The organism is Leifsonia aquatica H1aii, assembly GCF_000633535.1.
In the GTDB taxonomy this organism is placed as follows: Bacteria; Actinomycetota; Actinomycetes; order Actinomycetales; family Microbacteriaceae; genus Leifsonia; species Leifsonia aquatica_A.
Genome location: NZ_AYMR01000008.1, coordinates 55304 through 112974, shown reverse-complemented (window position 1 = coordinate 112974; position 57671 = coordinate 55304). Strand labels below are relative to the sequence as shown.

Sequence of the window (57671 nt, the reverse complement as noted above, 5' to 3'; positions counted from 1 at the left end):
TGGTCGTACAGCAACGCGGGCATCATGCTCGCGGCCGCGGTGCTGGAGGCCGTCGACGGTCGGCCGTACGTCGACCAGCTCCAGGAGGACATCGTCCGCCCGCTCGGGATGCGGACGACGTTTACCACCGCCGACGAGGCGATCACCCACCGTGTCGCGGTCCCGCAGGGCGTCGCCGACGGCGCTCCCGTCGTGCTCCGGGACGCAGGCTGGCAGCGCCACTGGCAGCTCCCCGGCTGGGACGTGCCGGGCGGCGGGATCGTCAGCACCGCCGACGACCTGCTCGCCTACGCCGAGCATCTCCTCTCCGGAGCGGAGCCGGCGGCGCTGCTCGATCCGCACCGGACGCGCGACCACCCGGGCGAGTCCTTCGCCCTCACCTGGTACCTGGACGATCACGACGGCCTCCGCGTCGCGTGGCACGACGGACTCACCACCGGGTACTGCGCGCGGCTCCTCCTCGTGCCGTCGGAGGCCACGGCGGTCGTCGTGCTGACCAACGGGACGGAGGGCGAGCGCGTGCACACCGCGGTCGCCGCGGCCGTCGTCTCCGCAATCACCTCCGCCATCGTCGGCGAGACCGCGTCGCCCGTCGGCCTCGACCCGGATGCCGACCCCTCGGGCATCGCCGGCGACTACGACGCCGGTGTCTACGGTGTGCTCCGCCTCACCCCGGCAGGCCGCGGGCGACTGAACGCGATCGCGGTGCCGGATGAGGAGGGGCCGACCGGGCGGTACCAGCTGCCGCCGCCGTCGTACGACCTTCTCGCGGTCCGGACCGACGGCGACCTCCAGGTCGTCGAGCCCGCATCGACGGCGGGAACGGTCATCGGCTGCCGATGGGACCAGCGGGGACGCGTGCAGGCCCTGCGGATCGCCGAACGGCTCGCCCCGCGGATGGTGGCGGCACCGGGCCCGCTCGTCGTCGTGCTGGGAGGCTCCGGCGGCGCGACGACGGCTTTCGGCAGGCTTCTGGCCGAAGGGCTCGGGGTCCCCTTCCTCGACGCGGGCGCGGAGCCGACAGACGAACGTGTCGGGCGCGGCCTCGGGGACGCTCACCGGAGCGGAACGGGCCTCGTCGTTGTCTGCCCGGCGCTCGACCGCGATCGTCGCGACGCTCTCCGCGTCGCCGCTCCGGACACCCTCTTCCTCACCCATGCCCGGTGCGCAGACCTCGACCTACTCGAGGCCGACGAGGCCGGATCCGACCTCCTCCGCCTCCCCGACGCCGAACGCACCGTCGCCCACGCCCTCGAGACGGTGTCCCGGCTCCTCGCCGAAAGGAACCCCACCGCATGACCTCGCCGGAGCGCACACTCGTCATCAACTGCGACCTCCCGCTCGCCGGGTCGCGGCAACTCGCCGCCATCGAGATCGTCGACGGCGTGATCACCGCCGTCACCGCCATGGCCGACGCCCCCGCGCTCGGCGGGTCGGCCGTCGTCGACGCCGGAGGCAACTCGGTCATCCCGGCCTTCACCGACGCCCACGTGCACGTGGTGGAGTCCGGCATCGAGCTGATGCGATGCGACCTGACCGACGCGGTAGACCGCGCGAGCGTCCTCGCCACGATCGCCGACTACGCGATCTCGCATCCCGAGGCCGAGTGGGTCGTTGGCCGGGGCTGGGCTCTCGCCGACTTCCAGGACACGACGATGATGATCGAGCAGCTGGACAGGCTCGTCCCCGACCGACCCGCGTATCTCGCCAACCGCGACGGTCACAGCGCCTGGGTCAACAGCGTCGCTCTCCGGCTGGCAGGCGTCCGACCCGACACGCCCGACCCCGCGGGCGGGCGCATCGAACGGCTCCCGGACGGCCGGCTTGCCGGCCTCCTGCACGAGTCGGCGATGCAACTCGTCTCGGACCTGCTCCCCGCGCTCGACCCCACCGCGCGCCGGGCCGGATTGCTCGCCGGCCAGGAGCGCCTGCTGTCGTTTGGGGTCACCGGGTGGCAGGAGGCGATCGTCGGCGACTTCGTGCCAACGACCGACGTGTTCTCGACCTACCTCGAGGTCGCGGAGTCCGGCGAACTCGTCGGCCGGGCGACCGGCAACCTGTGGCTGCCGCGGACGGGGTTCTCCGACGCTGCGGCCCGATTCGCCGAGCTGCGCGCGCAGGTCCCCGCGGCCTCCCGGTTCCAGGCCACCGGCGCGAAGGTGATGTACGACGGGGTGTGCGAGACGTTCACCGCCGCGACGAGCCGCCCCTACCTCGCCGACACGGAATACCCGACGGGCCTGACCTTCTTCGCCAAGGACGAGTTGCTCCCGGTGTTTGCCGACCTCGACGCCGCCGGCTTCGACATCCACATCCACGCCATCGGCGACCGGGCCGTCGGCGACTCGATCGAGCTCCTGGAGTCGGTGGCCGGTCGCAGCGCCGGCCGCAGCTCCGACCGGCGGCACCAGATCGCGCACCTACAGCTCACGAACCGGGAACTCATTCACCGGATGGCCGCGACCGGCATCATCGCCAACGTCCAGCCGCTCTGGGCGCACGCCGACGAGCAGATGCTCACGGCGACCCTCCCGTTCCTCGACCCCGAGCTGGCCGCGCACCAGTACGAGTTCGCGTCGATGGTCAGGGCCGGCGTCGCTCTCGCGTTCGGGAGCGACTGGCCGGTCTCCACACCGAGCGTGTTCGAGCAACTCCACGTCGCGGTCAACCGCTCGACCCCCGGCGCCCCGCAGCCGCTCCTCCCTGCCGAGAAGCTCACCCGCCCTCAGGCTCTGCTCGCCGCCACCGTGGGAAGCGCCCACGCCTCCCGCCAGGACGGCCGCGGGCGCCTGGCCCCGGGGCTTGAGGGCGACGTCGTGATCCTGGACAGGAACCTCGAGGGCACGCCGGACGCGGCATTGCGGGAGGTGCAGGTGGCGGCGACGCTCGTGGGCGGTCGGGTGATGTTCGAACGGTAAGCCGCCCGAACATCGATCGTCAGTGGGACCCTCAGTCGCGCGGGTTTGCTCTACTGGTCGATTACCGTCGCCAAACAGCTCGCTCTTGACACATCAGGCCTCGTAAGATTCCGGCTAGCTAAATTGGAACACAGACCGAGCGATCGCAAGTGGGCCTAGCTTTCGTTCCTATCGGGTGAATCGCCCCGGGTTTAGTGGAGTGCGAGTTTTCCGGGCAGTGGCTGCTGTCGGGAGGTGTTCTCTCGGTGGTACGCGTGCTCGGCCTCGATGGGGGTGAGGTATCCGATCGCGGAGTGCAGCCGGTTCTCGTTGAACCCGTGCACCCAGGGCAAGGTGGCGAGTTCGAGGTTGTCGGCGCTGCGGAACGGGTCGTCGATCTTAACGCATTCGTTCTTGTAGAGCCCGACCACGGTCTCAGCCAGGGCATTTTTATTCGAGTCCCCAATGGTTCCGATCGAGGCGATCGCGCCGGCATCAGCAAGTCGCTCGGCGTAGCGGATGCCGGCGTATTGAGCTCCGGCATCCGAATGCTGAATGACACCGGTGACGTCCTGCCCGGCGCGATCCCGAATCCAGAGCGCCATCTCGAGAGCGTCCAACGGCAGCTCGGTCGGCATCCGGCCCATCGTGCGCCAGCCCACGATCCGGCGGGAGAACACGTCGGTGACGAACGCGGTGAACGCCATCCCCGACCAGGTCGGAACATAGGTAAAGTCCACCACCCACAGCTCGCCGGGCCGGTCCGCCCGGAAGCAGCGCTGGACACGATCCGGGGGCCGGTAGCGGTCTGATCCGGCCGCGTGGTGACGAACTACTTGCCGCAGCGGATCCCGCGCAGACCCTGCTGACGCATAAGCCGTTTCACAGTGCAGCGGGCGAGGAGAGTTCCCTCGCGGCGCAGCAGCCGCCAGATCTTGCGGGCGCCGCTGATCCCTCGCCCCAGGTTGCGGTCCCAGAAAACCCGCTCGATCTGGATGACCAACTCTGCATCCGAGACCGTCCGGGCCGATGCCGGCCGGGTCTTGAACACCTAATAGCCGGACGAAGCGATCGGCACGACATGCTCGGTGAGCACCCGGCAGATCGGCTCGACTCCGAACCGGTCACGATGATCATCGATAAACTGAACTACCACGGCAGTCGCGGGTCGAGCTCCCGCGCGAAGAACGAGGATGCCGCCAACAGGATCTCGTTCGCCCGCTTCAGCTCCCGCACCTCAACCTCACACGCCCTGATCCGTTACGCGTCACTGGTCGTCGTACCCGGCCGCTCGCCCCGCGTCGATCGCAGCCTGCTTGCACCAGCCCCGCAACGTGTCGGAATTCACCCCGACGCGCTGGCAGATCCGGAGCACCGCCGCGTTCAACGACACCTCCGGATCCTCCTTCCTGGCCTCGGCAACAAGCCGCACCGCCCGCACACGAAGCTCCGGCGGGACTGCTGAGGGTTTAGGTGACTCCTGATCTGTGGCGATTCGTCGCCGCTGGAAGGAGGTCCTCATGCCTAAGCCGTTCCCCAAGGAGTTCCGGGATGACGTGGTCGCGATCGCGTTGCGCCGGGAGTCGTCGTTCGCGCAGATCGCGAAGGACTTCGGGATTTCCGAGTCGTGTGTGCGGCGGTGGGTTAAGATCGCTGAGGTCGACAGTGGTCGCCGCTCCGGTGTGACCTCGAGCGAGGCCGCGGAGAACCGTGAGCTGCGTAAGCGGGTGAAGCTGATCGAGCAGGAGGTCGAGATCCTCCGGCGTGCGGCGGCGTATCTGTCGCAGGCGAACCTGTCTGGCCCAAAAGGCTCTACCCGCTCGTGAGTGAACTCGCCTCCGACGGGATCCCCGTGGCGGTGACGTGTCGGGTGCTGAAGTTCGCGAAACAGCCTTATTACCGGTGGCTACAGGATCCCGTGTATCGGCGAGACTGGGACGACGCGCACCTGACCAATGCGGCGATCGACGTGTATACCGACGACCCGGCGTTCGCTTACCGGTTCATCGCCGACGACTCGCTGCGGCCGGGTTCACCGCTTCGGAGCGGCGGGTGTGGCGGCTGTGTTCGGAGAACGAGATCTTCAGCGCATTCATCCGCAAACGCCGCGGCAAAGGGCGTCTGGTCGGCCCACCGGTGCGCGAAGATCTCGTCCGGCGGGAGTTCACCGCGACCAGCCCTGACCGGCTCTGGCCCACCGACATCTCCGAACACCCGACCGCTTGGATTCCAGCAATCGTCGTAACACCCCTGCCTATGAGGCTTCCAGTAAAGCAGCTATTCGTTCAGCGGGAGTGTCCCAGTCGAGCGATTTTCTGGGGCGATCATTGAGTTCGTCGGCGACGATCGCGAGCTCGTGGAGGGTGTGCCGGGCCAGGTCGGTGCCCTTGGGGAAGTATTGCCGCAGGAGCCCGTTGGTGTTCTCGTTGCTCCCGCGTTGCCAAGGGGAACCGGGATCGGCGATGTCCTTTGTGAGCTCTCCGGCGCGGTGGAAGACCCGTGGACGTGGTGGATCTTGCTGACGTCCCGGGCACAGCGCTCCGGGGGCCGAGCGATGTGGGAATTGCTCCGCGACGGTGACACGCCAGTCGTCGTGCAGGCGGCTGGACGAGCTGCCTGGTCGTGGCGGCAGTAGAACCCAGAACAGAGGGAGGACCTGCAATGAGCGACTGGGACGACGAAACACTCGACGAATGGAGGAGAGCAGCCGCGGCCTTCACGGGGCAACGCCTGAACGCGATGGATCAACGCGGCCTTGGCTCCCAGGGCGAAAGGGCACCCGCCGCGCCAACGCCCGCGCAAGGAAGAACGGACGCACAGCTCGAAGACGCTGACGGCAACGACTAGATCCGCCCAGTGCCCGTGTTCTCGGTGCTGACGGAGCCCGAGTCGTCTGAGGCGGCGCCGAGAAGCGGTCGGTGGGAAGTCGTTACGGAAGCGAGCGGGTACTACTTGGACCTGGACCGTGAACTGCTCCGCCGGGTAAAGGGAACGGTGAAGCCGGCCCTGAAGTTGCCTTCCCGTCGAAGCTCTGCGACCATGACCGAGGCTGGGTGCGACTTCTTCGCATCGTGCAGCTCGAAGTTGGCGAGCCGGCGGTCTTCGATATTGAGTCGCTTGGCCGCCCGGAGGTGCCGTTCACTAGGCGGTCGACGACGTATGTGCTGTCCATTCGGCGGCTTGGTGATGACGAAGGGTTCAGTACGGAGCTCTGAGCCCGGCGCGACGTAGCCGATGTCCGCCTGCGCGACCGGCGGAGCGAACCACGGTGCTACTCCGACATGCGTGACGGACGGGAATATGAGGCTGCATTTTCGAACCTGCGCGGCGATCCGTCGCTGCACTCTGAGAGGACCTCGTTGTGCTCGAATATGATCACGGTCTGATACTTCAACAATGCTCTCGCGGAGAGGCGGCTCACCCGCAGACGGCGTCTCGAGCTGGCGTCAGGCCATCTACGATCTGACCGACGGTGTTGGGCAGTTGAGCGACGGCGTCTGAATGGTTTGGTCCGGTCAGAAGTTTCATTTGTTCGTCGAGTCGGGAGATGGCGCTCTGGACCTGCGATGCTGCCGCACCCCCTGAGAATTCGGACTTCAGTGCGCCTTCGATACCGCTGATCCAGCTTGCCGCTCCCTTGGCGTCTTGATGATTTAGCGACCATGCGCTCAGCGCCTTCAGGTTCGTGATCGTCGAACGTAGATTCAGACAGCTCGTTCCGCCCGACGCGGGTTTTGCCTGCTGGCCCGATGCCGCTGAGCAACCGGCGAGCCCAACGCTCAAGGCGAGAGTGGCCATGGCCGCGATCACTACGTTTCTCGTGGAGCGAGTGAGTTTGCTCATGATTCCCCCAGCCGTCGATGACATGCACGCGGTCCTAAAATTGGTGGCTCAAATGATTGGGAAACGGCACGACCATTTGGTATCCATTCGCAGAAATCAGTAAACGTAGCCGTCTGGCACGGTCTAGTCCATATCCCTCTAGACGCGGCGGTCAGGCCGTCCGCGCCCGAGATATTTCGGGCTCGCTGTATTCTTCGCCTCTGTGGTCCCCGCTATACCGCGCTTCGGCAGAGTGAAGGAGTCCGTGAAGCCTGTCGATCGCACCAGCCACCGCGTGACTTGCCGGAGCAGATCGACATGATCTGACTTGTTGTAGCTGGCGGTGTCGTGCCCCAACGCGTCGTAGACAACGCGAGACCCGGTCGAATGTACTCGATACCAGATCAGCGGGTGATCCGTTTCGCCAAGTCTGTGCGTTGCGATGAGCTTGTTTCCGGGAAGCGTGGCGAGGTTACTGTATGCCTCGTCTGTGGTCACGAAGTCGTCGAGATTGCGGCCCGCACAATCAGCGAGATGCAAGACAACGCGGCCATAAGGTGGGTGATAAGTCGTTCCTCGTACCCACAAACCTCCGAGGATCCCAGGAAACTCGCGAATATGCCGTAGCGAAGTGGACGTGGAGTGCATCGCCAGAATTGGACCTCCCGAGTTCACGTAGGAGAGAAGGCCATCTCTTCCTCTGGCTAGAACTCGCTCATCCGCACCTGTTAGTGGGTTTCCTATGTTCAGCACCAGCAGGTCCGGTCTGATCGACGCGAGGTCGCCCAAAGCTTGGTCGACATCGTCCGCCACACTGGTCCTAAGCCCGAAAGTGCGAAGGATTTCGGAGAGTTTCGCGCTAGTCTCCTCGAACGGATGCCACGGATCTGCGTAGCGCCTCCGACCGGACATGATCAGTGCTGTCGGCACTGGAATGCATTCGCGGAACTAGAAGCGAAGATCGAAATGAGCTGGTCGGCCACATAGTGACCGATTCTACGGATCTCGTTGCCGACCGACCCTGCCATGTGCGGAGTTAGAGTGACGTTGGGCAGTTCCCAGAGGATCGAATCCGGCGGGAGAGGCTCAGCAGGGTCGGTCACATCGAGAACAGCTGAGATGCGTCGGCTCCGCAGCTCATCGGTCAGAGCCTCGGTATCGACCAGCGCTCCACGTGCGGTGTTGATCAGAGTAGCGCCATCTCGGATGAGCCCGAGTTCGTGTCTTCCGATCATTCCTGCTGTCTCGTCCGTAACGGGGGCGTGGAGCGTAACCACGTCGCTGACGGTTAGAAGCGTCGGCAACTCAAGCTTCTGGACACCGAGGCGGGACGCGTCGCAATTACTGAGATACGGGTCACACACGGCAACAGTGAGTTGGAACGGCCGAAGAAGTTCAATGACCATCCGACCAATGCGGGACGCCCCCACGATGCCAACTAGCCCTCCAGCGTTTCCGGCGTTAGGGAACTCCACTTCGCGATCGACGTAGGCGCGCCGTTCACGGTAGAGCCTTTCGGACCGAAAGATCGACTTTCGGGCCAGCAGAATCATCGCCAGCGTGTACTCGGCTACGGGCACCGCGTTGACGTCTGCGGCCAGGCTGACGTCAATGTCGTTCAGAGTGGCGTCTGGTGCAATGGGGGAGATGCCCCCGGCGTGGACAATGTGTTTCAGGTTCGGGAATCGGCTGAGCATCGTGGCGTCGAGCGTTGGCGTGCCCCAGCCAGTTGCCAGTGCTTCCACGGGATACAGGTCGGCGAAATCCTCGAAGCGCTGTGGAGTGATGACGGGACCCAGTCGACGGGCGGGTATGCGGTCGAGTTCGGCGAGTCCGGGTCCGAAAAGGCGTTCCGCAAGCAGGTCGGATCCTAGGACAATTCCATACGTATTCATCCGGTTACCTCGGTCGCGAGTCCGTCCTTGTCTCCGCTTGTTCTCGAGGGATTGTTTTCTAGCCATTCGGTCAACCGATGGACGAATCGTGCGGGGTCTTCGAGATGCAGGTAGTGGCCGTGTCCGGGCCATTGCTCAACCTGCGAACCGAATGGCGATGCGAGAGTGGATTCGAACTCGGCTCCTCGCTCCGAGGAGTGAAGTGCGAGAACGGGTCGGGTCCGTTCGGCGGCGGCGGGTCGAGCGGCCGATTTCAAACCGATCGCGTCGTGATCGACGTACTCAGATCGAAGGTAGGCAGCGATCACGCGGGGGTCTGTGGCCAGAAGGTCAGTGACGATTCGCTCTCGGGCGAGCGCGGGCAAGGCTGGCGTGAACGCTTCGGCGAAGAACTGCCGGATTTCTGAATGACCGAACGCTTCGATTCGAGCTGCCCATTCATTCATCGACAGTGACTCGTCGTCCTCAGCGCCGTAGGCCGGGTCGATGACAATTTCGGAAGTTACGAGATCGGGAGCGCGGAGATGAGCGAGGAGCGTTATCTGAGCTCCCATCGAATGCCCGATCAGCGTGGCCGGACCTGGGCCAGCAGTGAGCTCGTTGACGAGTCGATCTGCAGCTGCGTGAACGGTGTAAGGCCCGCCACTATGTGCACCTGGCGAGCCAGACAGCCGTAGCGCCATTGCGCTCAGGTCTTCGTAGTCAGCTAGAAGATTGACGATCGGCGCCCACGCTTCGGCGGACCCACACCAGCCGTGGACCAGGATGAGTCGGCTCGGCTCTTGCAATGTCACTGTGCTCCCCATTGATATCTCGACAGAGACACTCTGCCGCAATACCGCAAATAGAGCAAGCGCTATCATGAGCCAGATCACTGTTTTCTAGATTGACAAAACACAGCAGAAGTACCTAATGTGATAGCGCTTGCTCTCCGGGCAGGCGAGCACCTTCATCAAAGGAGAGAAGATGGCAACACGCAAGCGCCTGGCAGCCCTGGCTGCTGTAGGCCTGTCACTCGCGCTCACAGCGTGCAGTTCGACTCCGGCGGGCAACCCGACCCCGACGGACCAGAAGGCGGACCTCGTCTTCTGGGGAAAGACCCAGGGACAGGAAGCCCAGGTGGAGCTTTGGAACAAGGAGCACCCCAAGATCAAGGTCACCTATGTGAAGCAGGGCGGCGACGCCGACTTCACCCAGGCGGTCCAGAACGCAGCCAAGGCCGGCAACGCGCCTGACGTGTTCGAGATGCCGCGAGGGAACACGACCTCGTTCCTTGTCGAGGGAGTCACTCGTGACATCTCCCAGTGGTTCAATAACGACGACAAGGCGTTTAACAGGACCGCCTACGATTGGGCGCACATCGGCAAGATCGCCGTTGGCGTCCCGTATGGAACGAACCCGACGTTCAACGCGATCAACACCAAGACGTTCGGCCAGTTCGGGCTCAGCGCCCCGAAGAACTGGGACGAGGCTGTCACCCAGGCCATCACGATGAACACGCAGGCCGGCGTGAAAAGCTTCAACTTCCCCGGTGAGGACCCGTCGTACCTGCGCGACTTCGCCACCCAGGCCGGCGCCGAGTGGTGGTCGTCGAACGGCAAGGCGTGGAAGGTCGGCTTCACCTCCAAGCAGTCGCTGGCAGCAGGCGACCTGGTGCAGAAGATCATCGACAACGACCTCGACTCGAACTACACCTACGTCGAGTGGGACGCGCTCATGCAGTTCTTCAGTTCCGGCAAGCTCTCGCAGTTCACGACGTCGACCTGGCAGCTGCCGGCGTATGAAGCAAACTTCTCTCAGTCGATCGGCGACTGGAAGTTGGCGTCGTACCCGACCTGGGAGCCGGACGGAAAGCTCGTCTCGCCCAGCTACTTCAACGCCTACGGAGTCACAAAGCAGTCCAAGTACCCGGCTCAGGCCGTCGAGTTCGCGAGATGGCTCGCCACCGACCCGCAGGCTGTCCAGCTAATGGCTGACACGGTCAAGGGCTCGGCGACGTTCCCCGTTGTCGCTGACGAGTCCAAGTACATCCCAGCGCTCCTGCCGCAGAAGCTCCTCGGCGACACCAAGAAGGACGCCCCGGCCGTGATCGAGAAAGCCGTCGAGACCAGCCGCTCGATGAAAGACGGTCCGGACCAGTCCGCTGCGATGGAGGAACTCACAACCTGGTGGGCGAAGGCTCTGAACAAGCAGGTCACCATGCGCGAAGTGCTCCAGCACATGCAACAGTGGACTGTGAGCGACCTCAAGTCCAAGAACATCAGCGTCTCCGAGTAAGCCATGACCACTAGCGCCACTGCTCCTCGGCGCGCCGACCCACGCGGCGGGCGGGCGTCCCGTCCGCCGCGTGCGTCATGGCGCGGAGCTCAGAACCGAGCCGGCGCCGCGTTCGCGGTGCCGTTCTTCCTGGGCTTCCTGTTCGTCTTCGTCCTCCCCATCGCCTATGCGATCGTGCAGAGCGTCTTCACCGTCAAGTCCGACGGCGGTCTCGGTCTCGGCGGGTCGACGACGGTCTTCGCAGGCCTGGACAACTACCTACGCGCCCTCCGGGATTCGGCGTTCTGGGCGTCGATGCTTCGCGTCGCGATCTTCGCCGTCATCCAGATCCCGCTCTCTCTCGGGCTCTCGCTCACCGCGGCGCTGCTCCTGGACTCCGTGTCGAGCGAACGGCGCGGAGGGCTGTTCCGTTTCATCCTGCTAGTCCCCTACATGGTCCCCGCGATCGTCGCTTCGCTCATCTGGGTCTATCTCTATAGCCCGAAAGTCGGTCCGTTCACCGCGTTGGGGAACCTGTTCGGGATCGGGGTGGACTTCTTCAGCCCCGGGATGCTGTGGATCTCCATCGGGAACCTGATCGTCTGGATGGTCCTTGGTTTCAACATGCTGATCATCTACAGCTCGCTTCGCGGAATCGACCGTTCCGTGCTGGAAGCCGCCCGCGTCGACGGTGCGGGGGCGTTCCGCATCGCGTGGTCGATCAAGATCCCGAGCATCCGGGGCACGCTCGTCCTCACCGGCCTCATCTCGATCATCGGGATGCTGCAGATCTTCAACGAGCCACTCCTGTTCCGCGGGGCATCTCCGCAGACGGTGACCAAAGACTTCACCCCGATCATGTCGATCTACTTCCAGGCATTCACGAGCAACAACTACAACTACGCAGCTGCGCTGTCCGTCGTTTTGGCAGTGATCATCGGCCTGTGCTCGTTCGTGTTCTACAGGCTCACCAACCGAAAGGCGGCCTGAGATGACGGCCATCGCCGACCGTGTCGACCAGGACCGGACCACGGCACCCCGCACCGAGAACTCCCGTGTTCGCCGGAAGCGGCCTCGTTCGCTCGAGCAGACGCTGACCCTCGTCGGGCTGATCCTCTTCGCGCTCTACTCCGTCGCACCCGTCTGGTGGCTGATCGTCAACTCCACGAAGGACCGGCGCGACCTCTATAACAGCAACGGTCTGTGGTTCGCGAACTTCAACCTCTTCAACAACCTTCAGCAGCTCACCACGTACGAACACGGCGTCTTCTTCCGATGGATCGGCAACACCATCCTCTACGCAGGAGGCGGCGCCGCGATCTGCACCCTCATCTCGATCGCTGCCGGTTACTCGCTCGCCAAGTTCAGCTACCGCGGCCGCGGCGTGGCCCTCGGAGTGGTCATCGGCTCGTTCCTGGTGCCGAGCACCCTGATCACAGTGCCGCTGTTCCTGCTCTTCTCACAGCTCGGGATCGTCGACACGATCTGGGCCGTGTTGATCCCCCTGTTCATCTCGCCCTTCGGCGTGTTCTTGTCGAAGGTCTACGTCGACTCCGCTGTTCCCGATGAACTGCTGGAAGCTGCGCGACTGGACGGCGCCAGCGAGTTCCGCATCTTCACGCGGATCGTGCTCCCGATGATGCGAACCGGGGCCGCCACGGTGTTCATCCTGCTGTTCGTGGGCAACTGGAACAACTTCTTCCTTCCCTTGACAATGCTTCGCGGTTCGGACAAATGGACCCTTGCGGTCGGCCTCTACAGCTGGTTCTCGGACAAGAACGAGTCCTACGTCGACCTGACCGCTCTCACGATCACGGGAGCACTGATCTCGGTCATCCCCCTGGCCATCGTGATGATCGCGATGCAACGGTACTGGCGCGCCGGCGTCACCCTCGGTGCCATAAAATGATCACGTGTCGGAGTCGCGCGGGGACGATGGGTCGAATGTGACCTCTCAGCGGACGGTGACGCTCGAAGACATCGCACGCGAAGCTGGCGTCTCGGTCTCCACCGCCTCCCGAACGCTCAACGGTCGTCCCTCCAAGGTCAGCGAGAGCACACAAGCGCGCGTCCGGGCGGTCGCGCAGAAACTTGGCTATGCGACCAACCTTGCTGCCCAAGCCACAGCGTTAGGTAGGTCTCGCTCGGTTGGGCTGGTCGTCTCCGGGATCCCCGACGACTATCAGAACCCGGTCACGGCCGGTGTATTCCGATCCGCCTCAACCCGGGACCTGCTCGTCAGTACAGGCGTGACGAACATCTCGGATGTGCAGCGCACGCGACAGGTCGTTAGGCAACTACGCGGTCAACGCCCCTCTGTCATCTTCGTGGTCGGAACCGAAGCTCCGGAGAGCCCTGGAATGCCTGAACTCGTCGACGAGCTCTCTTGGATGGAAGGCGAAGGCGGCCGGGTCGTTCTGATCGGAATCAGCGGCACGCCCTTGGACAGCGTGGTCGTCGACGACACGAAGGCCGGCGCCGACATGGCGGCCGCCCTAGCAGAGATCGGATATCGCGAGTTTGCCGTCCTCGCCGGCACCGGTGCAGGATTGCTGGCTCACCACCGTGCGAACGGCTTCTCGACGGAGCTGCAGAAACGAGGAATTGAGCTGCGCCCAGACCGGACGATCTGGCATGACTTCACCCATGACGGCGGCTACCGAGCCGCCGGTGAACTACTGCGTCGGCGCCCTGGCGTGGAAGCGGTCTTCTGCGTCAACGACGCGATGGCCATCGGCGCGAGCGTCCGTTTCCGCGAAGCTGGGCTCCGGATCGGAACTGACATAGCAGTTGCAGGCTGTGATGACATTCCCGCGCTTCGGGACATTTACCCACCGCTAACCAGCATGCACTTGCCCTGGCTGGAGGCAGCTGAGGCAGCGTTTAGCCTATCTGACCATTCAGAATCCGAGGGGCGAACGATCGTCCTCGAGGGATACCCAGTGGTGCGAACATCAACACCCGGCGTAAATCAACCTTCGTCGTCTGGCCAGAACCTGGTTTCGACGTAATCAAAATCGGCGTACCACCCTGTCGCGTCAAGGTCTTCGGACCGCACGCCGGCGAGCAGGCCCGTGAATCGCAGATCGCCACCGAAATCGTCTGACAGTTTCCACGCCGGGAACACTCCAGGCAACGTGTCCCACTCATCCCCGAACTCCGACGCGACCGCGAACTGCAGGTCGCCACCGGTCAGTTGTGCCCTCATCCGCACAGGAAGGACCGTTCGGGCACGGAAAGGTCGCGACCAAGTAGTGCTGCGGTCCCGTTGCATCACGCGAAGATGGCGACCGGACGTCTCATCCCAGGTTAAAGCCAGCCAGATCCACGCCGAGCGGTTGTACCAGACGGCCAACCCGGCCGCCTGGCGGGATGAGAAAGGGTCTGCGTCCACGAGCGTCTCGACTTGGGCCGACGACTCCTCGATGCGCTCGACAATCATCGACTGGTCGAACACGCTCGAACCCGACTGGCCGCCATGAAGGCGAAGCCATCCTGGTCGTGTGTTCAGATCCAGTGCCGTACCGAGCTCTCGCCGAAGCGTCGACCACCGCCGGGTGTCCAGCCGCTCCGTGTCGAAGTCGTCCCGATGAACCGCTCGAGCCGTCGGCCCGCCGGCGCCGACGGCTCGCTCTGAACGGAACGTGACCGTGTCCAAAGGATGGTGGCCGCCCTCGCCGAGCCGTATCCAGCCCTCGGCATCGAACTGCACGCGCTGAAGTGCCGTCTCCCGACCCAGCATCGAGAACCGCTCGCCCGCGTGCAGGACGGGCCGGCTTGCCAGATGGACAAGCGCCCATTCGCCTGCCACCGTCTGAACCAGTTCGCCGTGACCGGCCTTTGACATCCGGCTGGCGAGAGTGTCGCGCGCGGTCAGAACCGCGGGTGCGTGGTCGCGCTGGTACGGTCCAGTGATGCACCGGGACCGGGCGACCGTGATGCCGTGGTTCCAGCCGGTGCCACCTTCGGCGAGCAAGAGGTAGTACCAGCCATTGAGGTAATAGAGGTTCGGGCCTTCCGCGAGTTCGTCCTGCTGGTAGATCGGCGTTGCCGACCCGACCGTTTCGGTCCCGGGGAAGTACTCCTCAAGCACGATTCCGGAAAAACTGTCGGCATCCGGTCGATGGTCCCATTGAACTCCGACTAACCAGTGCCTGTCGTTGTCGTGAAACATCGAAAAGTCGAAACCGCGAGACCCGAGCCGGATCGGAGGCGACCATGGCCCCTCGATCGAGGTCGAATGCACCAGATAGTTATCAAGGTCGAGGTCATCACCATCCATTGTCCGAACGACCGAATAGACCAGCCAGAACTTGTCGTCCGCCCAGGTTAGGCTGGGAGCCCACACGCCGCCCGAATCCGGATAACCGGTCAGATCGAATCCGTTGCTTTCATCCAATGCGTGGCCTGCGACGGTCCAAGACGCGAGGTCGGTGGAGTGATGAAGCCGGACCCCTGGGAACCACTCGAAGGTGCTCGTCGCAACGAAGTAGTCCTCGCCGACCCGACAAATGGAGGGATCAGGGTTCATGCCACGCAAAATCGGATTACGCACACTAATCGTCGGGTGACCCTGATCGGGCGATGGCGCTCCCATTTGGCTCCTTTCGCGCCTTCGTGGGCGGTCGATCCGCGGCCTCAACCCTAGCCGTCCGGATGTTCTAGTGGCAAACGTTGTCCACGCGCAATAGCGGCGGCGTCACATAGGCTCAGGAGGTCTGGCACCAATGTGAGAGGAGAAGCAGTGGCGAAGAAGCTGACTGCGAAGCCGCCTACGCTCAGTGATGTCGCCCGCCGGGCGGGTGTGTCGGTTCCGACCGCGTCCCGAGTTTTGAATGGCGGCGTTCGTGGTGTCGAAAGCGGAAGCACTGAGCTGCGGCAGCGCGTGCAGGCTGCGGCCCGTGCTCTCGGTTATGCCGCGAACCCCGCTGCCCAGACGATCAAAGGTGGACGGGGCAAGACCCTGGCGCTTCTCGTCGGCGACATTGAGGATCAGGGCTCGGCGACCATGATCGCGGGCGTCATGCACGCCGCCGAGCGAAGGGGGCTGTCGGTCGCCGTTCGGACAACGGGCGACGACGGCGAGCGTGAGCAGCGGATCTTGGTGGCCCTACGGGGAGAGCGACACCTAGGTGTGATTCTCGCCACGAGCCGTAGCGTCGACCCGGTGCGTGAAGCTGCGCTAGGTCGCGAGCTGGATCTGCTGCAGGAGCAGGGGGCCCGTGTCGTCCTCATTGGAGATAGCGGTCTGGGTTTCCCCAGAGTCACGGTGAACACTTCGGAAGCGGCCTCTGCGCTAGCCGCGGGATTGTTCGATGCCGGCGGGCGTCGCTTCGCGATCCTAGCCGGGCCCGCTGATCAGATCACATCCCGTGACCGCGTCGATGGGTTCCTTACGGGGCTGCGACTGCGGGGCATCGACCACGACGAGGTCGAGGTTGTGCATAGTGCGTTTTCCCGAGATGGCGGTTATGACGGTTTCGGTCGGCTCGGCACGGCGGTCTCGAAGTTGGATGTGGTTGCAGCCATGAGTGACGCTATGGCTGTCGGCGCGATGGTTCGCGCCAGGGAAGCGGGCCTCCAGGTGCCCTCACAGATCGAGATCTCCGGCTTTGACCATGCGCCGATGATCAGCGACCTTCTTCCGTTTTTCAGCACGGTAGAAGTTCCCTTGCGCGCCTTCGGGGAGGCGGCCGTGTCCCTGGTTGTCGACAGTGGGGCCGAGACGGTGGACACCGTCACGCTGAGGGCTGAGCCGCTCATCTGTGGGCAGCGTCTTCTCTCAGGACGGCCCGCCTCCGATTGAAACGGGCGAACGGATAACGCTATCCTCGTAAAAACTGAGTGAGGAGTGCATCATCGTTTCCGAGATCGTCGCCGAACCCGAAGCTGCCCACCTGATCGTTGACGAGCTCACGTGGGACCAGGACACCCCGGTATCCATCGACCACCTGGGAGGCTCGACTTTCCTAGGTCGCCGGGGCGTCCCATTGGTCGAATTGTTCACCGCGGAAGAACAGCGCGGACGCACAAGCCAGGCATACTCTCGCTCCGCCATCGGTGCCCGACTGCGGTATGTGAAACATTCGACGAGCGAACGAGGCCGGCATACGCAGGTTGTCGTGGAACAACGGGACGAGCGCACAGGAATCCTCGCACGAACCACGATAGTCCGACCCCGCGGGAGCTCTGCAACCCGCTTCCAAACCGAGGTCATCAACACGTCCGATAGTGATTTTGTCCTGACTGCCCTCACCTCACTCACGATCGGGTTCGGGCACAGTGAGGACGATCTCGATGCGTGCTCACTGCAGCTGGCGCGCTCGGAATGGCTCGCCGAAAACCGATGGTTCGAACACTCACTTCGCGATGTCCTCCCGCGGCTGTCGCTCGGCTTGCATGGACAAGACGGCCGCGGGCACTTTGGAGTCAGCAGTCACGGTTCCTGGTCTAGCGGTGAACACCTCCCAGCCGGCATCCTGACCTCGGCGGCAGGTGAGGCGGTCGCCTGGCAACTCGAAACGAGCGGACCCTGGCACTGGGACATGTCGCAGGCGAGGGATGGAGGTGTCCTCTCTCTATGCGGGCCGACCGACTTGGAACACCAGTTCGCAGCGACTCTCTCCCCAGGCGAATCCTTCCAGAGCGTCCCAGTGGCGATCGCCATCGGTCGCGATGGGCTCTCCGATGCGGTCGCGGAGCTGACCGCTTACCGACGTTGGTTGCGCTCCGAGTCTGGAGGTCTCGACGACCTTCCCGTGGTCTATAACGACTTCATGAACACGCTAATGGGGCAGCCCTCGACCGAGGCGCTGATGCCGCTCATCACTGCGGCAGCCGAGGCAGGAGTCGACTGCTTCTGCATCGATGCCGGCTGGTTTGCGGACCCGTCGCTCGGAGACTGGTGGGCGACGGTCGGGGAGTGGCGAGAAGCCGACCGGCGATTCTCGTCTGGATTCCGTTGCCTCATCGACACGATCCACGACAGCGGAATGCGGAGTGGAATCTGGCTCGAACCAGAAGTCGTCGGTGTGGAGAGCCGGATCGCCCAGTCGCTACCCGAAGCGGCGTTCTTCCGCCGCTACGGTCAGCGGGTTCGCGAGCACGACCGCTACCAGCTCGACTTCCGCCACCATGCAGCCCGCGCCCACCTCGACGCCGTCGTCGACCGTCTCGTGAGTTACGGCATCAGCTACTTCAAGCTGGACTACAACATCAACATCGGTGCAGGCACAGACTGGGGCGTGGCCGGATCGGGCGCCGGACTGCTCGCGCACACCCGGGCTTTCACCGACTGGATCGCCGGGATTCGAGCCCGTCACCCGCACGTGAGCATTGAGAACTGCAGCTCTGGAGCGATGCGAGCCGATTACGGTTTGCTGGCTGTCACGCAATTGCAGTCCACTAGTGACCAGCAGGACTTCCGTCTCTATCCGCCGGTGGCCGCCTCCGCCCCGGCGACGATCCTCCCGGAGCAGAGCGGCAACTGGGCGTATCCTGCCAAGGACATGTCCGTCAAGGAAACGATCTTCACCTTGGTGACGGGTCTCTCCGGCCGCTTCTATCTATCTGGATTCCTGAACGAGCTCGACGCTGACGCTCGCGAGTTGACGGCGCAGGCCGTCCGGTTCGCCCACGGTCAGCGCGAATGGCTCACCCGAGTGACGCCGTTCTGGCCCGATGGGTTCCCGTCCTGGGACGACTCTGTCGTCTGTCTTGGCCTCACCGATGGGGACATCAGCCGGCTCTTCGTCTGGAATCGGGGTGCCGCTCCGGCGCGGCTGGTTCTGTCGGACCACTCGAACGCGGCGGTCGCATTTCCCCCAGGAGCACCGGCCGGTGACGATGCCTGGACGGCAACGGCGAGCGAGGAGGGGCTCGTGATCGAGATTCCGACGGGCCCGACCGCGCGCGTCTTTGAGCTCTGACCCGCGCGTCGTCGGCGCGTCTCACAGTCCTCGATGAACGCGCGATTCTGGTTGATCTGCAAACGTTCTCCACTCGGCCTAGCCGTTCAGGTGCATGCCATCTTGACGGAGGTTAGAGCGCGTGCGATGCTTCATGCGGATAACGCTATCCATGCGCGCTCGACACGGTCGGGCGGTATCTGCAACGGAGGAGAACTCGCATGCTCGACGCACCAACACGGCGGAGATCAGCGCTCGCAGCGCTGATCTCCGCGTCGGCGTTGATCATCGGCACGGTAGCGCCGGCCCAGATGGCCAGCGCCGACACCGGATCGCCGGCGATCAGCACCGCAGTCACCATCACGCCTACGACCAGTTCCCAAGGCTTCATTCACCCGGGTATCGGTGTCGCCGCGTCCGCGCTCGCCAACGCGCGTGCTCAGCTGCTCGCGGGCGCCGACCCGTGGAAGAGCTACTTCGCGGCGATGGTCGCGACCCCGTACGCGAGCCGGACCCTCACCTCGTCGAATCAGGGCCAAGCGGACGGCGTCCCTCTCAACAACGCGTTCAACAACGTCGACGTCGAGAACAAGCTCGGCAACGACGCCTCGGGGGCGTACACCCAGGCGGTGCTGTACTACCTCACCGGCGACCCCGTGTACCGGCAGAACGCGCTGAAGATCGTGCGGGTCTGGAGTCATATGGATCCGACGAAGTATGCGTTCTTCGCTGATGCTCAGATCAAGTCGGGTGCCAACCTATACCGGATGATCGCGACGGCCGAGCTGCTGCGCTACACCTCGGTGGTGCCAAGCGCCGACGCGTACCCTCTCGCTTGGACCACACAGGACACCGCTGACTTCACGAACAACTTCATCGTCCCCGCCACCCAGACGTTCGCGTACAGCAATGCCTGGTACATGGGACAAGGGACCATCCCGCTCATGGGTGCCATGGCGGGATACATCTTCACCGACAATCGCGCCCGCTATGACGAAGGCGTCGAGTGGTTCACCGTAAACGCCAGCGCTCCCGATCCGGACATCAACGGTGCGCTGAGCTCGATGTACCGCCTCATCGACAAGAGCGACCCGCGCAACCCCTACGGCTACTCCTTCGTCAACCATCTGGAAATGGGACGCGACCAGGCTCACGCCGGTGACGACGTCTTGGTCCTCACCACCCTCGCCCGGATCGTGTCCACGCAGAACACTCGGCTCGACCCGAAAGCGGGAACGGTCTCGACGAAGAAGAACGCTGTCGACCCGTACAAGTTCCTCGGGGACCGACTTCTGCTCGGTGCCAACGCCTATGTCGGATTCATGATGGGTCACGATGTGCCATGGATCGATGTCACCGGTCAAGGCGGCCAGCTCGCGCAATCGTACCGGGGCCGGTGGAGCGACTCCCTCAACGAGCTATACCACATCTACACCTACAACGAGGGTGTCGACGTCGCCAAGAAGGCTCCGTACATCGCTCAGCAGTTCCAGCAGCGCGACGGAGCCCTGTTCTACAACTTCGACAGCCTCGAGATCGGCAGTCAGATCGGCTCGGACGGCCTCCGCAGTTTCTGGGGTGGCAGCTTGACAGGCGATGACTACTGGCTGTCCATCCCCGCCGCGGCCAAGGGCGAGGCCTCTCCGGCAGCGGACAAGCGACTCCAATTCGACCAGAAGGCCTCGGTCATCACCGGCACGGGCAGCGCCCTCACGGAAGGCGACCGCACCTTCCTCCGGACGAACGTCAAGACGGCGGGAACGACCGTCGCCGTTCGCTCCCTCCTCTACGGAGCCAGAAGCGGGTACAGCCCGGTTGCCATCCAAGTGCGCACCAATGAGGTGTCCAGGCTCGACGTACGTCGCGTCCCCGACGCAGCCCCATACCAGTCGCTGACAGTTCCCAACACGCATGGGCAGTGGCGTTACATCACCTACGACATGGACACCCACGTGGTGCCGACCTCGCTCATGGGCGACAACAACATCGTCTACTACACGTTCACCGGCAAGAAGAGCCAGCTCGACCTGGACTACGTCGTCGCCGACGCCGCCAGCACCGTTACCCCGCCGATCTTCCCGCAGGGGACTTCGGCAACCGTCATCGGTATTCAGAATGTCGCGCTCACCGCGCAGTTCACCGCCACCGATTCCGACGCTGAGGCGAACCTCGCCTACTCGGCGTCTGTCGCGCCGAAGAGAGCGAGCCTCGACAGCGTGGACGGGACACTCACCTGGACCCCCACTGCCAAGCAGGTCGGAGACAGCACGGTCATCGTGCAGGCCGACGATGAAGTGGCAACAACCGGGTTGAACGTGAACGTGCGTGTCGCCAAGGATCGGGCCGGCGCTGTGCAACTCGCGCAGGCGGGCTACGACTCGAGCCAGGCTTACACGAGCCCAACCAAGAAGGCATACGGCACCGCCCTCGCCAAGGCGAACGCGCTCGTGAACTCGGGAAGCAACGCGGCCTTCGCCGCGGCGATCGTCGCATTGCAGAAGGCCGTGGGTGGACTCACGCTGCTAAGCCCACGACTGGTCGACGGCACGCTCAACTACCCGAGAATCACCACCTCCACGCTGGACTCGGGTGTGGTTGGCAACCTCGTCGACAACGATAACTCCACCTTCGCCGGCGATCTCTACGTGAACTCGTTCACGTTCGACTTCGGCGGCGGCTACCGGGTGAAGAGCTCCGCATTCGACCTGCAGGCACGCCGGACGTTCGGAAACCGATCCCAGGGAACCAATGTCTACGGCTCAAACGACAACGTCAACTGGACCAAGCTGACAACTAAGATGACCACGAACACGAACAACCTCGAAACGCTGCCGGTCGACCCATCGTTGACCAACACGGCGTTCCGGTTCCTGAAGGTCCAGGTCGATCAGCCGGGTGCTCCATCAGATCCGAACTTCCCGGGAATTTTCAGCGTTGCAGAGTTCCACATTCACGGTGACCGTGTCGAAGCCGTCGATCGGGTCGCCTCCGCGAAGATCAGTGCCAACGACTCGGTTCCGGGTATCGCAACTAACGGTGACACGGTGACGGTGGCCTTCACGACCACCGAGGCTGTCTCGAACGTTCATGGCACGATCGAAGGCACGGACGCGACCATTTCAGGTACTGCGACGAACTGGACTGCCTCTGCAGCGCTCCCGGCATCGATCGCGTCTGGACGGAACGCGACCTTCTCGATCGGCTACACCACGGCCGACGGGCAGACCGCCGACCCGCTGGTGGTCACCAGTGATGGGTCCAAGCTGTTCCTGTCGAACAACACCGGACTGATCGGAAACGTCACCGGGATATCCAACCCGGTCTCCGCCGCCGGCGAGCTCGAAGCCTCGAAGCAACCTTATGTCGCGAACATGTTCGACAACAACGCGTCGACGTTCTCCGACGTCGGTCCCGTGAACGGGCGTTACTACATAACGCTCGACTTCGGCGCCGGCGGCTCGGTCGCTCTCGACCACGCTGAACTGCTTGTCCGCCAAGACAACTGGGGTCTCAGCCGAGCAGGCAACCTCCACATCGAAGGATCCAACGACCTGACCACGTGGACGACCGTCACCAACAACGCGAAGTCGACCCTGGACTGGCAGACGCTCGCCCTGCGACCCGGCACGACGACGACCGCATACCGCTACCTGACGATCGCGAACACCGACTGGATCAACATCGCAGAGTTGCGGCTGTTCGGTGTGTACATCGCTCCGCCGCCCAGCTCCGTGGCGTCGGCGCACATCGGATCCGACGGTCCGGTCGCCAGCCGAGCCGTCGGTGGGAACATTGTCACCCTCGACTTCGCCACCAGCGAGGCGATCACGGCGGTCTCCGCGACCATCAATGGCTCTGCGGCGACGGTGACCGGGGGAGGCGCGACCTGGCACGCGTCCTATCAGGTTCCCTCCGATGTCTCACCCGGACGGAACGTGGGCTTCACCGTCCAGTACGCCGGCCCGAACGGAGAGACGCGGCAACCGCTGACGGGGACGACCGATGGATCCAGTGTCTTCGTCTCCTCGGACACCGGGCTGATCCACAACGTGCCAACGGTCTCCACGCCGGTGTCGTTGTCTGGACAACCAGAGACAAACAAGCAGGTCTACATCAACCGCATGTTCGACGCTGACGCCTCGACCTTCTCCGACATCGGACCCGTCGGCGGGGCGTACTACTCGGTCCTCGACTTCGGGGTCGCCCACACCGTATCCATCGACCATGTGGAGCTACTCGTACGCCAGGATGGATTTGGCACCGGCCGTTCGGGGAACCTTCACCTGGAAGGTTCCAACGATCTGAACACCTGGACACCTATCACGGGCAACGCAGCGGCGACGCTGGCGTGGCAGACCATGCCCACGCCGAGCGGCACGGCAACACACACCGGGTTCCGGTATCTCAAGATCGCGAACACCGACTGGATCAACGTCGCTGAACTGCGGCTGTTCGGCTCACTGAGCTAAGCGCTCACCAATAGGTGAAGCCCGCGTCAACCAGCGAGGGCTTCACCTATTGCGTCTGGTCAGCCCAGACGCAAAACACTCCGTGACACCGGGGAAGCTCGACCGTTGCTGTCTGCATAACGGTGTCTGGGGTGGGTCCACGGGAGTTCCTCAACAACGGTGGGCGAGGCCGGCGGCGCAAGTTGCTCACGCGCCGCTATTCAGACACCCCTCACCCTCCTAAGAGTGCCGAAAGTGTCAAGATAGTGCGAAGATCCGCCGGTTTCATTCGCGTGAGGCTTTGTTGCGCCCCGGGTTCATCGGAGGCTCGTGGCTGATCCGTCCGCTGTTACGACGGGGGATCAGGGTAACGTAAATTGCTGTTCTTCGGGTTCGAAGAGCGGGATCATCCCGTTCGCGGAAGGCAGGCGTCGGCGGCTGAACCAGTCGAACTCGCTGAACACCAGAGCAGACCCGTGGCGCGCTGTTACTAGCTTCACGCAGTCGTAGGCTGCTGGCCGCACGGCTCGGTGAAAGGAACGCGTCCGCGCGAAGAGAGGTGCGTAGTGCGTGTCCCTCAATCCGATCAGTCTCTCCTTCGTCTCCTGAACGGCAGACATGGCCGGCCGGAATCTGAAATGCGAACCGTCCGGTGGGGTACTCATCTCTCGATGACTACACCTACTGGAGTCCTCAATCTTCGCGTTCAGCGAGGTCTGCTTGCGCGGAGACGACGCGGAGCATAACGCCTGCGAAGATCGCCAGGCCGATCAGGATCAGTGCGGCAATGCCGACTGTCCAGGCAAGGCGCTCGTGAATGCGTCTGTTGCGGCGGTCGCCAGTGCAGCACCGATCTCTCCGGGGAGTTGAGCGGCGTACATCAATGCGGCGGCGAGGGCCTCTTTCGCGGCGTCGAGTACCCCGGAAGGAAGCCCCGCCGGAACCGTGTCCGCCAGACCGGTGCGGTAGAAGCTGATCAGCACGCACCCGAGGATCGCAATACCGAACGAAGTGCCAAGTTCGTAGCCGGTGTTGCTGATCGCCGCAGCCTGACATGATTCCGCGAGGCGCACCGAACTCATGATGAGATCGTTGGTAAAAGTCAGACCCACACCCGCTCCTAGGCCGACGAGGCAGAGAGCGACAGCGAACACCCAAGGGTGAGTTTCCGAGGTGAGGGTGAGCAGCATCGCGAAACCACCTGCCGTGATGAGCATGCCCACGGCGACGATGATCGAGGTTGGAACCCGCTTGACGAGCGCAGCGGCGAAGAAACCGACGATGGCCGAGACAGCCGCCTGAGGCAGCATCCACAGCGCGGATTCGATGACTGAGTCCTGCGACAAGTTGCAGGAACTGAGTGAGGGCGAACATCGCACCGACCAGTGGGAACACCGAGAGCAGGTTGGTGAGCACAGACCCAGTGAACGCCCGTACCCGGAAGAGACGCACGTTGATCATCGGGATCGGCATGCGCAACTGCCTGACCGCGAACATCACGACCAGCATGAAGCCGGCGAAGAAGGTGATAAGCGCGATGCCCGGTTCCTTGCCCTCGGCGAAGGTCTTCACGCCGTAGACGATGGCGAGCATGCCAGCGAGCGAGAGGAGGATGCTGGGGACGTCTGAGCGGCCAGGGTTCGGGTTCTTGTTCTCGGGCACGAGGAACGGCACCAGGGCGAGCAGGAGCGTCATGACCGAGATATTCATGAGGAAGGTAACGTGCCAGCTGAACGTCTCGATCATCCAGCCGCCGGCGATCGGGCCGGCTGCGGCGCGGAGCGCGCCCATCGCCCGCATTTCGGGTCCGTGACCCAGCCGGGATCCAAGCCCATCAGTCACTCGAGGAGCGCCGGCGCCGGTCTCGGCCCTCCGGATTCGTGGATGAGCGGGGGCTCGGAGCCTCGCTTCCGATGATGTGCTCCCATCGGGCTATGGTGCCTGCGTATCGTCCCCAGCGGTGAAAATGACGTTGATCAGCGACCACAGGGTCTCCGATTCGTTCCGCCATTGAGGTGAGCCGTTCGGCCCATTCAGAGCGAGGTCGATGATCTGGTGCGAGAGAGCGATCGTGGCCCCGACGTACTCCCACCTGTTCCAGGCGTTCCCCTCCCCGCGAGGCGCAGGACGTGAGCGGGTGCGGAACAGTGGCACGGGCGAGGATGAAGACGCGGAACCGGGGATGCGAAGCACCGAGGAAGGAAGCAGGTAAGCCGATCCATCTCGCGCCATGCCCGAGGTCGGCCAGATCTCCGAGTACGGCACCGAGCGCCGGGAGAGGTCGAGCGGGCTCGTCTCCCACACCCTAGAGGTCGGGTTCCAGGTCGCGAAGGGTTGCAGGGTCAGTGGTCGTATAAGGGTCTCCTTCAGGGGTTGCGCGAATGGCGGATGACGACAGCAGGCCGCGGACGTATTCGGGGCGCAGGTGTTTGATCGCGTAAGCCATGTGCGCCCAGAGCCCGGAGCGGGTGCCTGGTGCGAGGCAGGCCATCTTCCCAAGGGTCGAGACGTCCCGGCAAGGGAACCCGCCGCGGAGGATGTCCACCGGCGGCACCTGATCCCAGCTGATTGTGGTGATATCGCCGAGATTCGGGGCGTCCGGCCAGTGGTGCACGAAGACGCGCTGCACTGGGCTGATCTCGGAGAACCAGATCGTCTGCGCGTGGAGAGCATTTTCGACGGCAAGGGTCGAGACCCCCGTAGCCGGAGAACAACGACCCGGCGCGGAGAGGCTCTGTGCTTGGGGCGGGGTCTTCTCGCATCGGGGCTCCCGATGATTGGTGAGCCCGTCCCGCGCGCGGAGTGCTGCCGGATGGTCACCTCTTAGGTGCACCCCGTGCACACCCCGAACGCCTGCCACCCACGCACAAGCTCCGTCACGGACGCCCGGTTCAGCCGGCCCGCCAGGCACCGCCGGCCAGTTCGCCGTTCGCCACGCACCTGAGCTTCCACGCTTCTTGCAGATGAGGCACCGCGAGCGCTCCGCAGATGCCTCGCGCCCGCCGGCGAAGGACATCCGATACGTACGGAAGGAGCTTTCCTCGTCGTCCCGCCGCCGGTGTGCTTGGCTTGCAGCATGGAAGTTGCTTGGTCACTGGAAGATCGCCTCCCCACTCCCGGTGAGCACCGACGGCTTGCCGAGGCCGTCGGATGGGGTGAGTCCTTTGACTGGGACACGCTGCCGGCATCGCTCAACGGATCGACGCTGGGTGTTGTCGCCATCTCCGGGGAACGCGCGATCGGAATGGGGCGTGTCGTCGGCGATGGTGTGAAGTACTTCGCGATCCAGGACCTCGTCATCGATCCCGAGTTCCAACGTGCCGGTATCGGGCGCGCGCTACTGGACCGGCTGCTCGGGCTGATTGCCGATCGTGCGCCCAGTGCGGCGTCGGTGACGCTCTTCGCGTCCAAGGCCGGCGAGACGTTGTATGAGGCGGCAGGATTCCAGCGCAGCGACATGGTCGGGATGTTCCAGAACGTCGAACCGCGCACCTGAGATCAGCTCTCGCGGCGCCGCATCCCGTCAGGGCGGGTTGCGTCGGCTGACCCCGCAAGGAACGCGTGACGGCCGCTTCGTACCTGACGGTTGTGACGGTTTCGATGCGGGTGATGAGCGCGGGCGATGGCTACAAGTACCTTCTGCGTTCTGTCGCCGCGGGTGACGGAGACCGTAGCCTGTCGACCCCGCTCACGCGTTACTACGCCGAAGCCGGAAACCCGCCCGGACGTTGGCTTGGCAGCGGGCTCGCCCACCTCGCCGACGCCCGTATCCTGATCGGCGACGAAGTGACCGAGGAACAGCTGCAACTCCTGATCGGTGAGGGGCGCGACCCCGCGACCGGAGCACCGCTAGGACGTGCGTATCCGGCGTACGCGTCGGCAGCCGAGCGCATTCGCACACGAGAAGCAACGCTCGACCCCGAGCTGGGGCCTGCTGCCCATGCCGCAGCGGTCGCCGAGATCGAAGCAGAAGAGAACCGGCGCGGAACGCGAAAGGCAGTTGCGGGCTACGACTACACCTTCTCGCTGCCGAAATCGGCGTCGGTGCTCTGGGCGGTTGCGGACGCGGGCACGCAAGCACTGATTGCCGAAGCGCATCACGCGGCGGTTGCGGAAGTGATCGACTTCATGGAACGGGAGGTTGCGGCCACTCGTGTCGGTGCAACCGGGCAGGACGGCGGTGCGGTTGCGCAAGTCGACACCTTCGGGTTCTCCGCAACCGGCTACGACCACTACGACTCCCGCGCCTCAGATCCGCACCTCCACACCCACGTCGTCGTATCGAACAAGGTGAAGACCGTGCTCGACGGGAAGTGGAGATCGCTCGACGGCCGCCCGATGCATGCCGCCACCGTCGCGCTCTCGGAACTGCACGAGGCGATCATCGCCGATCACCTCACGCGACTCCTCGGAGTCTCGTGGGAAGCACGAGAGCGCGGACGCGACCGCAACCCTGCATGGGCGATCACGACCGTGCCCGAGGATCTTGTGCTCGAGTTCTCCACCCGCGCCCACCAGATCGACAACGCCGTCGCGACCCTCATCGCCGAGTATGCGCAGCGACACGGGCGACAACCAACAAAAGCGACGATCATCAAGCTCCGCGCCCAGGCCACACTCGCCACCCGACCGGAGAAGAAGGTGCGGTCGCTCTCAGACCTCACGGACGAATGGCGAGCCCGTGCAACGAGACAGCTTGGGCAAGACTCATCTGTATGGGTTCGCGACGCGATCCCCGGCGGAGAAGTGCGGGTGCTGCGCGCCGACGATCTACCTCTCGACCTCATCGACGAGATCGGTCAGACGGTAATGGTGGCCGTGGGTGAGAAGCGGTCAACGTGGCACCGGTGGAACCTCACCGCGGAAGCTGCGAGACAGACCATGGCATACCGGTTCGCGTCAACCACCGACCGAGAAGCCGTGACCGGACTCATCGTCGACGCGGCAGAACGCGCCTCCCTGCGACTGACACCGCCAGAACTCGCAACGTCGCCCGCCCGGTTCCAACGGTCAGACGGATCCAGCGCGTTCCGGCCACGGCACGCCGCCCTCTACTCCTCAGAAACCCTCCTGGAAGCGGAAGCACGACTCCTCGAACGCTCCCATGCCACCACCGGTCCAGCGCTCCCACTCGCCCTGACCGAACGAGTCGCAACGCGTCCGGACCAGGAAGGCCGCGTGCTCGGCGCCGACCAGGTCGACGCTCTCACCCGGATCGCGATCTCCGGCCGAGTCCTCGATCTCCTTGTCGGCCCAGCCGGAACCGGAAAGACCACGGCCATGCAGGCGCTCCGTGTCGCCTGGGAACAGCAGCACGGCGCAGACTCCGTGGTCGGCCTCGCCCCGTCCGCGGTCGCCGCCGAGGTACTCGCCGACGATCTCGGGATCTCAACAGAGAACACTGCGATGTGGCTGACGAAGCACCTCCACACGGGCGACACCTTCCGGGCAGGACAACTGGTGATCGTGGACGAAGCGAGCCTCGCCGGCACGCTCGTACTTGACCGGATCACTGGCATCGCCGCGGATGCCGGAGCAAAGGTGCTCCTCGTCGGCGACTACGGCCAGCTCCAGTCCCCAGCAGCTGCTGGTGCGTTCGGACTCCTCGCCGGCGACCGCGACGACACCCCGGAACTCTCCACGATTCACCGCTTCACGAACACGTGGGAGAAGCTCGCCTCGCTCCGCCTCCGCCTCGGCGAAACCGACGTGATCGAGACGTATGAGAACGCCGGACGAGTCGTCGGCGGCAGCACCGACGACATGACCGCCCGGGCCTACGACGCCTGGCGTGTGGACCGCGAGGCCCGGACAGAGACGATCCTCGTCAGCGACTCCGCCGACGCCGTCACGGCGCTGAACCTCCGTGCCCGCACCGAACTCATCCTCCAAGGCATCGTGCGACCGCTCCGGGGCGAGGTCACGTTGAGCGGAGGTGCCCAGGCTGCGGTCGGCGACATCGTGATCACACGGAAGAACGACCGGAAGCTACGCACCAAGACCTCGTGGGTGCAGAACGGAAACCGATGGAAGATCACGAAGATCCGCGGCGACGGATCCGTGACCATCCGCCCCGTTGACCGCAGCCGCGGCAAGTCGATCGTGCTCCCCGCCAACTACGCCGCCGAGCATCTCGATCTGGGATACGCCACCACCGCCCACCGCGCCCAAGGCATCACCGTAGACACCTCGCACGTGCTGGTCGACCCCGCTATGACCCGAGAGAACCTCTATGTCGCCATGACTCGTGGCAAGGATGCCAATTTGGCCTACGTCGCCACCGATACGCCCGACGAAGCGCACCAGCACCCGCACGAAGCCGAGAATCTGGAGGAAGCTACCCGGCGAGTGCTGTTCGGGGTGCTGAACCACTCCGGAGCCGAGCTCTCAGCGCACGAGACCATCGAGCAGGAACAAGAGAATTGGGGGTCAATCCGTCAGCTCGCCGCCGAATACGACACGATCGCCACCGAAGCCCAGCACGATCGCTGGGCGACCCTCGTCCGCAAATCCGGCCTGACCGAGCCACAGGTAGAACAGGTACTCACCTCAGACGCGTTCGGAGCACTCGCTGCTGAATTGCGGCGAGCCGAGGCGAACCATCACGACATCGACCAGCTCGTCCCACGGCTTGTCCGCGCCCGGGCCTTTGACGACGCCGCCGACATCGCGTCCGTGCTGCACTGGCGAGTCGCTTCCGCCACGGAACGCCCCGCGCATGCCGGGCGGCGCCAGCCGCCTCCACGGTTGATCGCGGGACTTATCCCGATCGCTGCCGGCATCCGCGAACCCGCCATGCGCCATGCGCTCGCACAACGGCATCAACTCATAGAGGAAAGGGCCAGCGCCCTCGCAGAACAGGCCATCGCTGACGGAGCGCCCTGGGTTCGGGCTCTCGGCGGACGGCCCGGTGATCCACGGAATACGGACGCCTGGCTCCGACATGCGCGCACGGTCGCCGCCTACCGTGACCGGTACGCGATCACCACCGCTGACCCGCTCGGCCCGGAACCGGATCAGGTGGCGCAGAAGATCGATCGATCGCGCGCCGCGCAAGCTCTCCAGCGGGCGAGAACCCTCACTGTTCGCCCTCCACGGCCGAACGCGAACACCCGAGTACCGTCCCAAGCACGCTCGCTCTGACTGCCAGCATCTCGTTCGCAAAGGAAGCCCGATGATCGACGGGCGCCGCGACGACTCCGCCTGATCTCGGGAACAGTACCGCTTCCGCACACACGGACGTACAGTAGAAGTGGAACGGCAACCCCTGCGATAACACTCTTAGCCCCTCGGGCAGGCCTCCGGGCAACTCTCAAAGCGCCGCTCCTCATGCCGTGCGCTACGAGAGGAACACCATGCTTCGCTTCATCTTTGCCGGAGTCGCCCGCACCTACTACTTCCTGGCCCGCTACGCCCCGGGACCACGACTGATCTCACGCATCCGTCGCCGCAACGGTCTGAAATGGGGCGTACCGGCGATGCTCGTCGCGGCACCCTACTTCCTTGTCGCGAACCTGCTCCAAACCCTCATCGAGGGCGGCGGCTCCGCATGGCTCAGCCTGCCGCTGCTCTGGTGCCTGATCATGGGGATGGCTTTCATCTTGCTCGGACCGATCAGCGTGGTCTTGCTAATCATCGCCCGAACTCGTGAGACGGTCGAATCTCGGCACGTCAGTAGCGGCCGATAGAATCCTCGCGTGGCGCAAAGCAAGAATCAGCAGGTCAAGACCGTTGTTGTCGGGATGGCTCTTGGTGTGCTTGCCCAGGGTGTCGAGGCCGTCACCAGCCGGAAGATGGCGCTTGAATTCGCATTCAATTACGCCTGGCGCCGATGGCCCCAGGCGAGGCTTTTTCCGAGCATCGGAGGCCATGACCCAGGCAACATGTTCTGGATCGGTCTCGGCAGATCAAAACGCCGCCAGGGGGCTATCGCGGCCTGGGACGAGAGCCAGTGGTGCGCGCCATACCTCACGCAAGACTGGTCTGTTGAGGAGGCGCTCGAGCACCACTCAGACGCGGAGGTCTCCGCTGACGACTGGGCTGAGCTGGGGCGGCTGTTCGTTGGACACTTCAAACCGGAAGAGATTCGCCATACGGGTTAGTCGACCTTCGCTTGCCTTAGATCGCGTCTAACCAGGATTCGGAACGCCCATGGCGTTTGAGTCAAGCGTGAAGTAGTTCTGGGATAGGTCGTGTTCGATCTGCGCACGCACATTGGCGATGATGTGGAGCAGATCGTTGAAGTGGTAGATAACGGCTTGGAGCGCTGAGTTCATGTTGACGTTGTCCAGCCGGGCGAGGCGATCGTCGTCTTCGTGGAGTGCTATGCCGTAGATGTAGTCCATGGCGATGAGATCGCTGCCGAGGAGTTGGCCTGGCCCCAAGCCATTGTCCATCTCCAGTCGGCCGGAGTGGAAGAGAGGTCCGGAGGCGCCAATGCGTGAGCCGGTGACGACCTGTGCCACATGATCTTTGAGGGGTCGTCGCGCACGTGCTTGCTCAGCGGTTAGCAGGGATTGGAGTGCGTTGACGACACCAGGAACGTAGCAGTCCTCGCTTTCGGTAAAGAAGACGCGGCACTCGACGATCGTCGAATCGACCATGCGTTTGCTCAGACCAGGCTGATTGATGCTCGCGAGGTGCCAGTCATCGTCGCCTGCTGACCGCTCCCATTCGAACTCGAAGACGGGGATACGTCCTTCCTCATCCCGCAACGCAGTGATGGGCTCACCGAGGTCCGGTCCGGTTCTGTTGAGGAACTCTCGAACCTTTCGACGTGAAGCCTCCAGGATGTGCTCAGGCGCCGGGGACATACCGTGACCCTACCTCCTTGCAGTGCGCAGGTGGTGACGAGTCGCCACCTGGTTGTGAGCCGGCTCCGCCAGCTCGACCATCCAGCGAGAGCCAGGGCCGAGGCAGTATTACTGGATACTAGGTGCATGGCGGAAATGCACGACGCTGATGTCGACAGTCCAGAGGCAAGCTCGTCGAGAACAGGGCGAAAGCGGGTACTCAGCGCCGGAGTGAACTTCACCAACCGTCCCGAAATGAAGTTTGCCCGCGCTGTGCACCTCGCCAACGAGCTACGCGGGCGAATCGACGAGTGGTCAGCCTCTGAAACATTGCTTGCACGACTTCACCAGATAGATGATCACACCATTCAGTTCCGTCTCGAGACGCGCACCCCACCGCCCATAGATGAGTGGTCACTCATCCTTGGCGACGCACTGCACAACCTTCGGAGCGTCTTCGACACCGTAATTTGGGCCCTGGCAACACTTGACGGGGCTGAGCCTAAGACTCCTACACAAGTCACATTCCCCCTCACAGCAGACCAAGACGAGTGGCGAAAGCGATCGAGGGTGCTTGAATCTGTACCTTCGGTGTTTCTCGAACGAATCCGAGAACTTCAACCTTGGGCACAGGATTCTGAGCGGGATGACAGCCTACTCTGGCTACTACACCGCTTCGACATCATCGACAAGCATCGTGGTCTGATCTCAGGCGCGCTTCATTTCCGTCAGCTATCGATTCCGGGTCTGGAACTGAACCTCAGGCCAGTTGATACAGCCGACCAGGCACAAATGACGTACGAGATCCAGAAGGATCCGATCCACGCGCAGGACGGAACGGTCCTCACGACAATCCGGTGCGATACCCATTCGATGCACCCGGATCCCGGATCCCGGCTATCGGGCGAAGGTTCAAGTGCAATTCAGGCTGCACTGGGACGACGAACGCGGCGTCTTCCTCGATGCATTCCTGGGCGACCTGATCTCAAGGACCCGCCAATGGCTAGACATCATCTACGGTGGACGAACCTACGCCCAAGCTCAGGCGATGGCGCGTGAGGATTCCGACGCCAACATTGTCTCGGGCTATCACGACGAAACCGGGAAACTCCATCTACTACGGTTCCAGATGCGTGAACCGGAGGGTATAGCAGCATCGGGACCGTGAGTGGCTGGCTCGACCCGATCTAGTGACACGGGACCGTATTGAGTGGCTCTGCGTCGAGCAAAAGTCGCGTCGAAGCTCACGGAGGTGCGGGGTACTGGTGTGCCCCACCCTCCGGGCCATGAGCTGACGCGTTAACCGGGAAGCTGCGTCGTCACTAGGCCGAGACATATGGCTCCGCGTTATCGTCACCGTAGCCGATCACATGATCGAGTGCCACGATGTTGCGCACGTGCGGGCTACCTGGCGAGCGTAAGTAGCGGTCGCTCGCCCCAGTTTCCGTCATTCCGCTGGGCAGCGACGAGACTCACTCGGGATTCGAAAGTCCGTCATTTCGCTCCCGTACTCCTTGCCTGGATGAGCCAAGACGCACTGTGGCGCCAACTATTGGACGCGCACGGGGCCTCGGTGCGAATCAGCACACTCCTTGTGCGGGAAGAGAGCGGTGCTTCATGAGACGTACTTGCGTTGACACCCGCAAGTAATCAAGAAAGAGGCGTGTCTTCCGCGAACTTGCTTGCGTTACAAGTAGTATTCGTTACATGAGCGACATCTCAAGCCTCAGTGACGCAGGTCTCAAGGACCTCGATCGCGCACTTCGGCATGAACGACTTCGACGACGCAAGGCCTGGCACACCTGCGAGCGCTGCAGCGAGGCCTTCCTCGGAAGAGGGGACGCTCGATTCTGTTCAGCGCGATGCCGAGTCGCGGCCCACCGCGCAGGGAAGGAGTGAGGGTTATGAATGATCGGTTGCGCGTCATCGCGTCTCGTCGTTACGGCACGCTATCGCCGCTCCGCTATCCCGGCGGCAAGGCCGCGCTCGCAGGCCTCTTCGGTGACATCATCAGGTCGCTTGGGCTTGAAAACGCCCGCTATGTTGAACCGTACGCAGGTGGAGTCGGGGCCGGCATCGCCCTCCTTCGCGAGGGGATCGTTCGCGAGCTCGTCGTGAATGACATCGACCCAGCCGTCCATGCCTTCTGGAAATCCGTTGTCAATGACAATGCCCGACTGGTAGAGATGGTTGCATCAACAGATCTAAGCGTTGAGGAGTGGCGGCAGCAGCGAGAAATCTATCGAGCCCGAGATGAAAGCAATGCCCTTCGTCTTGGGTTTGCGTTCTTCTTCCTGAATCGAACAAACCGTTCGGGCATCTTGAACGCTGGTGTCATTGGCGGCCAGCGTCAAGACGGGAACTACAAGATTGATGCCAGATTCAACCGGGACACTCTGATCGAGCGACTTACTGCCATTGGTGATCTCGCGGATCAAATAATCGTGTCAGATCTTGATGGCAGGACCGTGATCCAACGATATTTCGGAGATGAACAAGCGTTCATGTACATTGATCCACCGTACGTGCAGGCCGGATCTCAGCTGTATCTCAATGCGTTCGATGGACGCGATCATACGGCCTTGTCTTCCGTCGTCAACTCCGTACAAAAGGCGCACTGGCTCATGACTTACGACACTGCTCCGCTGATCGAAAAGCTGTATCGCGAGCACTTTCAGTGCCGACTGGAGCTCACCTATTCGGCGAGGTACCCCGGAAAGGCCGAAGAGTTGCTCGTCGCGTCGCGTGATGTCGCTACCGTGATCAAGGAGTTGCAGAGCCAGGCGGCATTTGGGAAAGCAGCAAGCGCCTGAGCAGTGGCCCAACGGCCTTCCAAGCTTGCCGCACATCGTCGGCGTTCACTGACGCGTCCGCGCTGTGTGCGATGAGGTTGAACCACTGAATAGAGCCGTGCTTGTGAGCGTTCCCGGTCTGAATCGCGTTGATCGTCGCTCGGAGCGACTTGTCCTGGCCATAGGACTGAACGACTTGCTTAAACACCGCATTCAACTCGCCAGACACCGGCGTGGACGTTCCCTCAAAATGCACCTTGATAGTGGATTCCAGAACAGAACGCATCAAGATGGCCGCGGCGATGGGCAAGTTCGACAGGCTGATCTTACGAAGCTCAAAGTAGCGAAGTTTGAGGTTCAGCGGTGCGTTTTCGTATCCCAAGCCTGAAAGATCGAGGACGACCTTCGTGTCGGGATGGTTCGGGCCGCGGCCGCCAGGTATGCCTGGGGAGCTAGGCGGTTGTGGCGTTCCAGGATTCGCGCCACCGCCACCTCCTCCGGAGGTGCCCCCTCCGGTGGTGCCTCCGGTTGGAGGTGTTCCTGTTCCAGGCCCATAAGGTGGCGTAGTGGGCGGGGAGGCGGGCGGCGGAGTGGGAGACTGCGTGGTAGCGCCCCTGAGCCGGTCCAGGAAAGGCTGATGAGCAGGATCAGATTTCTTGAACTCAGCGGAGCGAGTATTCAAACGTCCAGCTCGAAATTCTCCAACCAAGTATTCCAAAGCTTTCAGGCTATTCTTCGACAACTTCGCGGACGCCTTTTCGGGCGGCAACGAGCGAGGAACTAGCATGCCTTCCTTGTCGAACTCGACGCCGATGATCGCGGCGATGTCTTTGTTGCGGTAGGCGTACTCAAACGCAGACATGGCCAACTCGTCACTGGCTGCGTACTGGCGCAAGCTCTGTTCCGCGAAGGGTGCGGCCGTGAGGAAGCGCCGCATCACTGCCATCTTCATGAAGCGAGCAATTTCGACATCGGGATACTGCGCTTTTACGTCCTCGACGGTTGTTTGCTCATCCACCAGTGAATAGTAGAAAGTTGCTTGTTGGTCTCGGCTCCAACGCTTCTTTGATATCCCCGTGTGCAGTCGTGCGACGTGTGGGGCAGCAGAAGCACGGTCGGGTGCAACGATGACGCGAATGCGTTCAGGAAGGTTTTCTGCCTCCAAGGCATAGCGCTTGAGAAGTGCCCGAACTTCTGCTTCGTGGCCAGGAGCAATCGTGGGGTCCTGGAGAGCTTTCAATGCGCTGACACGTCGGTTGCCCTCGAGGACGATGTACGACGGGTTAGCGCTATCGTCGGACGCCACCACGATCGGCACCTCGTTGTCAAAGTATCCATCACGCAGGATAAGTCGTGCCGCGCTGAGAACGTCCTCAGAGGCGAACAGGTACTTGAGTGCCCCGGCTTCGTCGTCGCGACGCGTCGGGATGCGGTAGTTTTCCAGATCGAGCAGGAGCTTGTTGAGATCAACCTCAACAATCGGTAGCTGTTCGTATGCCATTCCAGTCCTTCGCTCCATTGACCCGCCTGGCGGTGACACTCCCGAGAAGATCAGGTGAGAGACCGCACTCAGGGTAACCATAGCTAGAGCTTGCGGCGATCCCGATCAGACACGACGTGATCGCCGAGCTAATCGGTAGGTGCCGAGTCGGAGCGGTCCGCATTGCGTATGCCATCGTCCTGCCAGCCGGCCCACCAACGCCAGGCTAGAAGGATGCAGAACAAGCATCAGCGAATGAGCTCCGACGACCATGGCATGTCGTCCGTACCCGTACGAGATGAGGTGCGAGGTGGGTAGACCCCGGACACCAATCGGCACCTTCGGGAAAATCAGCCACCGCATGACCCAGAACGGATTGCGCGAGGCGCGAGCGCGATACCGCGACTGGGATGGAAGGCTCAGAATAGTCCAGCGCACAGGTGTGACGAAGGCAGCTGCAGAGCTTGCGCTCAAGCGTAAGCTCTCGGAACGATCCCTTTATCAGCCAGGGTTCGCTGGGCTCTGTGCTGACAGCAAGTTCTCCGTGCTCGTGGAGTACTGGCTCGAAGACATGGAGGTCGAGGACAGGCTCACGCTCACGACCCGTCAGCTTTACGAACGGAACATGCGCACGCTCGTCGCCCCGTCGTTCGCCGAGCTCACGCTGCGCGAGATCGGCGTGGCCAGGTGCGACTACTTCCTAAAGCAACTCGCGAAGCAGAGCTACAACCGTGCCCGTCAAGCCCGAGTGGTCCTCCGTCTGGCGCTCGGGCTCGCAGTGCGGCACGAGGTGATCCCTCGTAATCCGATGGATCACGTCTCGCGGCTGCGCCGACCGGCCCGGGTACCCGATGCGTTCGAGGACTCGGACATCGACTTGATTCGGGAAGCGGTGCGCGCGTGGGAGGAACGCAAGGTCGTTGCTGGTCCCAAGCCCGACGGGCAACTTGGGCAGATCGTCGAGGTACTCCTCGGCACTTCGGTACGGATCGGAGAAGTTCTCGCGATCCGCATCCGTGACGTCGATCTCCGGAGCACGATCCCGACCGTGAGGATCTCGGGCACGATCGTCAGCAACACGGGCCAGCCGACTCGACGGCAAGATCATCCGAAGACCTCGCGGTCGGTGCGCACGATCGCGCTGCCGAAGTTCGTGATCGTGGCGATTAGGGGACGGCTCAAGTCGCGTCTGTCGATCGACCCGGACGCGCTGTTGTTCTGCAATCGCAACGGCGATCCATTGACGACGAACAACGTGCGTCGTCGGCTTCGCGATGTGATGGACAAGGCTGGCTTGAAAGGTGTGACGCCGCATCGCTTCCGTCGAACGGGAGCGACGGCGATCAACGAAGCGGGCGGCATCGATCTCGCCGCCGAGCTCCTCGGCCACACCGATCCGAGGATCACCGCCCAGCACTACATCGCGCGCAACGACCTGGTGAACCCTGCCACCGCGAGGATGCTGGAAGCACGTTTCGGCAGCACCGGATAGGACATGACGAAGCCCTCGGAGCGGTCGCCTGGAAGTCACCACAAACACGGTTCGGGGGCCGCTCCCGTCGTGCTCGACGATAGGCAACAAGTGGCCAATCTAGTGGTCAACGTCCCTGCAACGCATGCAAAACCTGACGCGCTCTGCAACGTATGGAACGGGAAAAGCCCGGTTCCATGCCCAAAACGGCAATTCCGCCTACCTGGGGGTCAAGGGGTCGCAGGTTCAAATCCTGTCAGCCCGACGTCACGACAAAAGAGAAGGGTCCTGGTTCGCTCTGCGAACTGGGACCCTTCTCTTTTTGTCGTGACTCGCTGCGGACTTCCCGGGTCCCCGCCGCGAGGGGCCCCGGGCGCCGTCAAACGCGAAGCGTGCAGGCGGCGTTTGGGGGAGCGGTGGGGTGCAGCCCGCGGTGACGTGCGTTGTAGCCGGAGCGCGAAGCGGTTCGGTGACGTCACGGATTGACCTGTGCAGCCTTGACAAGAACATGAACCAAGGTTCATCATTAATGTGAATTCGTGTTCATGTTAGGAGTGCCTCATGCCATCACGCGTCGCAATCGTCACGGGAGCTTCCTCAGGGATCGGCGGGTCGGCCGCGCTCGAGCTCGCCGAACTTGGCTTCACGGTGTACGCCGCCGCGCGCCGCGTCGAGCGGATGGAGCACCTGCGCGCGAGTGGCATCCGCCCGATCAGTCTCGACGTGACCGATGAAGCGTCGCTGACCGCGGCGGTCGCCCGGATCATCGAGGTGGAGGGTCGCATCGACGTGCTGGTGAACAATGCCGGATACGGCTCGTTCGGCTCCGTCGAGGAGGTGCCGCTGGACGAGGGCCGCCGACAGTTCGATGTCAACCTGTTCGGTGCCATCCGGCTGACGCAGCTCGTCATCCCGCACATGCGGAAGCAGCGCAGCGGGCGGATCATCAACGTCACCTCGATCGGCGGCAAGATCTATACACCGCTCGGCGCGTGGTATCACGGGACCAAGTTCGCGCTCGAAGGGATGAGCGACGTGCTGCGCGCCGAGCTGAAGCCGTTCGGAATCGACGTGGTCGTCATCGAGCCGGGGGCGATCAAGACCGAGTGGTCCGGGATCGCTGCGCAGTCCGTCCTCGATGTCTCCGGGAGCGGGCCGTACGAGAAGACGGCGAGGCGCCTTGCGGCCCAGCTCACCGGCGCGATGACCGACCGCGCGTCCGACCCCGCAGTGATCGGGAAGGCGATCGTGATGGCGGCCACGACGCGACGGCCCAAGACCCGGTACGCCGTCGGTTCGGGTGCGCGCCTCATCCTGACGCTGCGTCGATTGCTGAGCGACCGGACGTTCGACCGCCTGATCTCCCGCACAATGGCATAGAACGGGTCGACGAACGAAGGGACGAGAATGCGCGCAGACGCGCTTCGCAATCGTGAGCGGATCTTCGACGCCGCCCGCGATCAGATGCGGAAGAACGGCGCGGAGGCCGGGATGGACCAGATCGCTGTCGCCGCGGGCGTTGCCGTCGGAACACTGTACCGGCACTTCCCGACCAAGGGGGACCTCGTCCGGGCAGTGATGACCGAGTTCATCCAGGAACTCGTCGATCGCGGGGAGTCGGCCGCGGCGTCCGTCGCGCCCGCCGAAGCCTTCGGGCTCATCGTCGAGACCCTGCGGTCGTTCATCGAAGGCGCAGCGGAGAACCAGGCCCTCAAGCAGGCGGGCAACACGTTCGAGGGACCCTATGTCGCCGACGAGCTGATCGACCGGGGTCGCGTGGCCATGCGGATTCTGGTCACTGCGGCGATCGAGGCAGGCGACCTCCGCCCCGACGTGACGGCAGACGACATCTTCCTGCTCATGACCACCGCCCCGACGTCCGCGGCGGACCTGCAGCGCGAACGGTGGCTGGACATCGTCACGGCGGGGCTTCGCCGCGCGTAGCGCGTCAGGAGTCGTCCGCATCCAGCGACTGGCGTAGTCTCTGCGCCGGTTCGAAGGTGTCCGGGATGCCCTCCAGTGCGGCGAGGCCAGCCGCCTCTCCATCGAGTCGCGCCGTCACCGCCGCAAGCGACACGCGCGCACCAAGCGTGGGGGAGACCTCCACCAGCGCCGCCGTCAGCGCGCGGATCGCCTCCCAGTCGGTCGCCGCCCCGAAGAAGCGTGCGACGTGGGCCGACTGGATCGCGGCTTCGAGCTGGAAGCGGCGGCCCGCCGACGGTGACGCGGAAGCCAGCTCGTGGGCCTTCCTCAGATACGCCTCACCCTCGGCGATGAGGCCCGCATCCCAGAGGGCAGGATCCTGCGCATCAAGCGGCACGAACATCCCATCCACCTCCCGCGCCGCCGCCCGCGACGACGACAGCGCGATCAACGCCGCCAGCCCGAACGCCTCCGGCTCATCCCCGAGCAGCGCCGCCAGCGTCACCGCCAGGTACAGCGCCTCCCCAGCCAGCGACGTCTCGCTCGTGCTGTCCCAGTCGATCGCGAACGCACCGTAGATCGCCTCGAGCACCGCAGGCAGCCGGTCGGCCATCTGGTCGCGCGACGGAACGGTGAACGGGATCCCCGCATCCCGGATCCGCCGCTTCGCCCGCACGAGCCGCTGGGCCATTGCGGACGCCGGCACAGCGAAAGCTCGGGCGATCTGCGCCGCCTCCAGCCCGAGTACGGTCTGCAGCATGAGCGGGGTGCGGATGCTCACGTCGATCGCGGGATGCGCGCACACGAACAGCAGTTCGAGCCGCTTGTCCGGGATGGCGTCGAGGTCGGGGAAGGCTGCGTCGATGTCGATCACGCCGTCCCCTTCCTCCAGTGGTGCGGATGTGCGGCGGGCCGCCGAGCTGAACACGTCGCGCTGGCGGTTGCGGGCGACGGTGAGGAGCCAGCCTTCGGGGTTGTCGGGGATTCCGCGGTCCGGCCAAGTCGTGAGGGCGCGTTCGAAGGCGTCGGCCAGGGCGTCCTCGGCGAGCGCGAGGTCGCGGGTCGGGGCCGCGAGGATCGCGACCAGCCGACCGTAGGATGCGCGGGCGGTGCGTTCGGCGACCTCCCGCGCATCCGGGGCAGTCACGAGGCGGGGACCCACTCGCCGTCGACGACGTACGTCGCGGTCGGGCGCACCTCGACCGGGCCCCACGCGGCGGACGGCGCCTGCTTCGCCCACGCGAGCGCGGCATCCAGGTCGGGGACGTCGATGACGACGGTGCCGCCGAGCTGCTCCTTGGTGTCGGCGAACGGGCCGTCCTGGATCTCCGGGCCCGCCTCGGTCACGCGCAGCGTCGTCGTCGCGGACGACGGCTGCAGCACCTCGGCCGAGCGGAGCACACCCGCGGCGTGCAGGTCTCTCGCGTACTTCGCGAAAGCGGCCATGCCCTCCGCGAGGGCGGCCTCGTCGAGTTCGCCGCTCGCGGCCATCTCGGGGTAGTGCATCAGGATCGTGTAACGCATGGTGAGAGTGTCCTTCCGGATCGTTCGATGATGACACTGGGATGACGATCGGGCCAGGGGCGGATCGACACTTCGCCCGGATTGTCGGTCACGGGTGGCAGCGAACAACATGTGAAATACGTATGCTTATTGCTAAGTATCTCTCTGTTGTGCAGTTCTGGGCGCGGTGTCGCGTCAGCTGCGACGACGGGAAGGCGGCGACCGATGACGACGACGTTGATGAACGCTGCACCGAGCCGGCGAGGCCGCCGCGCGGTCCTGTCCGCGGGAGCCCTGCTCCCCGCCGTGCTGTTCGTCGGCTGCACCGCGGCTGCGCCGCCGGACGACGAGGTGCTGCCGTCCACCGATGCTTCCCAGGCGGGAGACGACACTCCGAGGAACGACCTCACCGACGAGAGAACGGTCGACTGGACCAGCTACGAGGTGCTCTCCGACACCGAGCTCCGGGTCCACTTCGTGGCCGGAACCCCTGATTGTTACGGCACTCACGCCATCGTCGCCGAGACTGCCGCGACGATCGCGATCACCGTCATCGAAGGGGCCCTGCCCGGCGCGCCCGACGAATGCGCGCTCGTCGCGCGCCCGGCCAGCCTGCTCATCCGAACGTCGAGCCCGATCGGAGACCGCGCCATCGCGATGCCATCACAGCCGTGACTGGACCGACACGGGATGTCATCCGGCGACCGCTCACACCCGCGTCGGTGCTCCCAGCCCTTCCGCCGCCGCGACCATCGCCGCCTCCGCCGACTCCACCGTGATCAGGCTGTTCCCGGCGACGATGTGCAGCCCGTACGCATCCTCCAGCGCCACCAGGTTCATCGCCAGCACCGCGACCTCCAGCCGCGGCTCGAACGCTCCGGCGGCCACCCCGCGCTCCAGGATCCCGGTGTACGTCGCGAGCTGGCGGAGGTACATCCGCTCGACCAGCTCGTCGTGCAGCTGCGACGTCCCGGCCAGCACGTCGAACTCGTACAGCAGCCGCATCAGGGCATCGTCGGGACCGCTCGGCAGCCCCTCCCGGATCGCCGCCGCGAGCTGCAGCTGCGGCGAGGCGATTCCCGCGACCACCGCATCCCGGTGGTCGCAGAACCGCTCCAGACCGGCGCGGTGCGCCTCCACGAGCAGGGCGTCGAGGTCCTCGTAGTAGTACAGGATCGCGCCGCGGGTCAGCCCCGCCTTCTCGGCCACATCGGCCAGTGACAGCGACCGCAGCCCGCGCTCGCCGACGGCGGTGAGCGCCGCCTCGACGAGGTCGGCGCGGCGTTCATCCTGCTTGCGGGGGCGGGCCATCAGTTGACACTAGCCGATCGGCGTGAGACGCTTTCGGAATTCTTTGACACTTGCGTCAAAGAATGATCCAGTTCATCGCCGAGAGGGATTCCCGTGACCGACCTGCTCCTCACCAACGCGTCCGTCCGCACGTTCGACGACGCCCAGCCCTGGGCGCAGGCCGTCGGGATCACCGGCGGACGGATCAGCTACGTCGGCACCGTCGCGGACGCCCCCGCCGCCCGCGAGACCCGCGACCTCGGCGGCGCCTCCCTCACGCCCGGCATCATCGACAGTCACAACCACCTGCTGCTCGGCTTCGACCAGGACGCGGTCAGCCTGGAGGGTGCGGAGACCCTCGAGGAGGTGCGCCGCCGCATCCGGGAGCTCGCCGAGCGCCGCCCCGACCTCGACTGGATCTGCGCAGAGAACGCCGTGTACTCCATCGTCAGCGGCCGCCGCCCGAACGCCGACGACCTCGCCGGCCTCACCGACCGCCCGATCTTCGTCACCACCTACGACCAGCACTCGGTTTGGCTCGACGAGAAAGCGATGCGGGTGCTCGGGATCGCCGACGGCGGCGACATCCCGTGGGGGAGGCCCGAACGCCGCCCCGACGGCACCGCCACCGGCTGGGTCACCGACTTCTACACCAGCGCCATGACCAGCGCGGGCCTCGCCGGGCTGCAGCGCGACATCCCGATGTACTCGCCCGAGCGCCGCTACCGCAAGCTTGTCGGCAGCCTCGAGCTCGCGACCGCTAGCGGCATCACCACCGTGGTGGAGCCGCAGGTGCCGCTCGCCGAGATCGACCTGATGTGCCGGGCGCGGGCGGAGGGGCGGCTCAGCTCCCGCGTCATCACCGCGCTGTTCCACCCGATCGACGCCGACGCCGCCTTCCGCAGCGACCTGCGCGACGCCGTCGACGCGGCGCCGCAGGACGACCGCCTCCGGTTCGGGCCGGTCAAGCTGTATGCCGACGACGTGATCGAACCGCACACCGCGTGGATGCTCGACGACTACGCCGACCAGCCGGGCCACCGCGGCCACCCGAGCGCGCCGGTCGGGGAGCTCACCCGCATCGTCACCGAGCTGGACCGGCTCGGCTTCCAGACGCACACCCACGCGACCGGCGACGGCGGCATCCGGCTGGCGCTGGATGCGATCGAGCACGCCGCCCGCACCAACGGCACCGTCGACCGGCGTCACGGCATCGTGCACGTCGAGTGCCTGCACCCCGACGACCTGCCGCGCTTCGCCGCCCTCGGCATCACCGCGGCGATGCAGCCGCGGCACTGCTCGCCCGACCTCGTCGCCGGCACCTGGATGGAGAACGTCGGCGAGCAGCGCTGGGACCGCGCCTGGCGCATCCGCTCGCTCATGGCCTCCGGCGCGCACGTCGCGCTGTCGAGCGACTGGCAGGTGGGGGAGATGGATCCGCTCGTCGGCTTCTACTCCGCCCTCACCCGCGCCGGCCTCGACGGCCGCGCTGCCTGGACCCCCGCCGAGCGCACGACGCTCGACGACGCCCTGCGCGGCTACACCCGCGAGGGAGCCTGGGCCTGGCACGCCGAGGACGACCTCGGCGTCCTCCGCGTCGGCGCGAAGGCCGACCTCGTCGCCTGGTCGGACGACCTCTACGGCCACGAGGCCGACCCGGCCGGCCTGCTCGACCAGCGGGCCGAACTGACCATCGTCGGCGGGGAGGTCGTGCACGACGCGTCCACCGCCTCCGCCACCCCCACCACCTACGGCGGGCTCGCGCACTGCTCGGCGCACGCGGACTCCGTGCCGGCGCACTGACCGCGCCGCCGGCCGCCTCCCGCGCGCGCTCGCCACCGCCCCACCTGCACCCCCACACTCACCTGCACCCCCACACCCTCCCTCCCTCCCGCCGTCGCGAAGGAAACCCCCATGTCCCAGCTCGACCCGGCCATCGCGCCGTCCCGGACCGCGGAGGCGCCGCACACCCCCGGCGCTCCCGGCCTCCGCCGCACCCTGAAGCTCCGGCACATCGTCTTCCTCGGGCTCGCCTACATGGCGCCGCTCGCCGTCTTCGACACGTTCGGCATCGTCGCCGACGTCACGCACGGCCATGTGCCGCTCGCCTATCTCGTGGTGCTCGTCGCCGTGCTCATCACCGCGCTCAGCTACTCCCGCATGGTCAAGGTCTTCCCGCTGGCGGGCTCGGCCTACACGTACACGCGGGAGGCGATCAACCCGCACCTCGGGTTCCTCGTGGGCTGGGCGGCGACGCTCGACTACCTGCTGCTGCCGATGATCAACGCACTGCTCTCGGCGATCTACATGTCGGCGGCATTCCCGGCGGTGCCGTCGTGGGTGTGGATCCTGTCGACCATCGTCATCTGCACCGTCCTGAACCTGATCGGCGTGCAGATCGCGGCCAAGGTGAACGTGATCCTCGTCGTCATTCAGGTCGTCGTCGCGGTCGCGTTCGTGGGTCTCACGATCAAGAACATCGTCGACGGCGCCAACGGTGCTTCGTTCTCGATGACACCGTTCTTCTCGCCCGGACTCGACGTGCCCGCCATCGGCGCCGGTGCGGCCATCCTCGCCCTGTCGTTCCTCGGGTTCGACGCCGTCAGCACGCTGGCGGAGGAGGCGGAGAAGCCGCGCCGCGACATCCCGCGCGCCATCCTGATCATCGTCGCCGTCGCCGGGCTGTTCTTCGTCAGCGTCACCTACGTGATGCAGGTGCTCTTCCCGGACGTGGCGACCGTCGGCAACATCGTGGGAGCCTCGCCCGAGATCGCGAAGTACATCGGGGGAGCGGCGTTCCAGGCCGTGTTCATCGGCGGCTATATGGTCGCCGTGCTCGGCTGCGGCATCACCCAGCAGATGAGCGCCGCGCGCCTGCTCTACGCGATGGGTCGCGACGGCGCCCTCCCGAAGCGCTTCTTCGGCTCCCTCAACCGGGCCGGGGTGCCGGCGGCGAACGTGCTGCTGATCGCCGCGCTCGCCTGCTCGGCCGTCTTCCTCGACCTCGGCCGGGCCGCCTCCCTCATCAACTTCGGTGCGTTCGTGGCCTTCATCTTCGTGAACCTGGCGGTGATCTTCACCTACATCCGGTTCGTGAAGGAGCGCGGCTGGCGGGTCGCGCTCGGCTACCTGGTGCTCCCGGGGCTGGGGGTCGCGGTCAACGTGGCGCTCTTCTTCAGCCTGGAGCCGAGCGCCATGATCGTCGGCGGCGTCTGGGTCGCGATCGGGCTGGCGTACCTGCTGTGGCGCACGCGCTTCTTCCGGGTGAGCCCGCCTCCTCTGCACGGGCCGACGGACCTGTAGGGGGCGGTCCGCGGGCGGGGCGAGCACGCATAGGCGCTCGTCTATCAAATACCAGCGTGTCGCATAATGCGTGTAAATGCGAAACGTTAGCATCGTCACCCGTGACTCGCACTCTGCATACGCGTCCGCCGCGTCGTCGACCCACCGTCCTGTTCTCGATCGCCGTCGCACTGACGGTCGCCGTCTCGTCGGCCGCTCCCGCCGTCGCGGCGGAGGGCGCCGGGGCGACGTCCGCCGGCAGCGCCTCCACCTCCGCAGAGTGGGGGCAGGGTCTCGTCGACGAACAAATCGCGTACATCCTCAGCCGCCAGGTCGCATCCGGCGCGATCCTGACCACGGACAGCTCGATCAATCCCTACTTCGCCAACCAGGCTGCGATCGGGCTGGTCGCGGCGGACACGGTGGACTCGCGCGGGGCCGCGCTGCGGTGGATGCAGTGGTTCCTCGATCACCGCAACACGGATGATCCGACCGGGGTCAAGGGCACCGTGTACGACTACACCTACAACCGGGCGACGGGTGCGGAGACCTCGAAGGGGACGTACGACTCGATCGACAGCTACCTGGCAACGGCGCTGACACTTGCGCACGACGCGTACGCCACCGGTGATCCGCAACTCCGAGCATTCGTCGACGCCCACATCGTCGACTATGAACAGCTGGCGAACGTGCTGGTCTACGCGCCGCCGCGCGGCGTGCGCTCGGAGACCTCCCGGCTCACGACGGCGAAGGCCACCTTCTCGGCCGAGTACCTCCTCGACAACGCCGAGGTCGCGCAGGGGCTCGCGAAGCTGTCGGTGCTCGATGCGATGGTGGGCCGGAGCGCGTCGTCGCAGTACTACGGAACGTGGGCCGGCACTACGCGCACGGCGATCAAAACCCACCTGTGGGATGCGTCGAGCGGAACGTGGAAGCTCGCTCGCGGGAACACGAGCTCGCTGACCTCCTGGTACGCCGGCGGGGGCCGTGCCCAATACGTCCCGACGCTCTTCGGCGTCGTCTCACCGACATCGGCGGAGGCCACCGCGTCGTGGGATGCGCTCACGGCGGCGTTCCCCGCCTGGGCGACCGACGCCGATGTGGCACTGCCGAACCTCGGCGCCGTCGCCGCTGCGATGGGTGAGGAGACCGCTGCGCGCGCGTACCTGCAGTCGCTTCGGGACCGCTTCGAACCTCGCGGCTGGCTCTACCCGACGACCTGTGACGCCGGGCCTGGCGCGTGCTCCTATTGGTACCCGGGCGTGGGCGGCCAGTTCATGCAAGCGGTCCTCGCGGTCGGGACGGAGTGAGCGTCCCGGGTTGTTCTCGCGGTCGCCCTCACTGACGGGGCTTCTGCGGCGCACGACAGTTCAGGGAGCGCTCACCTCGCCGTCTTCGTCGCGCCGGATCCCCTCCAGCACCGCGTCGCTCGGCTGGCCGCTGGCGCCGTAGCGGAGTGAGCGCGGGAGGTCGCACGCGTGCGCGAACTCCCGCACGTCGAAGTTCGGGTCGGCGTGCAGGAGCACCTGCCCGACGACCCACGCGACGTTCGTCTTGACGCGCGCCGTCTCCTCGTCGGACAGCACCTGGTCGGACCGTTTCTCCTCGTCATCGTCCAGCCGGCGATGGCCGGCCTGGTCGGTGCGGTAGGGGGCGTCCGACCAGTCGTGGTTCCGGATCTCGGCTGCGAACTCCGCGGCGAGGCGGCTCAGCACCCCTCAACCGCCCGGGTTCTCGACGGGCTTGTCGTCGGTGTCTGTGCCGACGTCCGGATCCACCTCGCTCGGGCGCGGCAGGTTGTCGGGCCGCGGCTCATCGGTCATCGGCTCCACCGCCCGACGCCGTGTCCTCGCCCTCTTCGCGCGGCTCGCCCTCGCTGCCCGATCCGTCGGGCAGGTCGTCCGGGTCGGGTCGTGCGTCGTGTTCGTGGTCCATGTGGTGGCCCTCCTGTCGGTTGCGCTGCGACCGTACGCCGAGGAGGAGCCGGCGTCAGGGGGTTGCGGAACGGTCGTCGGTGAGCACGTGGACCGAGACGCCCTCGGCTCGGGACGGGCGGGTCGTCCCCGGGGGGACCGAGAGGACGACGAGGCTGCCGAGCACCAGCCCGATCCCGACCCATCCGAGTGCTCCCAGGTCCTCGCCGACGACGAGGACCGCGAGCACTGCCGCGACGACCGGTTCGACGAGGGAGAGGAGAGTGGCCGTGCTCGCGCGCACCCGCGCCAATCCCACGCCGAACAGCACGTACCCGGCGAACATCGGCACGAGGGCCAGGTAGGCGGCGACGCCGAGGTTCGTCCACGACGCGACGAGCGGCCCTCCTGTCGCGACGAGGACGGGAAGGAGGATGATCCCGGCGACTCCGAACATGCTCCCCATCGCGGCGCCCGACGGCACGCCCTGCTCCATCAGCCGATGGGCGACCCAGGAGTAGAGCGCGTAGGTCACGCCCGCGACGAGTCCGAGTGCGATGCCCAGGACCATCCCCGGGAGGTCGCGGGAGGTCCCGCTCCCGGCCTCGGCCGCCGCGAGGAGGGCGGCCCCGCCGACACCGGCGGCGGCAGCGATTCCCCAGCGGACCGTGAGCGGGTGGGAGTCCGCCACCCGCTCGATGACCGCCGCGGCGAGGGGAGCGGACCCGATAGAGACGACGGTCCCGACGGCGACCCCCGCGAGATGCATCGACGAATAGAACGCGAGCGGATACACCACGACCGCGCCGACACCCAGCGCGAGGATGCGGCCGTCGGCGGCGAGCCGGCGGCGCGCAGCGTGGATGGCGCGGGCGGCGACGAGGGCTTGCAGGATGCCGCCGATCCCCATCGCGGCGGCGCCGACCGCCAGCGGTCCGACGCCGGGGGCGAAGGTGGCCGCCGTTCCGGTGGTGCCCCACAGGACGGAGGCGAGGATCACGGCTAGGGCGCCGACTCGCGCGGGCCGACGGCTCACAGCGCGGCGACCAGTGCGCGCGCGATCCCCTGGGCCGCCAGCAGCTTCCGTTGGTCTCCATCCAGTCCGGCGCGCGCCATCGACCCCTCCAGCAGGAACGACAGGTGTTGCGCCGTGGCTTCGGCGCGCGCCTCCGGAACCAGGAGGCGCAGCTGCGTTCGGAGGATCTCCTCGACGTCCTCCTTGTGCCTCCGCACGACGGCGCGCCCGGGATCGGACGCCGGGAGCTCGGCCGCCGCGTTCAGCAGTCCGCACCCGCGGAAGCCGTGCAGATACGCGAGTGACGCGTGGTCGATGTAGGCGTCGAACACGGCATCAATGGCCTCGGCGGGCGTTGAGGCGGAGGCGGCGCGGCGCGTATAGAGCTGGAGCCACTCCTCATGCCGTGCGTCGAGGTAGGCGGCCACGAGGTCCGCCTTGGAGGTGAAGTTGTTGTAGAGGCTCATCTTCGCGACGCCGGCCTCGGCGGTGATGCTGTCGATCCCAGTCGCGGCGATCCCGTCGGCGTAGAAGAGGCGCGCCGCCGCCTCGAGGAGGCGCGCTCGTGCTCGCCCGTTCCTCCGCACCGGTTCGGCCCTCGTCGCCTCCGTGCTCATCATGCCCACCTTCCTAGGTAGACCAACCTACCTAATTAACAGAATGATCGCGAATGCTGGCTCACGGGGCGACTGCGCCCCGGCGACAGCGCGCACGTGTACCGGGAAGGCGCACTCGCGAGCTCGGTCGGTGGCCGGTCGAGGCGCGCTCAGGAGATGCGGCGGGCCAGCGCGTTGCTGAACCGGCCGTGCGGGTGAGTGCTGTAGGTGCGTCCGCCGAGGCGCTGGAGGCAGTGGGCGCGGTAGTGCTCGATCAGCTCAGGGATGACGCACAGCTCGTCGGCCAGGAACTCGACATCGGTGCTGATGTGCTCGGCGGCGGCGTAGGCGACCGGGTCGATCAGCAGCTCGGCCGCGTACGTGTCCGCCAGTCGCTCGTTCTGATCGCTGTCGGTGCGGTGGCCGTAGTAGGCGTGCCCGAGCTCGTGGGCGATCGTGCAGCGCCGCTCGAACGGGGTGAGGGCGAGGTCGAAGTAGATGCGGTCCTCATCGGGGGAGTAGTAACCGAGGTCGCCCTCCGGAAGGTACGCGCCGTGCAGCCGCACCCCCAGGCTCGCCGCCATCCCCACCAGAAACCGCATGTCGTCCCCCGTCATCGTCATTCCGCGTGCGGCTGGTCCGCCTTCCGCGTTCCCCGCTTGGCGGCGAGGGCCACACCCTTCTTCGTCGGGAGTTCGTAGCTGACCTCGAACTCCTCGTAGATGTGGTCATCAGTATTGCGGGATGCGCCGACAACGCCGCCGAGACCGGCGCCGAGACCGGCACCGACGCCGTCGCCCACGGAGACGCCGATGCGCGCGCGCTCCACGGCCCGGCGCGTCAGCTCCTCGAGGAGCGCCAGGTCGGAGACCCCGCTGAGATCCGTCGCGCGGGGAGCGGGGTCCTCGTCCGCCGTGCCGACTGTCTCGGAGGAGGGGCCGGCGGTGTCCCGGACGAGCGCGTCGCCGAAGAAGCGCTCGACCTTGTACTCGGCTTTGCGCGCTACACCGTTCGCCTCCCAGTTCGTCACCGTCCGCGTCGAGACGCCGAGCTGCGACGCCAGCTCCTCCTGTGTCAGGTGGAGGCGTTCCCGTGCGTCGCGGAGCTCGTTCCATGCGATGACCATGGAACAATTCTGGCAACTGTCGGCAATTTACGCAAGCAATTCCCGCCATATGCGCGCTGAATCAGAAACTATATCGATGACAATGTTGCTGAATTCCGCAAGAGTTGCATAAACTAGCGATATGAAAACGACGAGACGTCTCAACGGGACCACGCTCCGCATCCTGCGGCAGGCGCTCGGGATCACCGCTCGCGACCTCGCCGCCCGTGCCGGAATCGACCCGAGCTTCCTCTCGCGGTTGGAGAACGGTGCCCGCCAACCATCGCCGCCGGTATTGCGCCGCCTCGCGCACGGACTGGGGGTGCCGGTCGAGGCGATCTCCTATCCCGCCTCGGCCGGCACCGCCTGAGCGCACCCCGCGGCGTCACCGCACGCGCACCACCTCGAGCGACGCCCATCGCCCCACCGGGGCGGTGTTCGTCGCGCCCACCGAACCTGAAGGAAGAATGCCGATGACCGCACGGACACACCACCCGCCGCCCGAACTGATCGACGCCATCCGCGAACTGCTCCGCCTCCTGGACGACGAGGAGCTGGAGCAGGGCTGCTCGGACGCCCTCGTCGACTCCGCGGCGCTGCACTGCTTCGCGTGCGAGGTCGACGTGGGTCCCGACGACTGGGACGAGCACGAATGCGGGACGGCATGAACCGGCACGCCGCGATCGGGTCCCCGCATCAGCGCGTCGTCCGCACGGTCGTCCAGGCGGTCATCGCCGGCGTCCCGACCATCGTCGCCATCATCGGTGTCGTCGCAGACCAGTGGCCCGCCGAATGGCTCGTCGCCGCCGCGGGCGTCGCCGTGGCCATCCAGGGAGCGCTCGCGCGGATCATGGCGATCCCCGACGTGGACGCGTGGCTGACGGGAGTCGGCCTCGGGTCCGCCCCGCGCGTCGCCCTGGCGCCGCCCACCGAGCCGCCGGCCGAATGACGGGCCGTCGCGCAGAGACTTCGGACACCTGTCCGAGGGTCGCCTGAGATCTCAGGCAGATCGACACGAGAAACAAGAGAGAAAGGAGGTGCTGATGGTCAACGGACCCTGGGGGGGTTTCAGCAATGGGAACATCCCCCTGACGGCGATGACTCTGGTCAACTATCCGGGCGTCGTGTACTGGAGCTGGAGCAGCAATCCCGCGAACGGCGCCATCGGGGGCGTGTACCTCGAGCCGGGGTGCGCGAAGGCGCTGGTCGCCATGCTCGATCGATACCACCAGCAGAAGGGCGGATATCTGCCCGTCAACGAGGGGTATCGATCGTATGCCGGCCAGGTCTACTGGGCGAACAACGGAACGGGGACGACCCCCGGCACGTCGAACCACGGATGGGGCAAGGCGGTCGACTTCGACCAGAGCCGGTTCACCCAGGACCAGTACGCCTGGGTGCTCGCGAACTGCGGGGACTTCGGCTTCGAGAAGCTCGGTGGCCCCTTCGGAGCATTCGACTACATCCATTTCAACTACAGCGGCAGCTACACCGGTAGCGGCCCGAACCCGACACCCGTACCCACACAGGAGGAAGACATGGGACAGCTCGTCAAGCACCCGAACGGCTCGGTGGCGTTCGCCGCCACGGATGGCACCTTCACGGTGCTGACTTCGATGGACGAGGTGAACGCGCTCGTCGCCACCGGCGCCGCGCCCGCGACCCTCAACGCGCTGCCGGACGGCTTCATCTGGAACCTGCGGCTCCAGGTCGCCCAGAAGCGGAAGACGCAGAACGAGATCTGATCGATCCGTTCAGCGCCGCAGCCCTGGCGACCGAAACGCCAGGGCTGCGGCCCCAAAGCGAGAAAGGAACAGCATGAAACTGATGGAACCGCTGGCGCCACCCGGGCGCTATGACTCGGCCGATCCGTTCGGCAACATCGGCGGGCGACAGTACCCGCACACCGGGAGCGACTGGAACGGCGTGCCGGCGGGCACGGCCGCGAAGGCGATCGGGACCGGAGTGGTGGTGAACAAGCAGTGGCACTCGGGCAATGGCAACACGGTCACGGTGAAGCTGCCCGATGGTCACTACTACGCCTACCTGCACCTGAATGCGGAAGCACCCGTGGCGGTCGGCCAGACCGTCACGATCGGTCAGGTGATCGGATACGTGGGCAACACCGGCACGAACAGCCAGGGCGCCCACCTGCACATCACCGTGAGCGACTCGCCGTCGGCCTACGCAGGCCTCGGCAACAAGATCGACCCGTGGGCTTTCATCCAGGCCCACAAGAACGACACCGACCCCACCACTCCGGGCGGATCCGCCCGCATCACCATCTTGGAGGATGGAATGTTCATCAGGAACAGCGACAGCGTCAACACCGGCTACGTCCCCGCAGGGTGGTCGTTCCAGATGGCGCCGGACGGCAAGCTGCAGCCGCTCAGCTCGCAGCAGACCCAGCTGGCCATCGCGTCCGGCGCGACGATCTTCAACTGGGCCGGTCGCGACATCTACAACCACTCGGTCAAGTCCGGCATGTGGGAGTTCACCGGCCCCATCAGCGGTGCCGACCCGGGGTCCCTGACGGGCTACCTGCTCTTCGGCAACGGCGTGAAGGCTCTGCCCTCGGCGGCCTACCCGACGAACCGGGTCTACGTCTGATCTGACTCCCGCCGCCCGAGAGGGCCCCGCCCCTGCTGACCGAAACAGCAGGGGCGGGGCTCTCTGCATGATAGGCATTCGCCGGCGCAGCGGACGCCGGAAAAAAGACCGCCCGCCCCTTTGTAACGATTCCTCGACAACCTTGTTCAGTCAATCTTGACTATGTTACTTTGACCTAGCCATCCAACGACGGACCCGGCAAGGAAGGAATCCCGTTCCCGTGACCACACACCTTCACTCGAGCACGCGGCGTCTGGCCGCCGGTGTCGCCGGCCTCGCCGCCGTGCTCCTCGTCCTCTCCGGCTGCGCCGCGAACACGGGCAGCCCCGCGTCGACCGACGACGCCGGCGTGCTCATCGACAAGGCGTCCTGCGACCGCAATCGCGCGGCCGGTCCGATCACCTACATCTCCGGCTACGGCTACTCGGCCAGCGCCGGGCAGATGGACGTGTTCCTCGCCAAGGAGCTCGGCTACTTCAAGGCCCTCTGCCTCGATGTCGAGATCAACGCCTCCGGCGCGAACGGCCAGCAGCTCGTCGCGAGCGGGCAGGCGCAGTTCACCGCGCTCGGCTCCGCCTCCGATGTGATGCTCGCCGCCGCGAACAGCAAGAACCTGACGGCCATCGCCACCTACGGCACCACCTCGCCGTTCTCGATCTTCGCGAACGAGAACGTGAAATCGCTCAAGGACCTCGAGGGCAAGAAGCTCGGCTACTTCATCAACCTCACGCCCATCGCCTCCGCGATGCTGGACGACGCCGGCGTCGACGTCTCGAAGGTCGAGCTGGTCAAGATGACCAACTACGACCCGACGGTCGTCACCCGCGGCCAGGTCGACGCGATCGTGGGCTACGCCTCCAACCAGCCGGAGAAGCTGCGCGCGGCCGGGCTGCCGTTCACCGAATTCCTCCCCGAGGACTACGGCGTGAAGGGCACCTACAACGTGATGGAGGCGAACTCGGCCTTCCTCAAGAAGAACCGCGAGGTCGTCGCCGACTTCATGCGCGCCGACCTCAAAGCGGTCGAGTACTGTCTCGCGAACAAGGACAAGTGCGTCGAGATGATCTCGAAGCTCGCGGCCGACAACAACCAGGGCTCGGCGTTCCCCGCCGACCAGCAGGCCCGCACCTGGGCGGTCGAGTCGTCGTGGGTCGAGAACTCCACGGCGGGCGCCCCCGGTGTGCAGACCGAAGCGGAGTGGAAGCCGGAGTACGCGCTCGTCAAGAAGTACGGCGACGTGAAGCAGCTGCCCGCCATCGGCACGATGATGGACCCCGAGCTGGTCGCCGGCCTCTACAAGGACGGCACTCTCGTCTGGCCGGGCAAGTGACCGGCGGCGTCACCATCTCCGGCGTCACGAAGGCCTTCGGGCCGGAGGGGCGCCGGACCACGGTCCTCGACGACGTCAGCCTGACGATCGGCCGCGGCGAGTTCGTCTCGGTCATCGGCCCGAGCGGATGCGGCAAGTCCACACTGCTCAAGGTCGTGGCCGGCCTCATCCCCGCCGACTCCGGCTCGGTGTCGATCGACGGCGAGAGCGTCCGCACGGCGACCCGCGACAAGCTGATCGGGCTGGTCCCGCAGTCCCCGGCACTGCTGCCGTGGAAGACGGTGCTCGACAACGTCAGCCTGCCGATGAAGATCAACGCGAAGGCGAACGCCGGTCGCTCGCTGCGCGACCCGGCAGAACTGCTCAGCTCGTTCGGGCTCGGGCAGGCGCTGCACAAGTACCCGTCCCAGCTGTCGGGCGGCATGCAGCAGCGCGCCGCCATCGCCCGGGCCTTCGTGTTCGACCCCGGGGTGCTGCTGATGGATGAGCCTTTCTCGGCGCTCGACGAGATGAACCGCGACCAGCAGCGCCTCGGCCTGCTCGAGTTCTGGCAGTCCAATCGCAAGTCGGTGCTGTTCGTCACCCACTCTGTACCGGAGGCGATCATGCTCTCCGACCGCATCGTCGTGATGGCCGCGCACCCCGGGCGGATCGCGGAGGTCATCGACGTCGACCTCCCGCGCCCCCGATCGGTCGAGGCGTACGCGACGGACGCGTTCCGCGACCTCGAAGCCCACGTGCGGGACACCCTGCACAGCGTGATGGAGGAGACCCATGTCTGAGACCCAGACCATGGCGACGGCACGCATCGCCGCCGCCGCAGCCCCCGCCCGCGGAACCGGGCCGGGCCTCGCCAAGCGCCTCCGGGTCACGACGTGGCTCCCGCCGCTGATCGCGTTCGCCGTCGCCGGGCTGCTCTGGCAGCTCGTGGCGATCACCAACCCCTACGTCATCCCCACGCTCGACGCCATCGGTGCCAGCCTGGTGAGCGACGCCGGGATGTACTTCTCGAACCTGCTGGTGACGGCCCAGGAGGTCGTCATCGGTGCGGCCGCGGGCATCCTCGGCGGCTTCCTGCTCGCCGTCGTGATGGCCGAGTTCCAGCTGGTCGAGCGCGCGGTCATGCCGCTCGTGGTGGTGGTCATGGTCACCCCGATCGTGGCCATCGCGCCGGCGCTGGTCGTCGCGTTCGGCTTCGGGATGGCGCCGAAGTACATCGTGACCGGGCTCGTCGTGTTCTTCCCGATGCTCGTGAACTCGCTCGCGGGTCTGCGGGACGTGGACGGCCGCGCGCTCGACGTGATGACCACGCTGCACGCCAGCCGGTGGGAGATCTTCCGGCACCTGCGCCTGCCGGGGAGCATGCCCTACTTCTTCGCCGGGCTGCGCATCGCCCTCCCGCTCGCCATCGTCGGCGCCGCGGTCGCCGAGTTCGTGGCCGCCGGCCAGCAGGCCGGGCTCGGCTCGCTCGTCACCGTCTCCGCCGCGCAGGCCAACCTGCCGGTCACCTGGGCCAGCATCGCGCTGCTGTGCGTGATGGGCGTCGTGCTCGTCTCGCTGCTCGCGCTCGTCCGCAAGCGGGTGCTGTGGTGGAGCGACGGCGAGATCGTCGCCCGCTGACCCGGCCCGCAGAGACCACACCCACCGAATCAGGAAGTTGAGGATCATGAGACAACTGCGCTTCGGGCTGTTCGAGAACGCCCAGGCCAACGACTCCGGCACCGCCACCTGGCGGTACCCCGAGAGCAAGAGGCACCTCTTCGACACGCTCGCCTACTGGCAGGAGATCGCGAGGATCTGCGAAGACGCGCACTTCGACTTCCTCTTCCTCGCCGACGCCTGGGGCTGGGCGGACGTGAACGGCGAGCGACCGGACATCTGCTCGGTCGAGGGTCTCGACCTGCCGCGGCTCGACCCGGCGATCGTGGCCGCCGCGCTCATCCCGACGACGGAGCGCCTGGGGCTGGTGATCACCGGCTCGACCCTCCTGGAGCAGCCGTACGCGTTCGCCCGCCGGATGGCGACGCTGGACCACCTGTCCGGAGGCCGGATCGGCTGGAACGTCGTCACCACCGGCAGCGCCGAGACCGCCGTGGAGGCGTTCGGCGTGCCGATGGTCGCGCACGACGAGCGCTACGCGATGGCGGACGACTTCATGGAGCTCGTCTACAAGCTGTTCGAGGGCGCGTGGGAGCCGGACGCCCTGGAGCGCGACAAGCTCGGCCGCTACGCCGACCCCGAGAAGGTGCACCGGATCGAGCACGAGGGTCCGTACTTCCGCTCGCGCGGCTACGGCAACACGTCGTACTCGCCGCAGGGGACGCCCGTCCTGTTCCAGGCCGGCAGCTCGCCCGCGGGCAAGGCGTTCGGCGGCAAGCACGGCGAGGCGATCTTCCTCGGCGGCGGCAGCGTCGAGAAGCTGGCGGAGCACGTCCGTTCGATCCGTGCCGAGGCGGTGGCTGCCGGCCGCAGGGCCGACGCGGTGAAGCTGATGTCGGCGTTCGCCTGTGTCGTCGCCCCGACGCACGAGGAGGCGCAGGCGAAGTACGACGCCATCCTCGGCTCGCAGAGCCCGGACGTCGCCGTCGCCTCGTACGCCTGGTTCACGGGACTCGACCTCTCCTCGTACGCCCCGGAGACGCCGATGACCGACCTGAGCACCGAGCTGTCGCAGACGCAGATCGCACGCTTCGCCGGTCAGACCGTCGGGGACGTGCTGAAGGACTGGCACGCGCACGGCGTCGGCGTCCTCCCGTTCGTCGGGAGCGCTGAGGAGGTCGCCGACCACCTCTGCGCACTGGCCGAGGGCGCCGACCTGGACGGCTTCCTGCTCACCCCGCAGGTGCAGCCCGGATCGACTCGCGACTTCGTGGAGCTCGTGCTGCCCATCCTGCGCGAGCGCGGCGTGGCCCCCACCGGGTACACGGCGACCACCCTGCGCGAGCGCCTGCTCGGGCAGGACGACGCGACCCTCCCGGCCGATCACCCGGGCGCCGCGGTGCGCGCGGGCGTCGCCGCGGCGGTCGCTTGACCGCGATGACCGCGGGGCTCGTCTGCGTCGTCGGGAGCGTCAATCTCGACACGCTGGTGCGGCTGGACCGGCTGCCCGAGGTGGGGGAGACCCTGCTCGGGCAGCCGCTCGGCGCGCTCCCCGGCGGCAAGGGCTTCAACCAGGCCGTCGCCGCCGCGCGGAGCGGGGCGCCGACCCGGTTCTGCGCCCAGGTCGGCGACGATGCCGCCGGCGCGGAGCTGCGCCTGACGATGCTGCGCGCCGGGCTCGACGTCGACCTGCACGTCTCTCCCGGGATGCCGACCGGGTCGGCCTACATCGCGATGCTGGCCGA

General features: G+C 65.4%; 53 protein-coding genes, 2 pseudogenes and 1 other annotated feature (2 of these 56 running past the window's edge). Of the genes and pseudogenes, 35 read left to right on the top strand and 20 right to left on the bottom strand.

Annotated elements, in window-relative coordinates; all coding sequences use genetic code 11:
- A protein-coding gene (locus U870_RS23085; RefSeq protein WP_025156922.1) for a serine hydrolase domain-containing protein crosses the window boundary here: on the top strand, positions 1–1299 show its 3' portion. The gene continues 474 nt to the left of window position 1, outside the view; the window shows 1299 of its 1773 coding nt (coding positions 475–1773); its start codon lies beyond the left edge, outside the window; its stop codon occupies positions 1297–1299.
- Positions 1296–2918 (top strand): amidohydrolase, encoded by a 1623-nt coding sequence (locus U870_RS0108215; RefSeq protein ID WP_025156921.1) that lies wholly within the window; start codon positions 1296–1298, stop codon positions 2916–2918. The genes U870_RS23085 and U870_RS0108215 overlap by 4 nt, the downstream gene beginning before the upstream one ends.
- Positions 2919–3109: 191 nt before the next feature.
- On the opposite strand, the pseudogene U870_RS22460 reads toward U870_RS0108215, so the two are convergent.
- A pseudogene (locus U870_RS22460) lies at positions 3110–4419 on the bottom strand (IS3 family transposase).
- Positions 3961–4089: a sequence feature (AL1L pseudoknot), on the bottom strand. It overlaps the preceding pseudogene by 129 nt.
- On the opposite strand from U870_RS22460, the gene U870_RS0108200 reads away from it, so the two are divergent.
- On the top strand, positions 4418–4723 hold the full coding sequence (locus U870_RS0108200; RefSeq protein ID WP_025156920.1) for an IS3 family transposase: 306 nt from the start codon (positions 4418–4420) through the stop codon (positions 4721–4723). The pseudogene U870_RS22460 and the gene U870_RS0108200 overlap by 2 nt on opposite strands.
- Before the next feature lie 428 nt (positions 4724–5151).
- On the opposite strand, the pseudogene U870_RS23640 reads toward U870_RS0108200, so the two are convergent.
- A pseudogene (locus U870_RS23640) lies at positions 5152–5355 on the bottom strand (transposase); the annotation flags it as partial.
- Between the two features lie 203 nt (positions 5356–5558).
- Here U870_RS23640 and U870_RS24325 point away from each other — a divergent pair.
- Positions 5559–5744 (top strand): hypothetical protein, encoded by a 186-nt coding sequence (locus U870_RS24325; protein WP_162819113.1) that lies wholly within the window; start codon positions 5559–5561, stop codon positions 5742–5744.
- A 570-nt stretch (positions 5745–6314) separates the two neighbouring features.
- On the opposite strand, the gene U870_RS24320 is transcribed toward U870_RS24325, so the two are convergent.
- From U870_RS24320 to U870_RS23630, 4 genes are all read right to left on the bottom strand, one after another.
- Positions 6315–6740: a hypothetical protein gene (locus U870_RS24320; RefSeq protein WP_162819112.1), complete on the bottom strand. Its 426-nt coding sequence runs from the start codon at positions 6738–6740 to the stop codon at positions 6315–6317.
- Positions 6741–6878: 138 nt separating this feature from the next.
- Entirely contained in the window at positions 6879–7631 is a 753-nt protein-coding gene (locus U870_RS23635; RefSeq protein WP_081815230.1) for a ThuA domain-containing protein, read from the bottom strand.
- A gap of 2 nt (positions 7632–7633) precedes the next feature.
- Complete coding sequence (locus U870_RS0108190) at positions 7634–8614, bottom strand: hydroxyacid dehydrogenase (protein WP_162819111.1); 981 nt, start codon at positions 8612–8614, stop codon at positions 7634–7636.
- Positions 8611–9489, bottom strand: coding sequence for an alpha/beta fold hydrolase (locus U870_RS23630; protein WP_081815228.1), 879 nt, complete (start codon positions 9487–9489; stop codon positions 8611–8613). The genes U870_RS0108190 and U870_RS23630 overlap by 4 nt, the downstream gene beginning before the upstream one ends.
- A gap of 91 nt (positions 9490–9580) precedes the next feature.
- On the opposite strand from U870_RS23630, the gene U870_RS0108185 reads away from it, so the two are divergent.
- The 4 genes from U870_RS0108185 to U870_RS23625 all read left to right on the top strand — a co-directional run bounded on the left by U870_RS0108185 (position 9581) and on the right by U870_RS23625 (position 13881).
- Complete coding sequence (locus U870_RS0108185; protein WP_081815227.1) at positions 9581–10891, top strand: ABC transporter substrate-binding protein; 1311 nt, start codon at positions 9581–9583, stop codon at positions 10889–10891.
- Positions 10892–11008: 117 nt separating this feature from the next.
- Complete coding sequence (locus tag U870_RS0108180; protein WP_043709759.1) at positions 11009–11860, top strand: carbohydrate ABC transporter permease; 852 nt, start codon at positions 11009–11011, stop codon at positions 11858–11860.
- Between the two features lies 1 nt (position 11861).
- Complete coding sequence (locus tag U870_RS0108175; protein ID WP_025156916.1) at positions 11862–12779, top strand: carbohydrate ABC transporter permease; 918 nt, start codon at positions 11862–11864, stop codon at positions 12777–12779.
- Positions 12780–12783: 4 nt separating this feature from the next.
- A complete protein-coding gene (locus U870_RS23625) occupies positions 12784–13881 on the top strand; it encodes a LacI family DNA-binding transcriptional regulator (protein WP_081815226.1) in 1098 nt (365 codons plus the stop codon).
- Here the strand turns inward: U870_RS23625 and U870_RS0108170 are convergent.
- Positions 13842–15467 carry a family 43 glycosylhydrolase gene (locus U870_RS0108170; RefSeq protein ID WP_052357639.1) on the bottom strand — a complete coding sequence of 542 codons (1626 nt, stop codon included), beginning with the start codon at positions 15465–15467 and terminating at the stop codon, positions 13842–13844. The genes U870_RS23625 and U870_RS0108170 overlap by 40 nt on opposite strands.
- A 147-nt stretch (positions 15468–15614) precedes the next feature.
- Between U870_RS0108170 and U870_RS0108165 the strand changes: the two genes are divergently transcribed.
- From U870_RS0108165 to U870_RS0108155, 3 genes are all read left to right on the top strand, one after another.
- On the top strand, positions 15615–16676 hold the full coding sequence (locus tag U870_RS0108165; RefSeq protein ID WP_025156914.1) for a LacI family DNA-binding transcriptional regulator: 1062 nt from the start codon (positions 15615–15617) through the stop codon (positions 16674–16676).
- A gap of 739 nt (positions 16677–17415) precedes the next feature.
- A complete protein-coding gene (locus U870_RS24825) occupies positions 17416–18798 on the top strand; it encodes a glycoside hydrolase family 36 protein (protein WP_052357638.1) in 1383 nt (460 codons plus the stop codon).
- Between the two features lie 200 nt (positions 18799–18998).
- Positions 18999–23246, top strand: a complete 4248-nt coding sequence (locus U870_RS0108155; protein WP_025156912.1) for a discoidin domain-containing protein — start codon at positions 18999–19001, stop codon at positions 23244–23246.
- Between the two features lie 755 nt (positions 23247–24001).
- Here U870_RS0108155 and U870_RS23080 read toward each other — a convergent pair.
- The gene (locus U870_RS23080) at positions 24002–24571 is read right to left on the bottom strand and encodes a hypothetical protein (protein WP_205288747.1); all 570 of its coding nucleotides are present in this window, start codon (positions 24569–24571) and stop codon (positions 24002–24004) included.
- Here U870_RS23080 and U870_RS24315 point away from each other — a divergent pair.
- Positions 24552–24854 carry a hypothetical protein gene (locus U870_RS24315; protein WP_162819110.1) on the top strand — a complete coding sequence of 101 codons (303 nt, stop codon included), beginning with the start codon at positions 24552–24554 and terminating at the stop codon, positions 24852–24854. The two genes, U870_RS23080 and U870_RS24315, sit on opposite strands and share 20 nt — an antisense overlap.
- Before the next feature lie 676 nt (positions 24855–25530).
- Here U870_RS24315 and U870_RS24650 read toward each other — a convergent pair.
- Positions 25531–25854 (bottom strand): DNA cytosine methyltransferase, encoded by a 324-nt coding sequence (locus U870_RS24650; RefSeq protein WP_240183657.1) that lies wholly within the window; start codon positions 25852–25854, stop codon positions 25531–25533.
- A gap of 447 nt (positions 25855–26301) precedes the next feature.
- Here U870_RS24650 and U870_RS23615 point away from each other — a divergent pair, with 447 nt between their 5' ends.
- The 4 genes from U870_RS23615 to U870_RS0108125 all read left to right on the top strand — a co-directional run bounded on the left by U870_RS23615 (position 26302) and on the right by U870_RS0108125 (position 31327).
- On the top strand, positions 26302–26721 hold the full coding sequence (locus U870_RS23615) for a GNAT family N-acetyltransferase (protein WP_025156909.1): 420 nt from the start codon (positions 26302–26304) through the stop codon (positions 26719–26721).
- A gap of 113 nt (positions 26722–26834) precedes the next feature.
- Positions 26835–30368, top strand: coding sequence for a MobF family relaxase (gene mobF / locus U870_RS0108135; protein ID WP_029947382.1), 3534 nt, complete (start codon positions 26835–26837; stop codon positions 30366–30368).
- A 212-nt stretch (positions 30369–30580) separates the two neighbouring features.
- The gene (locus U870_RS0108130; RefSeq protein ID WP_025156907.1) at positions 30581–30913 is read left to right on the top strand and encodes a hypothetical protein; all 333 of its coding nucleotides are present in this window, start codon (positions 30581–30583) and stop codon (positions 30911–30913) included.
- A gap of 9 nt (positions 30914–30922) precedes the next feature.
- Positions 30923–31327, top strand: coding sequence for a hypothetical protein (locus U870_RS0108125; protein ID WP_025156906.1), 405 nt, complete (start codon positions 30923–30925; stop codon positions 31325–31327).
- A 27-nt stretch (positions 31328–31354) separates the two neighbouring features.
- On the opposite strand, the gene U870_RS0108120 is transcribed toward U870_RS0108125, so the two are convergent.
- A complete protein-coding gene (locus U870_RS0108120; RefSeq protein WP_025156905.1) occupies positions 31355–32038 on the bottom strand; it encodes a hypothetical protein in 684 nt (227 codons plus the stop codon).
- Positions 32039–32933: 895 nt separating this feature from the next.
- Between U870_RS0108120 and U870_RS24310 the strand changes: the two genes are divergently transcribed.
- Together U870_RS24310 and U870_RS0108115 are read left to right on the top strand one after the other, a co-directional pair.
- Entirely contained in the window at positions 32934–33185 is a 252-nt protein-coding gene (locus tag U870_RS24310; protein ID WP_162819109.1) for a hypothetical protein, read from the top strand.
- A gap of 736 nt (positions 33186–33921) precedes the next feature.
- The gene (locus tag U870_RS0108115; RefSeq protein ID WP_029947381.1) at positions 33922–34830 is read left to right on the top strand and encodes a DNA adenine methylase; all 909 of its coding nucleotides are present in this window, start codon (positions 33922–33924) and stop codon (positions 34828–34830) included.
- Here U870_RS0108115 and U870_RS23610 read toward each other — a convergent pair.
- The gene (locus U870_RS23610; protein WP_081815223.1) at positions 34781–36310 is read right to left on the bottom strand and encodes a hypothetical protein; all 1530 of its coding nucleotides are present in this window, start codon (positions 36308–36310) and stop codon (positions 34781–34783) included. The two genes, U870_RS0108115 and U870_RS23610, sit on opposite strands and share 50 nt — an antisense overlap.
- A gap of 340 nt (positions 36311–36650) precedes the next feature.
- Between U870_RS23610 and U870_RS0108100 the strand changes: the two genes are divergently transcribed.
- From U870_RS0108100 to U870_RS0108090, 3 genes are all read left to right on the top strand, one after another.
- Positions 36651–37781 carry a tyrosine-type recombinase/integrase gene (locus tag U870_RS0108100; RefSeq protein ID WP_240183656.1) on the top strand — a complete coding sequence of 377 codons (1131 nt, stop codon included), beginning with the start codon at positions 36651–36653 and terminating at the stop codon, positions 37779–37781.
- 540 nt (positions 37782–38321) lie between these two features.
- Positions 38322–39140: an oxidoreductase gene (locus tag U870_RS0108095; protein ID WP_029947380.1), complete on the top strand. Its 819-nt coding sequence runs from the start codon at positions 38322–38324 to the stop codon at positions 39138–39140.
- 27 nt (positions 39141–39167) lie between these two features.
- Complete coding sequence (locus U870_RS0108090) at positions 39168–39704, top strand: TetR/AcrR family transcriptional regulator (protein WP_029947379.1); 537 nt, start codon at positions 39168–39170, stop codon at positions 39702–39704.
- Between the two features lie 4 nt (positions 39705–39708).
- On the opposite strand, the gene U870_RS0108085 is transcribed toward U870_RS0108090, so the two are convergent.
- A complete protein-coding gene (locus U870_RS0108085) occupies positions 39709–40830 on the bottom strand; it encodes an RNA polymerase sigma factor (protein ID WP_025156900.1) in 1122 nt (373 codons plus the stop codon).
- On the bottom strand, positions 40827–41207 hold the full coding sequence (locus U870_RS0108080; protein ID WP_025156899.1) for a YciI family protein: 381 nt from the start codon (positions 41205–41207) through the stop codon (positions 40827–40829). Before U870_RS0108080 ends, U870_RS0108085 begins: the two co-directional genes overlap by 4 nt.
- Before the next feature lie 204 nt (positions 41208–41411).
- Between U870_RS0108080 and U870_RS24645 the strand changes: the two genes are divergently transcribed.
- The gene (locus tag U870_RS24645; RefSeq protein ID WP_205288746.1) at positions 41412–41861 is read left to right on the top strand and encodes a hypothetical protein; all 450 of its coding nucleotides are present in this window, start codon (positions 41412–41414) and stop codon (positions 41859–41861) included.
- A 33-nt stretch (positions 41862–41894) separates the two neighbouring features.
- On the opposite strand, the gene U870_RS0108070 is transcribed toward U870_RS24645, so the two are convergent.
- The gene (locus tag U870_RS0108070; RefSeq protein ID WP_025156897.1) at positions 41895–42497 is read right to left on the bottom strand and encodes a TetR/AcrR family transcriptional regulator; all 603 of its coding nucleotides are present in this window, start codon (positions 42495–42497) and stop codon (positions 41895–41897) included.
- Positions 42498–42590: 93 nt separating this feature from the next.
- Here U870_RS0108070 and U870_RS0108065 point away from each other — a divergent pair, with 93 nt between their 5' ends.
- The 3 genes from U870_RS0108065 to U870_RS0108055 all read left to right on the top strand — a co-directional run bounded on the left by U870_RS0108065 (position 42591) and on the right by U870_RS0108055 (position 47068).
- The gene (locus tag U870_RS0108065) at positions 42591–44279 is read left to right on the top strand and encodes an amidohydrolase (RefSeq protein ID WP_025156896.1); all 1689 of its coding nucleotides are present in this window, start codon (positions 42591–42593) and stop codon (positions 44277–44279) included.
- A 111-nt stretch (positions 44280–44390) separates the two neighbouring features.
- Complete coding sequence (locus U870_RS0108060; protein WP_025156895.1) at positions 44391–45779, top strand: APC family permease; 1389 nt, start codon at positions 44391–44393, stop codon at positions 45777–45779.
- Positions 45780–45880: 101 nt separating this feature from the next.
- Positions 45881–47068: a hypothetical protein gene (locus U870_RS0108055; protein WP_025156894.1), complete on the top strand. Its 1188-nt coding sequence runs from the start codon at positions 45881–45883 to the stop codon at positions 47066–47068.
- 60 nt (positions 47069–47128) lie between these two features.
- Here the strand turns inward: U870_RS0108055 and U870_RS0108050 are convergent, their stop codons facing one another.
- The 6 genes from U870_RS0108050 to U870_RS22425 all read right to left on the bottom strand — a co-directional run bounded on the left by U870_RS0108050 (position 47129) and on the right by U870_RS22425 (position 50408).
- Entirely contained in the window at positions 47129–47473 is a 345-nt protein-coding gene (locus tag U870_RS0108050) for a hypothetical protein (RefSeq protein ID WP_025156893.1), read from the bottom strand.
- A 97-nt stretch (positions 47474–47570) separates the two neighbouring features.
- Positions 47571–47693, bottom strand: a complete 123-nt coding sequence (locus tag U870_RS25035) for a hypothetical protein (RefSeq protein ID WP_275886599.1) — start codon at positions 47691–47693, stop codon at positions 47571–47573.
- A gap of 54 nt (positions 47694–47747) precedes the next feature.
- A complete protein-coding gene (locus U870_RS0108035; protein WP_025156892.1) occupies positions 47748–48671 on the bottom strand; it encodes a DMT family transporter in 924 nt (307 codons plus the stop codon).
- Positions 48672–48703: 32 nt separating this feature from the next.
- A complete protein-coding gene (locus tag U870_RS0108030) occupies positions 48704–49303 on the bottom strand; it encodes a TetR/AcrR family transcriptional regulator (RefSeq protein WP_115644421.1) in 600 nt (199 codons plus the stop codon).
- 149 nt (positions 49304–49452) lie between these two features.
- Positions 49453–49884, bottom strand: coding sequence for an ImmA/IrrE family metallo-endopeptidase (locus tag U870_RS22430; RefSeq protein ID WP_115644420.1), 432 nt, complete (start codon positions 49882–49884; stop codon positions 49453–49455).
- Between the two features lie 17 nt (positions 49885–49901).
- Positions 49902–50408 (bottom strand): helix-turn-helix domain-containing protein, encoded by a 507-nt coding sequence (locus tag U870_RS22425; RefSeq protein WP_025156889.1) that lies wholly within the window; start codon positions 50406–50408, stop codon positions 49902–49904.
- 121 nt (positions 50409–50529) lie between these two features.
- Between U870_RS22425 and U870_RS22420 the strand changes: the two genes are divergently transcribed.
- From U870_RS22420 to U870_RS0107970, 10 genes are all read left to right on the top strand, one after another.
- The gene (locus U870_RS22420; RefSeq protein WP_025156888.1) at positions 50530–50757 is read left to right on the top strand and encodes a helix-turn-helix domain-containing protein; all 228 of its coding nucleotides are present in this window, start codon (positions 50530–50532) and stop codon (positions 50755–50757) included.
- A 103-nt stretch (positions 50758–50860) separates the two neighbouring features.
- A complete protein-coding gene (locus U870_RS0108010; protein WP_162819108.1) occupies positions 50861–51055 on the top strand; it encodes a hypothetical protein in 195 nt (64 codons plus the stop codon).
- Entirely contained in the window at positions 51052–51336 is a 285-nt protein-coding gene (locus tag U870_RS0108005) for a hypothetical protein (protein ID WP_162819107.1), read from the top strand. Before U870_RS0108010 ends, U870_RS0108005 begins: the two co-directional genes overlap by 4 nt.
- 94 nt (positions 51337–51430) lie before the next feature.
- Complete coding sequence (locus tag U870_RS0108000; protein WP_025156885.1) at positions 51431–52132, top strand: M15 family metallopeptidase; 702 nt, start codon at positions 51431–51433, stop codon at positions 52130–52132.
- Positions 52133–52205: 73 nt separating this feature from the next.
- The gene (locus tag U870_RS23065) at positions 52206–52997 is read left to right on the top strand and encodes a M23 family metallopeptidase (protein WP_025156884.1); all 792 of its coding nucleotides are present in this window, start codon (positions 52206–52208) and stop codon (positions 52995–52997) included.
- A gap of 220 nt (positions 52998–53217) precedes the next feature.
- Positions 53218–54327, top strand: a complete 1110-nt coding sequence (locus U870_RS0107990; RefSeq protein ID WP_025156883.1) for an ABC transporter substrate-binding protein — start codon at positions 53218–53220, stop codon at positions 54325–54327.
- A complete protein-coding gene (locus tag U870_RS0107985; RefSeq protein WP_240183655.1) occupies positions 54324–55109 on the top strand; it encodes an ABC transporter ATP-binding protein in 786 nt (261 codons plus the stop codon). Before U870_RS0107990 ends, U870_RS0107985 begins: the two co-directional genes overlap by 4 nt.
- The gene (locus U870_RS0107980) at positions 55102–55947 is read left to right on the top strand and encodes an ABC transporter permease (protein ID WP_025156881.1); all 846 of its coding nucleotides are present in this window, start codon (positions 55102–55104) and stop codon (positions 55945–55947) included. Before U870_RS0107985 ends, U870_RS0107980 begins: the two co-directional genes overlap by 8 nt.
- A gap of 46 nt (positions 55948–55993) precedes the next feature.
- Complete coding sequence (locus tag U870_RS0107975) at positions 55994–57358, top strand: NtaA/DmoA family FMN-dependent monooxygenase (RefSeq protein WP_025156880.1); 1365 nt, start codon at positions 55994–55996, stop codon at positions 57356–57358.
- A gap of 5 nt (positions 57359–57363) precedes the next feature.
- Positions 57364–57671 carry the start of a ribokinase gene (locus U870_RS0107970; RefSeq protein WP_025156879.1) on the top strand. 574 nt of this gene lie beyond the right edge of the window, so the window shows 308 of its 882 coding nt (coding positions 1–308); it begins with the start codon at positions 57364–57366; its stop codon lies beyond the right edge, outside the window.

What these genes read in the sequence shown, in the direction of transcription:
- U870_RS0108215 (WP_025156921.1), top strand. Translation starts at nt 1,296, where the DNA reads ATGACCTCGCCGGAGCGCACACTCGTCATCAACTGCGACCTCCCGCTC.
- U870_RS0108200 (WP_025156920.1), top strand. Translation starts at nt 4,418, where the DNA reads ATGCCTAAGCCGTTCCCCAAGGAGTTCCGGGATGACGTGGTCGCGATC.
- U870_RS24325 (WP_162819113.1), top strand. Translation starts at nt 5,559, where the DNA reads ATGAGCGACTGGGACGACGAAACACTCGACGAATGGAGGAGAGCAGCC.
- U870_RS24320 (WP_162819112.1), bottom strand. Translation starts at nt 6,740, where the DNA reads ATGAGCAAACTCACTCGCTCCACGAGAAACGTAGTGATCGCGGCCATG.
- U870_RS23635 (WP_081815230.1), bottom strand. Translation starts at nt 7,631, where the DNA reads ATGTCCGGTCGGAGGCGCTACGCAGATCCGTGGCATCCGTTCGAGGAG.
- U870_RS0108190 (WP_162819111.1), bottom strand. Translation starts at nt 8,614, where the DNA reads ATGAATACGTATGGAATTGTCCTAGGATCCGACCTGCTTGCGGAACGC.
- U870_RS0108185 (WP_081815227.1), top strand. Translation starts at nt 9,581, where the DNA reads ATGGCAACACGCAAGCGCCTGGCAGCCCTGGCTGCTGTAGGCCTGTCA.
- U870_RS0108175 (WP_025156916.1), top strand. Translation starts at nt 11,862, where the DNA reads ATGACGGCCATCGCCGACCGTGTCGACCAGGACCGGACCACGGCACCC.
- U870_RS0108170 (WP_052357639.1), bottom strand. Translation starts at nt 15,467, where the DNA reads ATGGGAGCGCCATCGCCCGATCAGGGTCACCCGACGATTAGTGTGCGT.
- U870_RS24825 (WP_052357638.1), top strand. Translation starts at nt 17,416, where the DNA reads ATGTCGCAGGCGAGGGATGGAGGTGTCCTCTCTCTATGCGGGCCGACC.
- U870_RS0108155 (WP_025156912.1), top strand. Translation starts at nt 18,999, where the DNA reads ATGCTCGACGCACCAACACGGCGGAGATCAGCGCTCGCAGCGCTGATC.
- U870_RS24315 (WP_162819110.1), top strand. Translation starts at nt 24,552, where the DNA reads ATGACTGAGTCCTGCGACAAGTTGCAGGAACTGAGTGAGGGCGAACAT.
- U870_RS23615 (WP_025156909.1), top strand. Translation starts at nt 26,302, where the DNA reads ATGGAAGTTGCTTGGTCACTGGAAGATCGCCTCCCCACTCCCGGTGAG.
- mobF (WP_029947382.1), top strand. Translation starts at nt 26,835, where the DNA reads ATGAGCGCGGGCGATGGCTACAAGTACCTTCTGCGTTCTGTCGCCGCG.
- U870_RS0108130 (WP_025156907.1), top strand. Translation starts at nt 30,581, where the DNA reads ATGCTTCGCTTCATCTTTGCCGGAGTCGCCCGCACCTACTACTTCCTG.
- U870_RS0108120 (WP_025156905.1), bottom strand. Translation starts at nt 32,038, where the DNA reads ATGTCCCCGGCGCCTGAGCACATCCTGGAGGCTTCACGTCGAAAGGTT.
- U870_RS0108115 (WP_029947381.1), top strand. Translation starts at nt 33,922, where the DNA reads ATGAATGATCGGTTGCGCGTCATCGCGTCTCGTCGTTACGGCACGCTA.
- U870_RS23610 (WP_081815223.1), bottom strand. Translation starts at nt 36,310, where the DNA reads ATGGCATACGAACAGCTACCGATTGTTGAGGTTGATCTCAACAAGCTC.
- U870_RS0108100 (WP_240183656.1), top strand. Translation starts at nt 36,651, where the DNA reads ATGACCCAGAACGGATTGCGCGAGGCGCGAGCGCGATACCGCGACTGG.
- U870_RS0108095 (WP_029947380.1), top strand. Translation starts at nt 38,322, where the DNA reads ATGCCATCACGCGTCGCAATCGTCACGGGAGCTTCCTCAGGGATCGGC.
- U870_RS0108090 (WP_029947379.1), top strand. Translation starts at nt 39,168, where the DNA reads ATGCGCGCAGACGCGCTTCGCAATCGTGAGCGGATCTTCGACGCCGCC.
- U870_RS0108080 (WP_025156899.1), bottom strand. Translation starts at nt 41,207, where the DNA reads ATGCGTTACACGATCCTGATGCACTACCCCGAGATGGCCGCGAGCGGC.
- U870_RS24645 (WP_205288746.1), top strand. Translation starts at nt 41,412, where the DNA reads ATGACGACGACGTTGATGAACGCTGCACCGAGCCGGCGAGGCCGCCGC.
- U870_RS0108070 (WP_025156897.1), bottom strand. Translation starts at nt 42,497, where the DNA reads ATGGCCCGCCCCCGCAAGCAGGATGAACGCCGCGCCGACCTCGTCGAG.
- U870_RS0108060 (WP_025156895.1), top strand. Translation starts at nt 44,391, where the DNA reads ATGTCCCAGCTCGACCCGGCCATCGCGCCGTCCCGGACCGCGGAGGCG.
- U870_RS25035 (WP_275886599.1), bottom strand. Translation starts at nt 47,693, where the DNA reads ATGGACCACGAACACGACGCACGACCCGACCCGGACGACCTGCCCGAC.
- U870_RS0108030 (WP_115644421.1), bottom strand. Translation starts at nt 49,303, where the DNA reads ATGAGCACGGAGGCGACGAGGGCCGAACCGGTGCGGAGGAACGGGCGA.
- U870_RS22430 (WP_115644420.1), bottom strand. Translation starts at nt 49,884, where the DNA reads ATGCGGTTTCTGGTGGGGATGGCGGCGAGCCTGGGGGTGCGGCTGCAC.
- U870_RS22425 (WP_025156889.1), bottom strand. Translation starts at nt 50,408, where the DNA reads ATGGTCATCGCATGGAACGAGCTCCGCGACGCACGGGAACGCCTCCAC.
- U870_RS22420 (WP_025156888.1), top strand. Translation starts at nt 50,530, where the DNA reads ATGAAAACGACGAGACGTCTCAACGGGACCACGCTCCGCATCCTGCGG.
- U870_RS0108010 (WP_162819108.1), top strand. Translation starts at nt 50,861, where the DNA reads ATGACCGCACGGACACACCACCCGCCGCCCGAACTGATCGACGCCATC.
- U870_RS0108005 (WP_162819107.1), top strand. Translation starts at nt 51,052, where the DNA reads ATGAACCGGCACGCCGCGATCGGGTCCCCGCATCAGCGCGTCGTCCGC.
- U870_RS0108000 (WP_025156885.1), top strand. Translation starts at nt 51,431, where the DNA reads ATGGTCAACGGACCCTGGGGGGGTTTCAGCAATGGGAACATCCCCCTG.
- U870_RS23065 (WP_025156884.1), top strand. Translation starts at nt 52,206, where the DNA reads ATGAAACTGATGGAACCGCTGGCGCCACCCGGGCGCTATGACTCGGCC.
- U870_RS0107980 (WP_025156881.1), top strand. Translation starts at nt 55,102, where the DNA reads ATGTCTGAGACCCAGACCATGGCGACGGCACGCATCGCCGCCGCCGCA.
- U870_RS0107975 (WP_025156880.1), top strand. Translation starts at nt 55,994, where the DNA reads ATGAGACAACTGCGCTTCGGGCTGTTCGAGAACGCCCAGGCCAACGAC.